Consider the following 57,671-nt stretch of genomic DNA (forward strand, 5'->3'; position numbering starts at 1 on the left):
CTGAGCAATTGTGGGTCATTTTGTTTTGCTAAGTCATAAATTTCAGCAAGGGAGTCTGCCCATGCTGCTGTGCTCATACTGCCTAGCGCTGCACTGATAAATAGTGGAAGCAGTTTTTTCATTTTCCATTCCCGCGGTCAATAGATTGGTTAATTCTCAGTAGTTTAACTCAATTTGGACGATATTTACTCTAAACTTTGCACTTTTTTACACGTAATTATCCACCTGTGCAATAAATTTTTGAGAAAGGCTTAAAATAATTTATAACTATTGTACAAAAAGTTGAGCCAAGTCCTTTGAGCAAGCGAATAACAATGAGTAAACTACAAGATTCACTCAGAGAGGTGTTGAATGCAACAGTGTGACAAGCAACAAAATGATTTTACTCCCCAAGATGTGGAAATAATCTCAAAGGAAACCGTGTTTAAAGGTTTCTTTAAAATGGTGAAATACCGTTTTAAGCATAGGTTATTTGCTGGTGGTTGGAGTGGGATTGTCGAACGAGAAATGTTCGAACGTGGTCATGCTGCGGCCATGCTCCCGTATGATCCTGTGACTGATCAAGTTGTGATCATTGAACAGATCCGAGTTGGGGCATTGGAACATTCATCTCCTTGGCAATTCGAAATTGTTGCAGGAATGATAGACCGCGATGAGTCCGCTGAAGAAGTGATTCGTCGAGAAGCAGAAGAGGAAGCAGGGATCCAAGTGGGACGCGTCACCTCGGTTACTTCTTATTACCCTTCTTCTGGTGGTTGCTCGGAAAAATTAGATGTGTTCATTGGAGAAGTGGATGCAACTAAAGCGCATGGCATTCATGGTTTAGACTATGAGAATGAAGATATTCGTGTTCATGTACTGAGTCGCGAAACTGCGTATCAATGGGTGAAGGATGGAAAATTCGAAAATGGTGCTTCTATCATTGCATTGCAATGGTTACAACTTAACCATCAAGAATTGAAATCACAATGGGGAGTTTCCCCAATCGTTGGAGAATAAGTAATGGCACAAGTAGCGGTAAAACAGCGATACCATGTCGACTTAGCGGGCCTGATGAGAACTTATGAGACCAACTACGCTAAGCTCAATGCTTTGCTGCCTGCTTCTGCCGAAGTTGGTGATATTCGTTGTTATCAAGCAGCGAACATGGTTTACCAACTGACCGTGAATGAAATCACAAAATACACCACAGTTGTTGAGATATGTCAGAGTGATGAGATGCCGGTGTTTCCTTTACCGACGATGTCTGTCAGGCTTTATCACGATGCAAGAGTTGCTGAAGTATGCTCAAGCGGAGAGTTCTCTCGCATCAAAGCTAAATATGATTATCCCAACGACCAGTTGATGCAGAAAGATGAAAAACATCAACTTAATACGTTCCTTGGTGAATGGCTGACGTTCTGTTTACGAAGTGGCATTAGTCGATCGCCACTTGCCTTCAATTGATTGTCACGTCACTAAGGGAAAATAACAAAAAATTAAATAGTGGACGAATCAGGTTTTCATTTTGCAATCATCTAGTGACAGCATAAAGCTTATACAAATCACGGATACTCATCTGTTTGCCGCAGATGAGGGCAGTTTGCTGAGCGTAAGAACCGCCGACAGCTTTGAAGCCGTGGTGAAAGAAGTTCTTCATCGTCAAGTGCAGTTTGAATACATCTTGGCGACGGGTGATATTTCACAAGATCACAGTGCCGAGTCTTACCAGCGTTTTGCCGAGGGTATTGCGCCGCTGGAGAAAGCGTGTTTTTGGTTGCCTGGCAATCACGACTTCAAACCAAACATGGGGACGGTTCTACCATCACCTCAAATTCAATCTGTTGAGCACCTTTTGCTAGGTGAACATTGGCAGTTGATCTTGCTAGATTCACAAGTTGTGGGCGTGCCTCATGGGCGTTTAAGTGATCAGCAACTTTCCCTATTAGAAGAAAAGTTGTCTGACTACCCAGACCGACACACACTTGTGTTATTGCACCATCACCCGTTGTTAGTTGGTAGTGCTTGGCTTGACCAGCATACACTGAAGGATGCTGAGGCATTTTGGCAAGTTGTAGACCGTTTTGAGAACGTAAAGGGCATTTTATGTGGTCATGTGCACCAAGACATGAATGTTCTTTATAATGGTATTCGAGTGATGGCAACGCCTTCAACCTGTGTGCAGTTTAAGCCGAACTCCGATGACTTTGCGTTAGACACAGAGTGCCCAGGGTGGCGAGAATTAGAGCTTCACCCGAGTGGTGACATTTCTACTGAGGTTAATCGCCTGACGGATGGGCAGTTTCAGCCAGACTTTACCTCAAACGGCTACTAACCAAAGATCACGCCCGAACTTTATGTTCGGGCTTACTTTTTCTTCTGTGAGGCTTTTATGAGCAAACCGGCGCTACTACTGTATATCCATGGTTTTAACAGTTCGCCACTTTCAATGAAGGCGAATTTGATGAAAGAGTACTGTGAACAGCAGCGCCCAGACATTAAAGTTGTTGTGCCTCAATTGCCATGCTTTCCACAGCTTGCCGCTCAATGTCTATTAGACATTGTTGAGCAATATAAAGGTGACTATAACATTGGTTTAGTGGGCAGCTCTCTGGGGGGGTACATGTCTACGTGGTTGAACGCGCAATTTGGTTTTCGTGCGGTCGTGGTTAACCCCGCGGTGAAGCCTTATGAGCTGTTGGTTGACTATTTGGGGGAGCAAACTAACCCATACACGCACGAAACCTATACACTTGAAGCTTGTCATATTGACGAGCTGAAAGCTCTTGATGTAAAAAGCATCGCGTCGCCTCAATCCTTCTGGCTGTTACAGCAAACAGAAGATGAGGTTCTGGATTATCGCCAAGCGGTAGAGAAATTTACCGATGCTAAGAAAACCGTAGAAGAAGGCGGTGATCACAGTTTTATTGGCTTTGAGCGTTATCCTGCTCAAATCATTAAATTCTTAAATTTGTGATTTCTAGAGCGATTGGAATAGGCTCATAGTTTTTATTGATATATCCAACCGTTTCTTGACATAGCGGGTATGCTTTCCGACTATGTTTTGCCGAAAAGATCTTAGGGGTGTAACGCCCTGACTACTTTGTTATGCATGACCGATCAATGAGAAGGGTGCTGACGGGGTAGCTTTTTCGTTTCTCGAGTATCGCTCACCCATCGGTGAGGCTCGGGTTACAAGTAAACTTTGAGAACAATTCCGTATTATGACTGAACAATATAATGCTGGTGCCATTGAAGTACTGAATGGCTTAGAGCCAGTACGTCGCCGACCAGGGATGTATACGGATACAGCGCGCCCAAACCACTTGGGCCAAGAAGTTATCGATAACAGTGTCGATGAAGCGCTAGCCGGACATGCCTCAAAAGTACAAGTCATCCTACATGCTGACCAATCACTAGAAGTGATCGATGATGGTCGAGGCATGCCTGTTGATATCCACCCAGAAGAGAAGGTTTCAGGTGTTGAACTGATCCTATGTAAGCTTCACGCAGGTGGTAAATTCTCTAACAAGAACTATCAATTCTCTGGTGGTTTGCACGGTGTAGGTATCTCTGTTGTAAACGCGCTGTCTAAGCGTGTGGAAGTGACCGTTCGTCGTGACGGTCAAGTGTATGAGATTGCTTTTGAACACGGTGATAAAGTTTCTGACCTGACGGTTGTCGGCACATGTGGTCGTCGTAACCGTGGCACCAGTGTGCACTTCTGGCCAGATGCTAAGTACTTTGATTCTGCAAACTTCTCAGTAACTCGTCTGGTGAATAACCTGCGTGCGAAAGCAGTACTTTGTCCTGGCCTAGAAATTACTTTCACAGATAAAGTAAACAACAAAGACTACAAATGGTTCTACGAAGATGGTTTGAAAGACTATCTAGCGGAAGGTGTGAAAGGTTATACCGTTCTGCCAGAAGAACCATTTACTGGTGAATTCTCAGCCGAAACAGAAGCAGCAAATTGGGCCGTGATCTGGCAGCCAGAAGGCGGCGAGATGATCACCGAGAGTTACGTGAACCTTATCCCGACGGCGCAAGGTGGTACACACGTAAACGGCCTTCGCCAAGGTTTGCTTGATGCAATGCGTGAGTTCTGTGAATTCCGTAACTTGTTGCCTCGTGGCGTAAAACTAACTGGCGATGATGTCTTCGACCGTTGTTCATACGTCCTGTCGGTTAAGATTCAAGATCCACAGTTTGCCGGTCAGACTAAAGAGCGTTTGTCTTCTCGTCAAACCGCTGCGTTTGTATCTGGTGTAGTGAAAGATTCATTCAGCCTTTGGTTGAACGAAAAACCACAACTTGCAGAGCAACTTGCTGAAGTTTGTATCGCGAACGCGCATCGTCGTATGCGTGCGAGCAAAAAGGTTGTACGTAAGAAGGTAGCATCTGGTCCTGCACTGCCTGGTAAGCTAACGGATTGTTCAGTACAAGACTTAAACCGCACAGAAATCTTCTTTGTAGAGGGTGACTCGGCGGGCGGTTCTGCCAAACAAGCTCGTGATCGTGAGTTCCAAGCGGTGATGCCACTGCGCGGTAAGATCCTAAACACGTGGGAAGTCTCTGCAGACCAAGTTTTGGCTTCTCAAGAAGTTCATGACATCTCGGTAGCTTTGGGGATCGACCCAGACAGCGACAACCTAGACAGCCTTCGCTACGGTAAGATCTGTATCCTTGCCGATGCGGACTCGGATGGGCTGCACATCGCAACCCTTCTATGTGCTCTGTTTACTCGTCACTTCCGTGCGCTGGTTGAAGCTGGTCACATCTACGTTGCGATGCCGCCTCTGTATCGTATCGACTGCGGCAAAGAAGTTTTCTATGCCCTAGATGACGACGAAAAAGATGGCGTACTTGAGCGCTTGTCGAAGAAGAAAGCCAAAATCAACGTGCAACGATTCAAAGGTCTGGGTGAGATGAACCCACTTCAGTTGCGCGAAACAACCATGGATCCAAATACGCGACGTCTGGTTCAGTTAACCATCGATGATTCTGCGGCGACCATGGAAATGATGGACATGTTGCTTGGTAAAAAACGAGCAGATGACCGTCGCACTTGGCTACAAAGCAATGGCGATATGGCAGAGGTTTAACGGATGTCTACAGAAATCACTTATGATGGCGTTGAACAGTTGCCAATGCGCAAGTTCACTGAAGACGCTTATCTGAACTACTCGATGTACGTAATCATGGATCGCGCATTGCCATACATTGGCGATGGTCTGAAGCCGGTTCAACGACGCATCATTTACGCAATGTCGGAGCTTGGTCTTTCGGCATCAGCGAAATATAAAAAATCAGCACGTACAGTTGGTGACGTACTGGGTAAATACCACCCGCACGGTGACTCTGCATGTTACGAAGCGATGGTACTCATGGCACAGCCATTCTCTTACCGTTACCCATTGGTAGATGGTCAAGGTAACTGGGGTGCGCCAGATGATCCGAAATCATTTGCGGCAATGCGTTATACCGAAGCGAAACTGTCTAAGTTTGCTGAGGTATTGCTAGGCGAACTGGGTCAAGGCACGGTTGAATGGCAACCTAACTTTGATGGCACGATGAAAGAGCCACAAATGTTGCCTGCGCGTCTGCCTCATATCCTGCTAAACGGTGTAACTGGTATCGCGGTTGGTATGGCGACGGATATTCCGCCTCACAATGTTCGTGAAGTGGCAGATGCAACCATCCACTTAATCGACAACCCGAAAGCTGAACTGCCTGATGTGATGCAGTTTGTGAAAGGTCCAGACTACCCAACGGAAGCAGAAATTACTTCACCACAAGCGGATATCGAGAAGATTTACCGTAACGGTCGCGGTAGTATCAAGATGCGTGCGGTATGGCACAAAGAAGGTTCTGATATCGTCATTACTTCTCTGCCACACCAAGTATCGGGTGCGAAGTTACTAGAACAAATCGCGAACCAAATGCGTGCGAAGAAGCTACCAATGGTAGACGACCTTCGTGACGAATCGGATCACGAGAACCCAACGCGAATCGTCGTTGTGCCTAAGTCAAACCGCGTTGACTGTGATTTGTTGATGAATCGCTTATTCGCTTCAACGGATCTTGAGCGCAGCTTCCGCGTTAACTTGAACATGATCGGTCTCGATAACCGTCCTCAAGTGAAAGGTCTGGTACAAATTCTGTCTGAGTGGATTGAGTTCCGTCGTACTACTGTTCGTCGTCGTCTACAATATCGCCTAGACAAAGTGATGGCTCGTTTACACATCTTGGAAGGTTTGTTGGTTGCTTACCTAAATCTAGATGAAGTGATTGAGATCATTCGTACTGAAGACGACCCAAAAGCGGTCTTGATGGAACGCTTTGGTATTACTGATATCCAAGCGGATGCGATTCTAGATACTAAACTTCGTCACCTAGCAAAACTAGAAGAGATGAAGATTCGTGGTGAACAAGACGAGCTAGAAAAAGAACGCGAGAAGCTAGAACAGCTGCTTGGTTCTGAGCGTCGTCTGAACACACTACTGAAGAAAGAGATTAAAGCGGACGCAGAGAAATACGGTGATGACCGTCGCTCTCCATTGGTTGAGCGTGCAGAAGCAAAAGCGTTGACTGAGCGTGACCTAGTACCAAGTGAGCCAATCACAGTGGTGCTTTCAGAGAAAGGCTGGATTCGCCATGCGAAAGGCCACGATGTTGATGCAGAAGGCTTAAGCTATAAATCTGGTGATAACTACCTTGCGCATGCTCGCGGTAAGAGCAACCAACAAGCGGTGTTCTTCGGTAGCGATGGCCGAAGCTACTCATTAGAGTCACACTCACTACCATCAGCGCGAAGCCAAGGTGAGCCGATTACTGGCCGCCTGAACATCACGGCTGGTAGCAGTATTCGCCAAGTGATCATGGGTGAAGATGAGCAGCTATGGCTGGTGGGCTCTGACGCGGGTTACGGCTTTGTATGTAAAGGCTCTGAGCTACTGTCTAAGAACCGCAGTGGTAAGGCACTCGTGACACTTCCTGCTAACTCTGAAGTGATGACACCGAAGACGATTGCGGATCTGGATTCGGATGAGATCTTAGCAATCACCAACCAAGGTCGTATGCTGTTGTTCCCGATTAAAGACCTGCCGCAATTGGCGAAAGGTAAAGGCAACAAGATCATCAATATTCCAGCGGCGAAAGCTAAAGAGCGCGAAGAGGTTCTGTCTCACTTGATGGCATTGCCACAAGGTGCTTCTCTGACGTTGTATGCCGGTAAGCGCAAGTTGGGATTGAAACCAGCGGACTTAGAAAACTTCCGTGGTGAACGTGGCCGCCGAGGTAGCTTATTGCCGAGAGGCTTGCAGCGCGTAACGCGTATTGAAGTGGATATGGGGGGAGCCTCAGACACTTCAGAAGAGCCAAGTGATAGCGAGTAACACACAAACAAAAATCCCAGCCAATGGCTGGGATTTTTTTATGCTTCTTGTTTGTCTTCGGCGATGGTGACTTTTACGTTCATCTCTTTACCCTTGCGGATAATCCCAACGTCGACTGACGTTCCTGGTCGCAAGTCAGTGACAATGTCCATCACGCTTTGTCGTCCTTGAACTTTGGTGCCATTGATACTGATGATGATGTCTTGTTTCTCAAAGCCAGCAGCACTTGCAGGGCCATTTGGATCAATGCCAAGTACGACAATGCCACCAATGTGTTCATTGCCCAATAGACGAGCGGTCACGGCGTTAATATCTTGTCCATCAATACCGATATAGCCACGGATTACTCGGCCATCTGCGATGATCTTCTGCATGATCTTGTTGGCGAGCGGTGCCGGAATGGCAAACGAGATACCGTAGGTTTCAAGGTCTGTCGCTTGTTGGAATGACGCGGTATTGATACCGACCAGTTCACCTTGAGTGTTCACCAATGCACCTCCGGAGTTACCCTCGTTGATTGCTGCATCGGTCTGAATAAAGGCTTGTCGACCATCACTGATTGATGAACGACCTGTCGCAGAGATAATGCCGAATGTTGTGGTTTGTCCCAAGTTGTAAGGGTTACCAATAGCCAGTACAACATCGCCCACCTGAGGCTTATATTCAGAGTTCAGAGGGATAACCGGTAGGTTAGAGCCTTCGACACGCAAAATCGCGATATCTGTGCGTTTGTCAGTCCCCACCAACTGTGCGGCTGCCACTCGGCCATCTTGAAGTGCGACAACAATTTGGTCTGCTTGCGCCACTACATGATAGTTCGTGATGATGTAGCCTTTCTCACTTACGATCACGCCGGAACCCAAGCCTTGTGTAGAAAGCTTGCTGCGGTCATTTTCAACGTATTTGCGGCTGTAGATATTTACTACGGCAGGTGCGGCTTTTCTCACGGCTTGATTAAAAGACACTTCAAGTGAGGCGATATTACTCGGTTGTGTATCAACGAGGGCGTCAGGAATGACATTGCTACGCAAAGAAGGGACTGCGAGCAACACTATGACGGCAGTTGCTAAGCCTAAAAAGACAGAACGTAACAAAAAGCTAAGCATAACCTCTCCATGATTGGGCGCCCGATTGGGATAGAAAAGAGAAGGATAGCACTACATTGAAAAATAACAAAAGGGCAAGACGTGATTGCCTTGCCCTTTTAAAAAACCATGACATACAAGGTAAAGTATAGGAGTGTTCTCGAATAAAACGGAGAAGCACTCATCGCTCTTGTTGATGGATTATCGAATAACTAAGTAAACCGTGCGGTCTCCACGTTGAACATTGATTGCTAACACGCCTTTGTGCTTCTCAACGATAGCGCGCAGCTCCGCTAAGTTCTTCACGCGTTTGCGGTTCACACCAATGATGATATCGTCTTGCTCAAGTTGGTACTGTGCTGCAGGTGAGTTCTCGACCACGCTGGTCACCTTGACCCCTTGAATCTTATCGTTTGGCGTCGTGTTACTTAACTCGGCACCTTTTAAGCCCTCATGCAACGTTTCAGCCTTCGCTTTGATATTGGTAGACTCGCCTAAAGTGACATCAAAACTCTTGCTCTTACCGTCACGAATCACACCAAGTTCAATTTTTTTGCCAGCACCTAGCGTTGCAACTTTGGCGCGAAGTTCAGAGAAGGTATCAATTGATTTACCATTGACGGAAACAATCACGTCTCCGGCTTTCAAGCCTGCTTTATCAGCGGCACTGTCTGGGACCACTTGACTAACAAAAGCGCCTTTGCTTGACTCGTAACCTAGTGCTTCTGCCAATTCTGAAGTGACTTCACCACCCTGAACGCCCAACATACCGCGTTTCACTTCACCAAACTCTAGAATTTGATCCGTTAGGTTTTGCATCATGTTGGATGGAATGGCAAAGCCGATACCAACATTACCGCCATTTGGGCCTAGGATTGCGGTATTAATACCAATCAGTTCGCCATTGAGGTTCACTAATGCGCCGCCAGAGTTACCGCTATTGATAGCCGCATCGGTTTGAATGAAGTTCTCAAAGTTCTCCACGTTTAAGCCGCTTCGGCCAAGTGCAGAAACAATACCAGAAGTGACCGTTTGTCCTAGACCAAATGGGTTACCAATTGCCACGGTAAAATCACCCACACGCAATGCGTCTGAATCTGCCACTTTAATTTGAGTCAGGTCTTTCGCCTTTTCTAATTTAAGCAAGGCAATGTCCGACATTTCGTCACCGCCAACCAATTCTGCGTCGTACTCTCTACCATCGTAAAGGCGAACTCTAATATCATCTGCGCCTTTTATTACGTGGTAGTTTGTTACTATCTGACCTTTCTTCGCGTCAATGATCACGCCTGAGCCCAACCCTCGGAATGGACGTTCGCGAGTTTGTTCTGTTGGAAATTCAGGGCCAAAGAAAAACTGAAACTGTTCTGGAATACGGCTGGTTTGCACCTGTTTGCCCTCTACCGCAATGCTGACGACCGCAGGGGTCACTTTTTCTAGCATAGGTGCAAGGCTTGGTAATTGCTCACCATCAACACTTAAAGGAAGTGCTGCCGTAGCTGAGATTGGGGTGATGATTGAACTTAAGCTTAAAGATAGAACGGTTAACGCAAGCAACGGTTTTTTCATCCAATAACTCCTCTTGAAACCAGTCTGCCAAAAAGAAATATCCTAACCATTATGTGTTTAAGTATTGGTCTGGATAATCGAAACGGGGTGGCAGGTCACTGCAAGTTAGAGATGAGTTGCTTAAGAAAAGTTCAAAAAGGGTCAACACAAATTGATAAGAAATGAATATGTATTGACCCAATAGGAAGAAGAGAGAAGATTAAGAGGCTTTCGCTGTGACGGCTTCAGGTGCGTCGATGATCTCTTTTTCTTTATCTTTCAAAAGGCCGGTTGCGCCGTTGGCATAGTCTTTTGGTTGTTCATTGACTTCAGATGGTTGCTCTTCAATTTGCTCTGAAGACATCGCCGTTTTCTTGTCGAATGGGTTGTCTTGCTCAGGCAAGTTTGGCAAGAGTTCTGATGAAGTCTTTGCCATATGTTGGTACAGCTTAGTGTAATCTTTACCTAGCGTATCCAACATTTCTGCGGTTTGTGCAAAGTGATCGACCAGCTCTTGACGTTGTTGCTCTAGTTCAAATTTGGCTGCTTCTAGCTCTTTTTGCACAGACTTTTGTTTTTTGTATTCGGGGGTGGTTAGTCTACTAATGACTACGCCTACGATTGTACCGACCAGCAAACCCACAATGGCATAAATCCAAGGCATAACTGCTCCTTATAGTTGTTTTAACAAGTCTTTTACTACTTAGTTACACGCGGTGCTTGTCCATGTTACTATGGCTTGAACAGCCGATAAAGAAAAATAGCGGTATGTCTTCGGGGACTGATATCCACATCTCTCTATTCCTAATGCTGACCCCGAGGTGACAAAATTTCTCTGTACCTCTGATACGACCCTGTGCCATGACACCATTAAAACGATACCAACAAGACATAGCCAAGCATGGATTCCAACGTGATGAAGCGCAATATAGCGCGGTCGTCGCTTTAGATGAACTTTACCATGCCATCGCCGACTTTCAGTCTACACCTATTCCTCAGCTTAGCACTTGGCAAAAGTTACTAGGTAAAAAAGTCGAAATGCCAGAACCTCCTAAAGGACTGTACTTTTGGGGAGGTGTAGGGCGCGGTAAAACTTACCTTATGGATGCCTTTTTTGACGCCTTGCCAACAGAAAGGAAAATGAGGGTGCATTTTCATCGCTTTATGTACCGAGTACATGATGAATTAAGGCGTTTAGGTGATGTAGAAAATCCGCTTTCTAAAGTGGCAGACTTGTTTAAGAAAGAATCAGATATTGTTTGTTTTGATGAGTTTTTCGTTTCAGACATTACCGATGCAATGATCTTAGCGACGTTGCTTCAAGAGATGTTTAAACGTCAAATGATTTTGGTCGCGACCTCGAATATTGAACCTCAAAATCTATATCGCAATGGTTTGCAACGAGCACGTTTCATGCCTGCAATTGCCATGATCTTAGAGCGTTGTGATGTGCTCAATGTCGATAGTGGTGTGGACTACCGTTTAAGAACCCTAGAGCAAGCTGAGATTTACCATTACCCGCTTGATGAGCAAGCGTCCGTTAACCTTAATCAATACTACCAACAGCTGATTGGGGAAAGAAAAGCCGCAACGAATACGATTGAAGTGAATCATCGCGAGGTTGCAGTGATTGAGGCCAGTGATGGTGTATTGCATGCTTCTTTTGCTCAGTTGTGCCAAACTCCGCGTAGCCAAAATGATTACATTGAGCTGTCTCGAATCTACCACACCGTATTGCTTGCGGACGTGATGCAGATGGACCGTAAAGTCGATGATGCAGCAAGGCGCTTTATTGCGTTAGTCGATGAGTTTTACGAGAGAAACGTGAAATTAATCATTTCCGCCGAAGTGGCGATGGAGGCGCTTTATAGCGATGGGCTACTGGAATTTGAGTTTAAGCGTTGTTTGTCTCGATTAACTGAGATGCAGAGTCGCGAATACCTAGCGAGAGAGCATCTGGCGTAAAAAACAGCAACTCATCTTAAAAAAGTGAAGAAAAAATTAGTGATTTGGCGCAAAAAAAGGTGATTTTTTCTTCGCTCTTCTCTATAATCCTGCGACCCACCGTTACTGCAGACCTGAATATCGAAGTTATTTCGGCATAGAAGGTCGAGAGAACCAACGACTCGAAGGGGTGATGACTGGGCTCTTAGACAGTGTGGGAACACAATACTGTGTTCCTTTAAAGTTTAAAATTTAATTAACGGGTTATTATTAGCATGAAAACTTTCGTTGCTAAACCAGAAACTGTAAAACGCGACTGGTATGTTGTAGACGCAGAGGGTAAAACTCTTGGCCGTCTAGCAAGTGAAATTGCATCTCGCCTACGTGGCAAACATAAAGCTGAGTACACTCCTCACGTTGACACTGGTGATTACATCATCGTTATCAACGCTGAGAAAGTTGCTGTAACTGGCAACAAAGCTAAAGGCAAAGTGTACTACCGTCACTCTGAATTCCCAGGTGGTCTAAAATCTATCACTTTTGAAAAGTTGATCGATCGTAAACCTGAGATGGTTCTTGAGCTAGCAGTTAAAGGCATGCTTCCACGTGGTCCTCTAGGCCGTGCTATGTACCGTAAGCTTAAAGTTTACGCGGGCGCTGAGCACAACCATGTTGCTCAACAACCACAAGTACTAGACATCTAATTGGGGATTTCGAAAATGGCAGAGAATCAATACTACGGCACTGGCCGTCGCAAAAGCTCAGCTGCGCGTGTTTTCATCAAACCAGGCAGCGGCAACATCGTAATCAACAAGCGTAGCCTTGATGAGTACTTCGGTCGTCCAACTTCTCGCATGGTTGTTAAACAACCTCTTGAGCTAGTTGAACTAACTGAGAAGCTAGACCTATACGTTACTGTTAAAGGTGGCGGTATTTCTGGTCAAGCTGGTGCTATCCGTCACGGTATCACTCGCGCTCTTATGGAGTACGATGAGTCTTTCCGTCCTGCTCTACGTGCAGCTGGTTACGTTACTCGTGACGCTCGTTGCGTTGAACGTAAGAAAGTTGGTCTACGTAAAGCACGTCGTCGTCCACAGTTCTCTAAGCGTTAATTTCCTCTTACTGGAAATTATGCTTTTCCAGAGTTTCTCTGGATACTGTGTACCAAAGCTCGGCTATATGCCGAGCTTTTTGTTTTTATAGCCTTCTGTTTTTATAACCTCAGTTAAACGTCTGTTTTTTGTTTCCCGTCGCTTCAGCATCTCTCCTTAATATCCTGGCAACATTTGTTTGTCTTATGTACTGCTTTGTGCAATTTATTCGTGCTACAAATCGCACATGATAAAAGTGGAGAGTACCTTCACATTCTTGAAATATCTTTCTGCTTAATCCGCTGAAAACAACCGAAATAAAAGGCGTTAGCTCTTGTTTTTAGTCGTTATTCGTTTCGCTTTCTTGTTACAAATCACATCTATTTTTTATAATTTTGCCGCTTTTGTGACGGCGTGGGCGATTTGCCTCACAAATGTTACAAAAAGGTAGCTTTATCTTGTCAAAAAGTAGGGTTTTCTTTATCATTTCCCCCCAATAAATAGAACTAAATTCATAATTTGTTAGCCATGCTCTTATAAGCGGAATAATAACGATCCAAAGGGAGCAAATGGGAGAATGTTTGGATGAGCAACGCGCCTTTAAATAACGGTCGCAGGCGTTTTCTAACCGCTACAACGGCAGTTGTTGGTGGCTTAGGGGCAGCTGCCGTCGCCGTTCCTTTTATCAAATCATGGAACCCGAGTGCCAAAGCGAAAGCTGCTGGCGCGCCGGTGGAAGTGGATATCAGTAAAATTGAACCAGGCCAAATGGTCCGTGTTGAGTGGCAGGGTAAGCCTGTATGGGTAGTACGCCGAACTCAAGAAGTGGTCGATAATCTTAAGAGTATTGATGGTCAGCTTCGTGACCCGCAATCAGAAATGGAACAACAACCAGTTTATGCTCAGAACGAGTACCGCTCGATCAAACCTGAGTATTTTGTGGCGGTTGGTTTCTGTACTCACTTGGGCTGTTCACCTACTTACCTACCAGATACGTTCTCAGAACAAGTACAAGGCGTTAAGTCGGGCTTCTTCTGTCCTTGTCATGGTTCTAAGTTTGATATGGCTGGTCGAGTGTTCCAGGGTGTTCCAGCGCCACTGAACTTGGTCGTTCCTAAGCACATGTACTTGAGCGACACCAAGCTCATGATCGGTGTTGATGAGGGAGATGCATAATGCAAGCGATATTAGACTGGGTAGAAAAACGTATTCCAGCGATGAATGCTTATAAAAAGCACTTGTCTGAATACCCAATGCCAAAGAACTTCAACTTTTGGTACCTTTTCGGTTCCTTGGCAATGTTGGTACTTGTTAACCAGATTCTTACAGGTATTTGGCTAACGATGAACTACGTTCCGTCTGGCGATGGCGCGTTTGCTTCTATTGAATACATCATGCGTGATGTTGAGTACGGTTGGCTATTGCGTTACATGCACTCAACTGGCGCTTCGGCGTTCTTTGTCGTTGTGTACCTACACATGTTCCGTGGTCTGATCTACGGTTCTTACCAAAAGCCTCGTGAGCTACTGTGGATCTTCGGTATGTTGATCTTCTTGGTTCTAATGGCAGAAGCATTCATGGGTTATCTACTACCATGGGGTCAGATGTCATATTGGGGTGCCCAGGTAATCATTTCTCTATTTGGTGCGATTCCTGTTATTGGCGACGACCTAACGCTTTGGATCCGTGGTGACTACATCATCTCAGGTGCAACACTAAACCGTTTCTTCGCACTGCACGTAATTGCACTGCCGATTGTTCTGCTTCTTCTTGTTGTGCTACACGTACTGGCCCTGCACGAAGTCGGCTCTAACAACCCTGATGGTATCGAAACGAAGCTACCAAAAGGCTCTATGGGTGACGATTACAATACGCAATTTAAGTTCCACGAATACTACACGAAGAAATACGACATCATCGACTCAATTCCTTTCCATCCATACGGTACGGTTAAGGATCTTGTTGGTGTTGCTGGCTTCTTGTTCTTCTTCTGTTATGTATTGTTCTTCAACCCAGAAATGGGTGGGTACTTCCTTGAACCGCCTAACTTTGAGGCAGCAAACCCATTGAAGACACCTGAGCACATCGCTCCGGTATGGTACTTCACGCCGTTTTACGCAATCTTGCGTGCGGTTCCAGACAAACTATTGGGTGTAATCCTAATGGGCGCGTCTATTGTGGTGCTGTTTGTTCTTCCTTGGCTGGATCGCTGTAAAGTACGTTCGTACCGTTACCGTAGTAAGATCCATCTATTTAATATTGTTCAATTCACTATCGCCTTTATTGCTCTGGGTATTTTGGGTGCATTGCCGGCAACGCCGTTGTACACGATTCTGTCTCAGATCTTTAGCTTGTGTTACTTCATGTTCTTTGTATTGCTGTTCTTCTACAGCAAAAATGAAGCAACCAAACCATTACCAGAGAGGGTGACATTCAAATGAAGAAGTGGATTGTAATTCTATTTGCTATGCTGCCGTCTCTTGTTATGGCAGCGGGTGCCAACGTTCCGTTAGATAAGGCGAACGTGGACTTAACGGATAAGGCTTCGCTGCAAAATGGCGCGAAACTATTCATGAACTACTGTTTTGCTTGTCACTCAACGCAATACCAGCGTTACGAGCGTGTTGCGACAGACTTGGATATTCCGATTGATCTAATGAAAGAAAACCTGATCTTCGATCCAGAAGCAAAGGTTGGTGATCTAATGGTAAATGCAATGCCTGCGAAGCAAGCGGCTGACTGGTTTGGTGCTCCGCCACCAGACTTAACTTTGGTTGCTCGAGTTCGTGGTGCAGATTGGCTATACACTTACCTGCGTTCTTTCTATGTTGACCCATCTCGTCCATTTGGGGTGAACAACATTGTATTCCCAAGTGTTGGTATGCCGCATGTGCTTGAAGAGCTTCAAGGTATTCCTATGCCAGTTTACGGCACTAAAATCGTAGATGGTGAAGAAGTACAAGTCGTTGTTGGCACACAAACCAGCGGTACTGGTGAGCTAAGTTCTGGCGAATACGACAAAGCAGTCGGCGACCTCGTGAACTTCTTGGTGTACTCCGGTGACCCTGTTCAACTAGAACGTCATGCAATTGGCTGGTGGGTAATGGGCTTCCTAGTTCTATTAACTATCGTTGTCGTGTTGCTCAAGAAAGAGTATTGGCGTGATGTGCATTAATTGTGCTATCATACCGTGCTAATTCCCAATTTTAATTGACGAATAATGGAGGCTAGCGCCTCCATTATTTTTATTTGTAAGTGTACTGGAGGGCTCCATGGCTGTAGCTGCCAATAAACGTTCTGTGATGACTCTTTTCTCGAGTGCATCAGATTTGTATAGCCATCAGGTTCGCATCGTACTAGCTGAAAAAGGCGTAAGCGTTGAAGTTGAGCTTGTAGATGAAGCAAACCTTCCTGCTGAGCTTGTAGAGTTAAACCCATACAAATCAGTGCCAACTCTTGTTGACCGTGAGCTAGCTCTTTACGATTCAAAAATCATCATGGAGTACCTGGACGAGCGTTTCCCTCATCCACCTCTAATGCCTGTTTACCCAGTAGCTCGTGGTAACAGCCGTTTGATGATGTACCGTATCGAACGTAACTGGTACTCACTCGCTGAAAAAGTGGTTAAGGGTAACGCGGAAGAATCAGAAAAAGCGCGTACTAAACTACGTAATGATCTTCTGACTCTAGCGCCTATTTTTGCTGAGTACGAATACTTCATGAGTGAAGAGTTCAGCCTAATCGATTGTTACCTAGCACCACTATTGTGGCGTCTACCTCAACTAGGTATTGATCTTGTTGGCCCTGGCTCAAAAGAAATCAAGGTTTACATGAACCGCGTGTTTGAACGTGATTCATTCCTAGCTTCTCTAACAGAAGCTGAACGTGAAATGCGCCTAGTTCGCTAATTAACAGTTCAGTTTACTTGTTATGGATATTGCTAAAATGACTGCTCGCCGTCCGTATATGCTTCGTGCATTTTACGATTGGTTAGTAGACAACGACTTAACTCCGCACTTGGTTGTAGATGCAACTATGCCAGGTGTGCGTGTACCAGTTGAGTTTATTCAAGATGGTCAAATCATCTTGAATATTGCTCCACGTGCTGTTGGTCATCTAGAGTTGGGTAATGATGCGATTACCTTTCAAGCCCGCTTTAGTGGTCGCCCGCATTCCGTTATCGTGCCAGTGTATGCTGTTCAAGCTATCTATGCTCGCGAGAATGGCGCTGGGACTATGTTTGAGCCTGAAGAAGCTTACACTCACATCGAAGAAGAAGGGATTGTTGAGGAAGATGTATCTCCAACGTTCTCTACCGTAAGCGATGAGCCTTCTGAGGCTGCGGAAACCGAATCGGAAGAGGAAGAAACGCCTCGCCCGAAAGGCAGACCAAGCTTAAGAGTTATCAAATAAAAAAAGCAGCGTTTACGCTGCTTTTTTCTTTTCATTTATCTACGCTGCAACACTAATTCACGTCAGTTTCTTCTATCGGCGTTGCTTTTGTTGTGGTATTCAAGTCACTGACTTCAGCTTCTTGGCTTTTCACCACTTCGGACTCTTCTACTTCGAGTGGTTTTTCATCGCCGTATTGGAACCCTTTAATGACTTGTTTTACTCCAGAAATGTTTCGTGCGATATCAGTTGCTTTCTGACTTTGCTCAGGTGTCACGTAACCAAATAAGAATACGTCGCTGTCTTCGGTAATGACTTTTACTTTCACACCGTTTAGATCGCTGTCAGTCAACAAGGCGGATTTTACTTTTGTGGTAATCCAACTGTCGTTGCTGATTTGAGTTACGCTCAGTGGCTCTTTCTGTTTAATTTGATTATGGATGTTCTCAACGCCATCAACTTCACGTGCTCGATTTTCAAACTCATTGATGAGCTCTTGAGTCGGTGCTTGTCCCATTAGAACAACCGTTCCGTTGTATGCGCTAGCGACGATACGAGCCTTGCCTTTGAAGGGGGCTTTGTTACCGATGGCCGCAACTTCGAATTCGATGTTGTTGTCTTGCCAAATCTCTTTGGTGGTTCGCGTATCAGTGACGATATTGGCAGTTGTCGCTGCCCCGGCAATAAATAAACCTGCACAACCACTCATACTGAGTGCTGCACATAAAATGACAAGACTACGTATCATAATTCTAAACTCTCAATCTGGATTATTCTTCGTGAGCTGGGAAAAGCACTTGGTCGATTAGATCGCACAGGCAGTGAAGTGTCACCATATGAACTTCATGAATGCGCGCTGTACGGTGGGATGGAATACGAATTTCAACGTCGTGCTCACCCAGTAGACCAGCCATCTCACCACCATCTTTACCCGTAAAAGCAATGATCGTCATGTCGCGAGTTACTGCGGCTTCCATTGCTTTAATGACGTTTTTGCTGTTGCCACTGGTTGAGATCGCCAACAAAATATCGCCCGGTTGACCAAATGCGCGTACTTGCTTAGAGAAGATCTCTTGGTAGTGGTAATCGTTCGCTACAGCAGTCAATGTTGTGTTGTCTGCTGTTAAAGCCATTGCTGGAAGGCTAGGGCGTTCAGTTTCGAATCGGTTCAAAAGGCAAGAGACAAACTGTTGCGAGTTCGAAGCACTGCCACCGTTGCCACAGCATAGGATTTTGTTGCCATTGAGCAGGCTCGACACCATTGCTTGAGCGGCGTGAGTGATGGCATCTGGCAGCGCTTCTGCTGCCGCAATTTGAATTTGAATACTTTCTGTAAAACTGTCTTTAATGCTGTCTAGCATCGTTTATCCTTCAGAGATTGCATTTTGTATCCAGTTAATGTCTCTACCACTGTCGTGAATGGCGACCACATCAAACCGATAATCTATATTTTGTGCCATACGTTTTTGCTGGCTTAGCCAAATTTGGGCTGTTTTGACTAGTTTACGCATTTTTGCGCGAGTGACCATCTCTGCTGCTGAGCCAAAGCGATCATTATTACGATATTTGACCTCAACAAAGACGATAGTTTCACCTTGTTGGAAGATTAAATCAATTTCGCCGACTTTGGTCAGAAAGTTTTGAGCTATAAAGCGTAAACCCTGACGCTGCAAATATTGCTTCGCCAGGGTTTCGTATTGATCACCGATTTGTCGCTTGCTAAAGAGCCCCACGCTCGGCCCAGTCTAGCTCGCGTTGCACAACACAGTTGTTGTCAATGCTAAGTACACCTGTTTGGCCGCTTACTGAGTAACCCGGCAGAAGCTTCATCTGTGGTAACTCACCAATGAGCTTATAGGCGTCCATACCAAGTGCTTCTAAACGTTTTTCCATGTTGGATTGATCTGACCATAACTCGTTCATTTCTGCCATAACGGTAGGGTCAGGGTTGATCAACATTGGAATGTCACTGTAAGCCACACCAGATAGATCTTCATACGTTGCACCACCACTGTTACTGCGTGAATTTGAGAACAGTTTTGGCGGCTTCGCATCTGGGTTAATCGCTACTTCAATAAAGGGCTTAATCAGTGTTAGCTCAGAGCTTCGTGCGACAATGTAAACCGCATCGACATCACGACGACTGCGTGGTGGGCTCTCTAAAGAAATACGCATCAGTGACTGCATTTGGGCTATACGCTGCTGGCTCTCTTGTAGACCGAATACATTGTTAATGTTCTTCTGTAACTGACGTTTATCGCCAAAGTAGCTCGAAGCCACTTTATTTGAGCTGTACTTGCGCCACTCTTCATTGAAGGCTTCAACCACACGCTGACCGTAAGCGCCATTCGGAGCCAAGATCATTGGGAATTGGTAGCCCTGATTGAAAAGGTACTTCGCCGCTTGTGCGACTTCTTGCTCTGGAGACAGTGCTAGGTAACACATGTCTGTTCCTGGTTGAACTTCCTCTGGGATGTTCAATGCCAGTGCTGGGATCTTCACACCAGTTTCAGAGCCATCTAGTGTTGCTTGCAGTTTCTCAACGTTTTCTTTCTGTAGTGGTCCCACAACAAAGTCGATATTCTCATTGATTAAGCGCTGTTTGATTTGGTCTGCACTGTACGCGTGAGTATCAATTACGGTTAACGTTGCACTTGGGTCGCGTACATCATCATTCATCATTGCGAAGATGAAACCATCACGGACCAACTGAGCTTGCGGTGCAAATTTACCGGTTAGTGGTAACAACAGCGCCGTATTGTTTGGTTTCACAATATCCAGCGACAAGATATTTTGGATTTCTGCTGGCGTATAAACCGCAGCTGGGTGCGATGGATTTTCGTCTAACCAGCGCTCTAAGGTGTTTTGTAATTGAGGTAAGTTACTTGAAAGTGTTTTGGCGTAGATAGCTAATTGCAACCACCCGTCCAGCACATCTTCATTTGGCGCTGTTTGCAATGACGTTAATTCGTTTTCAGAATAGCTGCCAAAATTCATCCAAATTCGGCTAGAGATCTCACGTTGTTCTGCGGATGAAGCATATTGACCTTGAGCTACGAGCTGACGGTTTGCTTCGAACGGTTGGTTCAGACTTTGATAAGCGTCAGCACGCAATTGGTAGTAGTCTTTCCACTGCTCACTTGGCAGCTTCCACCATGATTGGAAGTTCAACGTTTGCAGCAATTGAGAGTAATTGCCTTGCTTTTGTTGTATGGTCGCTCGAGCCAGTTGCCATTCAGCTTGTTGAACTTCGGTCAATTGCTGGCGGCCAAGTCGCTTGATAAGCAACTCTGCTTGATCCAATTCGTTGGCTTGAATCGCCGCTTTTGCAGCCATGATCAACCAGTCGTTTTGTAGGCTACCTTCCGTGCTATCAGCTTGAATCATGTAGTTCTGAGCAGACTGTGTAGGCTCTAGTGTAATGTCTACGCTATCTGGTTGGCGCGGGCCTGAAGAACAGGCGGCGAGCGTAATTGCCAGTGCAACAGGAGTGAGTAAGCGTGGTACACTGAGTCTCTTATGGTTCATCATTGCCGTGAGTTCTCTATAATTTTGTACAAAATTGTCTCTATATTAATCGTTGAAGTGATCGTAAACAAATGACAGATAAAAATAAGTTGCCGAATGAGGGGCCAACTCTCTACATCGTACCGACTCCAATCGGAAATTTAGCGGATATCACTCAACGTGCTATCGAAGTTCTGTCGAATGTGGACATCATTGCCGCTGAGGATACTCGACATACGGGCAAATTACTGTCTCACTTCAATATCCAAACCAAAACTTTCGCGCTACACGATCATAACGAGCAGCAAAAAGCCCAAGTTTTGGTTGAAAAGCTACTATCAGGTCAGTCAATCGCTTTGGTGTCTGACGCTGGTACGCCGCTAATAAGCGATCCAGGATACCACTTGGTAACAAAATGTCGTCAAGCGGGCGTTAGAGTTGTGCCTCTTCCTGGTGCGTGTGCGGTCATCACTGCGTTAAGTGCGTCTGGTCTGCCATCGGATCGCTTTAGCTTTGAAGGCTTTCTACCACCGAAAAGCAAAGGCCGTAAAGACAAGTTCTTAGAAATTGCGTCAGTGGAACGCACTTGTATCTTTTATGAATCACCGCATCGCATTTTAGACTCTCTACAAGACATGTTAGACGTTCTTGGCCCAGAACGAGAAGTCGTGTTAGCTCGTGAGTTAACGAAAACCTTTGAAACTATTCAGGGAATGCCACTTGGCGAACTGATTGAATGGGTGAAAAGTGACGGAAACCAACAACGTGGTGAGATGGTACTCCTTATTCACGGTCACCGTGATTCAAGCGAAGAATCGCTACCAGACGAAGCGACCCGCACTTTGGCTATTCTGACGAAAGAACTGCCGTTAAAGAAAGCTGCAGCATTAGCCGCAGAAATCTACAGCCTGAAAAAGAACGCACTTTATAAGTGGGGCTTAGAGAATCTGAACTAGAAGTCCGTAGAGCGTTGGCGCTTCGGTAGTTTCCTTTAAGCGCTGTTAGTTTTCAGAGTTATCTAGATAAGATTAAGAAGGGGAGTCGTTAACGCGACTCTCCTTTTGTTGTTTATGAGTGCAGGAGTTTTTAATCTTACATAGACAGGGTTAAGAAGTGCGTTGTTAATGTAACTGTGCATTTATTTTCCCACTTTAACTTTCAAGGCCACCCTTCGGAGCATCATGATCTCGAGTTCCAAACCTTAGTGCTCCATTTTTCTTTCTCTCGGAGCGAAGCGTTTCCATTCGCTGCTGTCTTTTTGAGCACTTAACCCGCCGTTTTCAGCAATTCTGTGATCTCACTAGACTCTGAGTAGATAACTCTATACAATCCGCCCTCGGAGCTGACTGGGTAGTCGCTGCTTTGTTGATGTCCTTCGGGAGACTGACGTTGAGGTCCCTTTGGGAGACTGACGTTGACGTCCTTCGGGAGACTGACAAAGGGGAGGAAAGTCCGGGCTTCATAGAGCAAGGTGCCAGGTAACGCCTGGGGGGCGCAAGCCTACGACAAGTGCAGCAGAGAGAAGACCGCCGATGGCCTTAGGGCACAGGTAAGGGTGAAAGGGTGCGGTAAGAGCGCACCGGACGACTAGTAATAGTTCGTAGCAGGGTAAACTCCACCTGAAGCAAGACCAAATAGGCCTCCACATTGCGTTGCTCGCGTAAGGAGGCGGGTAGGTTGCTCGAGCCAGTGAGTGATTGCTGGCCTAGACGAATGGCTACCGCCGCGCAAGCGGAACAGAACCCGGCTTATGTGTCGGCTCCACCTATTCGAGACCCATCACTACTTCGGTAGTGATGGGTTTTTTGCATTTTATTGACGCAAACTATGTCATTACCAATAAACTTGGCGCTGAATCACGTCTAACTTTAGACTTGAGGTGGCGATGATGTGGGAAATCAGTACACTAAAGAATCGCTTCAAGATCATTCAACGAGAAAGCTATGACCGAAACATTTCAACATATCTCAGTGTTATTAAATGAATCCATTGATGGCTTGGCTATCAAACCCGATGGTATCTATATCGATGGAACATTTGGCCGTGGCGGTCACAGCCGAACTATCTTGTCGAAATTAGGCGAAAACGGCCGCTTGTACAGCATCGATCGCGACCCTCAAGCGATTGCTGAAGCGGGTAAAATTGACGATCCTCGTTTTACTATCATCCATGGCCCATTTTCAGGTATGGCGCAGTATGCAGAAGAGTACGATCTTGTGGGTAAAGTCGATGGTGTATTACTAGACCTTGGCGTTTCTTCTCCACAGCTTGATGATGCTGAACGTGGCTTTAGCTTTATGAAAGATGGCCCGTTAGATATGCGTATGGACCCGACTTCTGGCGTTCCAGTTTCACAATGGTTGATGGAAGCTGATCTTGATGATATCACTTGGGTGATTCGTGAGTTTGGTGAAGACAAACATGCACGTCGCATTGCCAAAGCTATCGTGGTATACCGCGAAGACGAAGAAAACGAGCCGATGGTTCGCACTGGTCAGCTAGCGAAGCTGATTTCGGACGCCGCACCAAAGAGCTTCAAAGAGAAAAAACACCCAGCAACCCGTGCTTTTCAGGCTTTTCGCATTTACATCAACAGTGAATTAGAAGAAATTGATACTGCACTAAAAGGCGCGGCAAGCATTTTGGCTCCAGAAGGTCGCCTATCGGTCATCAGCTTCCATTCGTTGGAAGACCGCATGGTGAAACGCTTTATCCGTAAAGAGAGCAAAGGCCCAGAAGTGCCACATGGCATCCCAATGACGGAAGAACAAATCCGAGCATTGGGCAGTGCAAACATGAAAGCGGTGAGCAAGGCGATTAAGCCAACGAAGCAAGAAATCGAACTCAACCCTCGCTCTCGTAGTTCAGTACTAAGAATTGCAGAAAAGCTTTAATTATTATGACGAAAACCACTCCTAATCTTGCTAAGTTGATTGCGACGGATTTAATTTCCGTTGGTCGCTGGTCGTTATTGTTGATGATTTTAATATTCTCATCGGCAATGGGAGTGGTCTTTGCCACCCATCATGCGCGTCAAGCGATCACTGAAAAAGATCATACATTGGTTGAGCGAGAGCGATTGGATAGCGAATGGCGCAACCTAATGTTGGAAGAAACAGCCCTCGCGGAACACAGTCGCGTTCAAGACTTGGCAAAGAAGGATCTTGAAATGAAACGACCAGATGGCGATAAAGAAGTGGTTATCACGCTAAAATGATTGGAAAGAAAGCCAAATCGAAACAAGGAAATTCGCGCAAGCCAGCAGCCAAAGAAAAGAAAGTGGTTGCTGCAAAGTCGCAACCCACCAAAGAAGCAAAAGAACCCCAAGAAACAGACGTTGTTGAACCCGAATCCTTTTTGATTCGCTGGCGCTTTCAGTTACTGCTGTTTTTCGTCTTTTGTGCATTTGCCCTACTCGTTGGGCGCGTTGCCTACATTCAAATCATCGAGCCTGATAACCTTATCAAGCAAGGTGACCTTCGTTCAGTCCGTGTTAAAGCCATTCCTTCTGCGCGCGGTATCATCTCTGATCGTAATGGCGAACCTCTTGCCGTTAGTGTTCCTGTTGAGGCTGTATGGGCCGATCCAAAAACCATCTTCAAAGAGGGCGCGCTACAGCAAACCAAAAGTTGGTATGCATTAGCTGACGTTCTTGGTTTGGACCGACAAGGTCTGATCAATAAGATCAAGAAAAATGAAAAGCGTCGCTTTATCTACCTTCAGCGTCAGGTAAGCCCTGCGATGGCTAACTACATTCGTGAACTCAAACTACCTGGTGTAGGCTTGAAATCTGAATCTCGTCGTTACTATCCTGCAGGTGAGGTTAGTGCTCACTTAGTCGGTGTTACGGGGATTGATGGTCATGGTCTAGAAGGTGTAGAGCGAAGCTATGATGAATGGTTAACTGGTGCTGCAGGCAAGAAAACCATTCGTAAAGACCGCTATGGCCGTGTTGTTGAGAATATTGCTCTTGAAGAGAAACAAGAAGGTAAACCGCTACAACTGACTATTGATCAGCGAATTCAAGCTGTTGCTTATCGCGCAATTAAACAAGCGGTTGCTGACCATCGCGCAACATCTGGTTCTGTAGTGGTGCTTGATGTAAAAACGGGCGCTGTGTTGGCGATGGTGAACGCGCCATCTTATAACCCAAATAATCGTAGCGATTGGCAAAGTTACAAAATGCGTAACCGAGTAATCACCGACTCTTTAGAGCCGGGCTCTACAATTAAGCCATTCGTTGTTTTAGCCGCCTTAGAAAATGAGGTCGCAGATAAAGACACCATCGTCGATACTGGAAACGGTATTCTTCAATTGGGTGGCAGCCGTGTTCGTGATGCACCAAAGGTAGGAAAAGCGAGCTTAACGACCATCTTGAAGAAATCGAGTAATATCGGTGTGACCAAGTTAGCTATGCGTATGCCAGTAGAAGCATTGCTTGGTTTATACAGTTCTGTTGGTTTGGGAGAACTTTCTGGCTTGAACTTAGTCGGTGAAGTTGTGGGTATTTTTCCGAGTCGCTCGCGTTGGTCGCCAATTGAACGCGCCACCATCGCCTTTGGTTACGGTTTATCGGTGACCCCAATTCAGTTAGCGCATGCTTACGCAACCTTGGGTAACTTAGGTAAATATGAGCCGATTCATATTATCGAAAGTAACGACAACGATATGGCTCGCCAAGTTGTTAGCCAAAAAAATGCACGCCTTGTACTCGATATGCTGGAAACGGTAACGCAAAAAGGCGGTTCAGCCCGTCGTGCTGCGGTTCCGGGCTATCGAGTTGGTGCCAAAACGGGTACGGCTCGAAAAGCAACCGCTGGTGGCTATAGTGATGAGTACATCAACTACACGGCCGGTGTTGCTCCTGTGAGCGATCCAAGACTTGCATTGGTTGTTGTAGTTAATGAGCCGCAAGGTGATGACTACTATGGCGGTTCAGTTGCTTCGCCAGTCTTTTCTGAAATCATGAAAGGCGCGCTGCAAATTCTGAATGTTGCCCCTGACGAAAACAAATTCCAACAGTAGGCTTCGATGTTTACTGAGAAACAAAATCTAGAAAGCTGAGCTAAAGCTCGGAGAACAAATATGACCAAAGCCATCAGTATGGACGCGCTGCTTTCCAATTGGGTTGATTGCCCAAGTTTGTCGTCCGTTCTTGTCTCTGAACTGGAACTCGATAGTAGACGAGTTCAGTCCGGCACTACTTTTGTTGCCATCATTGGCCATGCTGTCGATGGACGTGATTTTATCGCGAAGGCCATCCAGCAAGGTGCTAACGCGGCGATCGCTCAAGCCTGTGAGCGAAAAGCACACGGTACGATTGAGATTGTTGATAATGTTCCAGTGATTTACCTCGATGCACTGGATAAGTGCCTTTCTCAAATCGCAGGTCAGTTCTACCATTATCCCAATATGGAGCTGATTGGTGTCACTGGCACCAACGGCAAAACCACCATCACTCAGCTTATTGCCCAATGGATTGATTTGGTCGGTTCCAAAGCGGCGGTAATGGGGACAACAGGGAATGGTTTTCTAGATGATCTGCAAGAAGCCGCAAACACCACAGGCAACGCAGTTGAAATCCAAAAGACCCTATCCTCGCTCGCCGAGCAAAAAGCACAATACACTGCGCTTGAAATTTCCTCTCATGGTCTGATTCAAGGTCGTGTTAAAGCATTGTCTTTTGCCGCTGGTGTGTTCACCAATCTGAGCCGTGATCACTTGGATTATCATGGCACGATGGAAGAGTATGCAAAGGCGAAGCTGATGCTGTTTACCACTCACCAATGCGAGCATGCGATCATCAATGTCGATGATACAGTGGGAGCTGCGTGGGCGAAGCAATTATCGAATTCCATAGCTGTTTCACTCAAGCCGAATTCAGAATTCCTACAATCCGTATTTGCTACTGACATTGTTTACGCAGAGTCAGGCATTACGATTGAGTTTGATGGCAAGTTTGGTGAGGGAATACTTCATGCGCCGCTGATTGGCGAGTTCAATGCAGCAAACCTGATGTTGGCATTCACAACGTTACTTAGTCTCGGTTTTAGCAAGCAAGATTTGCTGGCAACGGCAGGCCAATTACAGCCTGTTCTTGGTCGTATGGAACTCTTCCAAGCTGACGACAAGGCAAAAGTCGTGGTGGATTACGCCCACACGCCTGACGCGCTAGAAAAAGCGCTGCAAGCATTGCGTGTGCATTGCCAGGGTGAGCTTTGGGCTATTTTCGGCTGTGGTGGTGACCGTGATGCTGGTAAGCGCCCAATGATGGCGGAAATCGCTGAGCGTTTGGGTGACAAGATAGTGCTTACCGATGATAACCCTCGCAGTGAAGCCCCTGTGCTGATCATGAAAGACATGCTGGCCGGCCTAACAAAACCTGCTGAGGCGATTGTGCAGCATGACCGTTTTAAAGCGCTGTCTTACGCACTGGAACATGCATCTCCGCAAGACATTATCCTTCTGGCAGGTAAAGGTCATGAGGACTACCAAATTCTAAACTCTGGAACCATCCATTACTCTGACCGCGAGTCAGCCATGACGCTATTGGGGCTTTCATCATGATCACAGTAACGCTTTCTCAAGTCGCGGATATGACTGGCGGTGAACTGGTTGGCAATGACCTATCTATTGAATCTGTTTCTACCGACACTCGAGCGATCGAACAGGGTGCTCTTTTTGTTGCTTTGGTTGGAGAGCGTTTTGATGCTCACGATTTCTGCCAACAAGCGGTGGAGTCAGGGGCGGGTGCACTGTTAGTGCAAAAGCAACTTAATGTGAATGTCCCTCAAGTTGTTGTTACCGATACTAAGATAGCGTTAGGTGAAGTCGCATCTTGGGTACACAATTCGTGTCAAACACCGACAGTGGCGATTACAGGCAGTTGTGGCAAAACTACAGTAAAAGAGATGGTTGCAAGTATCCTGCAGTTGAAAGGCAAAGTGCTGTTTACCGCGGGCAACTTCAACAATGACATTGGTGTTCCGCTTACGTTATTGAGATCGCAACAAGACGATGATTACGCTGTGATTGAGCTTGGGGCCAACCATATTGGTGAGATCGAATACACGACTCAACTGGTTCATCCTAACATTGCGTTAGTCAACAACGTAGCCGCCGCTCACTTAGAGGGATTTGGTTCGATTGATGGCGTAAAACAGGCTAAAGGCGAGATTTATCAGGGATTGCCTGCGGGCGGTGTTGCGATTGTGAACCTCGATAGCAATGGTGGTGAGAAGTGGAACCATGTTCTTGCCGATAAGCAAGTCATCACATTTTCTCAAACGAACACAGATGCTGACTTTTATGCAACAAATGTTGTAATGAACGCCGCCGGCGAAGCAAGCTTTAACCTACATCTCGCAATAGACTCACAAGAAATTGAACTGTCTCTGGGTATTATAGGTCAACACAACGTTGCGAACGCGATTGCGGCTTCTATCATTGCGTTACAAATGGGCGCGACGTTAGAAGAAGTTCGTGATGGCCTTAAACATTTAAACAAAGTGAAAGGTCGAGTCGAAGTTGAGGAACTCAGCGATAAAATCAAGCTAATTGATGACAGCTATAACGCGAGTGTTCCAGCGATGAAGGCCGCGGTGGACTTGCTTAGTGCATTCCAAGGTGAGCGTTGGTTGATTTTAGGCAATATGGCGGAGTTGGGTGAGGAAAGTCTTGCACTTCATCGTCAAGTCGGGGAACATGCTGCCCCACAAAAATTTGAACACGTTCTCACGTATGGTGCAGACACGAAGGTCATTAGTGAACTTTGTGATGGCATCCATTTCGAGACACATCCAGAGATGATTGACTACATCAAGCAGCATCTAGACCAAACCGCACCTCAACACCATACAATGTTGGTGAAAGGAGCGAACGGTGCTCGTATGTTTGAAGTCGCTGCTGCTTTGAAGGAGTATTATTAATGATTATTTGGCTTGCCGAGCTGCTACAGCCATACTTGTCTTTTTTCCGATTGTTTGAATACCTGTCGTTTCGAGCAATCCTTAGTGTACTTACTGCTTTAGGTCTGTCTTTATGGATGGGGCCTATCATGATCAAGCGTCTACAGATGCTACAAATTGGTCAGGTTGTCCGTAACGAAGGTCCAGAGTCTCACTTTAGCAAGCGTGGTACCCCTACAATGGGGGGGATCATGATTTTGGCTGCTATTTCAATCACTATTCTTTTATGGACTGATTTATCGAACCCATACGTGTGGGCAGTGCTGACGGTACTGCTTGGTTATGGGGCGATTGGTTTTGTTGATGACTATCGTAAAGTCGTTCGTAAGAATACCGACGGCCTGATTGCTCGTTGGAAGTACTTTTGGCAGTCGCTGATTGCATTTGTCGTGGCGTTTGCGTTGTACGCTTACGGCAAAGATACCGCAGCTACTCAACTTGTTGTGCCATTCTTTAAAGACATCATGCCGCAACTTGGCTTGATGTACATTATCCTCACTTACTTCGTTATTGTGGGTACTAGTAATGCGGTAAACCTAACCGATGGCCTAGACGGCTTGGCTATCATGCCAACGGTTCTGGTTGCGGCTGGCTTTGCTGTGATTGCTTGGGCAACAGGTAACATTAACTTCTCTGAATACCTTCATATTCCATACCTCCCACACGCTTCTGAGCTGGTTGTCGTTTGTACTGCAATCGTTGGTGCGGGCCTTGGTTTCTTGTGGTTCAACACTTACCCAGCACAAGTATTCATGGGCGATGTTGGTTCACTTGCTCTAGGTGGCGCGCTTGGTACTATCGCTGTACTGGTTCGTCAAGAGTTGGTACTGGTGATCATGGGTGGTGTGTTTGTAATGGAAACGCTATCGGTAATTCTACAGGTAGGTTCTTATAAACTACGTGGTCAGCGTATTTTCCGTATGGCACCGATTCACCATCACTACGAATTAAAAGGTTGGCCAGAGCCTCGCGTAATCGTGCGCTTCTGGATTATTTCTATGGTTCTTGTTCTGATTGGTCTAGCGACTCTGAAAGTGCGTTAATCGCACTTTCCAAGAACAAGACAAATTGCGTGATCAAATATGGAACGTTGGCAAAACATACATAAGGTCGTCGTCGTAGGGCTCGGTATTACCGGGCTCTCTGTCGTTAAACACCTCACAAAAACTCAACCGCAACTGACGATCAAAGTCATTGATACGCGCACTAACCCTCCGGGGGCTGAGCGTTTGTCAGAGCAGGTAGAACTCCACAGCGGTGGCTGGAATACCGAATGGCTTGCAGAAGCTGACTTAGTCGTGACTAACCCAGGCATCGCCTTAGCGACACCAGAAATACAATCGGTTCTTGCGAAAGGAAAGCCAGTTGTTGGTGATATCGAGCTCTTCGCGTGGGCAGTCGATAAACCTGTTATTGCGATTACCGGTTCTAATGGTAAAAGCACGGTAACAGACCTAACAGGCGTGTTAGCAAAAGCTGCCGGGTTAACGGTCGGTGTTGGTGGCAATATCGGGGTTCCTGCTCTCGATTTGCTAGAGCAAGACGCAGATTTGTATGTACTTGAACTATCTAGCTTCCAACTAGAAACCACATCAAGCTTGAAGCTTAAAGCGGCTGCGTTTCTAAACCTTTCGGAAGACCACATGGATCGTTATGACGGCATGGCGGACTACCGACAAGCTAAGCTGCGCATTTTTAATAACGCAGAACTGGCAGTGGTTAACCGTAATGATCGAGAAACCTTCCCTGAGACTGAAATACCGTTGGTGACGTTTGGTAGTGATGAACAAGCATACGGCCTTGACGTTGACGGTAACCGTACTTGGCTGCTTGATCATGGTCAGCGCGTGATTGCCAGTGATGAATTGAAGTTGGTTGGTAAGCACAATCTGGCTAACGCTCTCGTCGTACTTGCTCTGCTTAAAGCGGCGGATGTGGATTATCACAAATCCTTGAATGCACTGAAAACTTACACTGGTTTGACACATCGATGCCAAGTGGTTGCGGATAATCATGGTGTAAAATGGGTGAATGACTCCAAAGCAACTAATATTGCGAGCACTATGGCTGCGCTTTCTGGCTTAGAATCAATGGGTAAATTGTATTTGTTGGTTGGTGGTGTTGGTAAAGGCGCAGATTTCACACCATTAAAGCCGATCTTAGCGACGCTTAACTTGCAGCTTTGCTGCTTTGGCAAAGATGGCGATGATTTTATGCCACTGCATGAATCCGCAACTCGTTTCGACACCATGGAAGATGTGATTCAACAGATATCTTCGCAGTTAAATACGGGCGATATGGTGATGCTATCTCCGGCATGTGCTAGCTTTGATCAATTCGACAACTTTATGGCAAGGGGTGACGCATTTGCGGCTCTTGCTGAGAAATATGCATAATTAAAGGTCACACACTTCGTGGGTTTAGGTAACGTTAAACGCAGCATTGGCACTTGGCTTAAGCATCCTGCTCCAGAGGCGCTCTTTGACCGTCAACTCGTATGGATTGCACTGGGTTTGATGTTAACCGGTTTGGTGATGGTGACATCAGCATCATTTCCAATAAGCTCACGTCTGACGGATCAGCCATTTCACTTTATGTTCCGTCATGCCACTTTCTTGGTGCTGGCGATTGGTGTGTCTGCCGTCATTCTTCAAATCCCACTAGAACAATGGTTTAAGCGAAGCCATTACTTATTGTGGATCTCGTTTGGTTTACTCATCATCGTATTATTGGCTGGTAAGTCGGTAAACGGTGCATCGCGTTGGATCCCGCTGGGACTGTTTAACTTGCAACCGGCCGAAGTCGCGAAGCTCTCGCTATTTGTCTTCATGTCCGGTTATCTGGTGCGTAAGCAAGACGAAGTTCGCCAAACCTTCTTTGGCGGTTTCATGAAGCCCATCATGGTGTTTGCCTTCTTCGCCGTGTTGCTTCTAGGGCAGCCCGATCTAGGTACCGTGGTTGTAATGCTGGTGACACTGTTTGGCATGCTGTTCATTGCTGGAGCCAAGCTGACTCAGTTTTTAGCGCTCATGATTGCTGGTATTGCTGCCGTGGTTGGCTTGATTTTGGTCGAGCCATACCGTATTCGTCGTGTTACCTCGTTTCTCGACCCTTGGGAAGACCCATTTGGTAGCGGCTATCAGTTGACTCAATCTCTCATGGCGTTTGGTCGTGGTGAATGGTTTGGGCAAGGCTTAGGCAACTCGATTCAAAAACTGGAATATCTTCCAGAAGCGCACACCGACTTCGTGTTTGCGGTACTGGCTGAAGAGCTGGGTTTTGTTGGCGTCGTGTTAGTGCTAATGCTGATTTTCAGTTTGGTGCTAAAAGCAGTTTATATCGGCAAACGTGCTTTTGAAGAAGGCGAAATGTTTGGCGGTTACCTCGCATTTGGTATTGGTATTTGGTTTGCTTTCCAAACGCTGGTTAATGTTGGCGCAGCGGCCGGTATCGTTCCAACCAAAGGTCTTACTCTGCCGCTGATCAGTTATGGTGGTTCGAGTTTAATCATTATGTCTGTAGCGGTGTCTATATTGCTGCGTATCGATCATGAATGCCGTTTGAAGCACGGCCAGAAAGAACTAGAAAAACAAATTGATGAAGAAAAATAAACGTTTGATGGTGATGGCTGGTGGTACTGGCGGTCACGTGTTCCCAGGTTTAGCGGTTGCAAAACAACTGCAGGAGCAAGGCTGGGAGATCCGCTGGTTAGGTACTGCGGATAGAATGGAGGCGGATTTAGTGCCGAAACATGGCATTGAAATCGACTTTATCAAAGTAAAAGGTCTACGAGGTCAAGGCGTTAAGCGTCTTCTTGTGGCACCATTTCAGATTATTAATGCCATCAAGCAGGCTCGTGCTCACATGAAACGCTGGCAGCCAGATGCCGTGCTTGGTATGGGTGGTTACGTGAGTGGTCCTGGTGGTATTGCTGCTTGGATGAGTGGTATTCCTGTTGTCCTGCATGAACAAAATGCTGTCGCGGGTTTAACTAACCAATGGCTGTCGAAAATTGCCAAAAAGGTATTTCAAGCCTTTCCTGGTGCTTTTCCAAAAGCAGAAGTCGTTGGCAACCCAGTTCGTGAAGACGTGACTCAATTGGAAGCGCCAACTGAGCGGATGCAAGAGCGACAAGGTCCGATTCGGATTTTGGTGATGGGAGGAAGCCAAGGCGCACGAATTCTTAACCAAACTCTGCCAGAAGTGATGGCTAAATTGGGCGAAGATTACTGTATTCGTCATCAAGCGGGTAAAGGTGCTGCTGAAGAAGTGAATACAGCGTACCAAGCCAATGGTGTTGTGAATGCAGAAGTAACCGAATTCATCGACGATGTAGCAAATGCTTATGCATGGGCTGACCTTTTGGTTTGTCGTTCAGGTGCACTCACTGTTTCTGAAGTTTCAGCGGCCGGTGTTGGTGCCATTTTTGTGCCGTTTATGCATAAAGACCGCCAGCAAGCATTGAATGCAGACCACTTGGTGGATTGCGGTGCGGCTAAGATGATTGAACAACCAGATTTAACCGTTGAGTCATTGACTCAACAGATCCAACAATTGGATCGACAAGCTTTACTTACAATGGCTGAGCAAGCACGCAGTGCAGCAAAGTTAGATGCGGATAAAACAGTCGCACAAGCCATTGTCGCTTTGACCGAAAAGCGTTAACGAATTATTGAGAATAGAATTGATGACAATCCAACATACACAAGACTTAGCTCAGATTCGCGCAATGGTGCCAGAGATGCGCCGCGTGAAATCCATCCACTTCATCGGTATTGGTGGTGCGGGCATGAGCGGCATTGCAGAAGTGCTGTTGAACGAAGGCTACCAAATCACGGGTTCTGATTTATCAGAGAACCCAGTGACGGAGCGTTTAGTATCAAAAGGTGCAACCGTGTTTATCGGTCACCAAGCCAGCAATGTGGAAAAAGCCAGTGTGGTTGTGGTTTCAACAGCGATCAACGAAGAAAACCCAGAAGTCATCGCGGCTCGCGAATTACGTATTCCAATTGTACGCCGTGCAGAGATGCTTGCCGAGCTAATGCGATTCCGTCATGGTATTGCCGTTGCAGGCACGCACGGTAAAACGACGACGACTGCGTTAGTGACACAAATCTATTCTGAAGCAGGTTTAGATCCAACGTTTGTTAACGGTGGTCTAGTTAAGAGTGCTGGCACTAACGCGCGTCTAGGTTCTAGCCGAATTTTGATTGCAGAAGCGGACGAGAGTGATGCGTCATTTCTGCATCTACAACCTATGGTGAGCATCGTCACGAACATCGAAGCAGACCATATGGATACGTACGGCGGCGATTTTGAAACTTTGAAGCAAACCTTCATCGACTTCCTTCATAATTTACCGTTTTACGGTCAAGCGATCGTGTGTATAGATGATCCTGTGATTCGCGAGCTGATTCCACGTATTAGCCGCCAAGTGATCACTTACGGTTTTTCTGAAGATGCCGATGTACGTATCGAGAACTACCACCAAGAAGGCCAGCAAGGCAAGTTCACCGTGGTTCGTGAAGGGCGTGCGAATCTGGATATCACACTAAATATCCCAGGTCGCCACAATGCACTCAATGCGTCAGCCGCGATTGCCGTAGCAACAGAAGACGACATCAGTGATGAAGCAATCTTAAAAGCAATGGCTGGTACTCAAGGTACAGGTCGTCGTTTTGATCATTTAGGCGAGTTTGATACTGGCAACGGCCATGCAATGCTTGTTGATGACTACGGTCACCACCCAACAGAAGTGGATGTAACGATCAATGCAGCGCGCGCCGGTTGGCAAGACAAGCGTCTTGTTATGATCTTCCAGCCACATCGTTACAGTCGAACTCGTGACCTTTACGATGATTTTGCTAACGTGCTGGAGCAAGTTGATGTACTGATCATGCTCGATGTCTATGCGGCGGGTGAAAAACCGATCGCTGGCGCTGATGGTCGTGCTTTATGCCGAACGATTCGTAGTCGTGGGAAGGTAGATCCAATTTTTGTGCCTGAAATAGAGCAATTACCGTCAGTTTTAGCTAACGTTATACAAGACGGCGACCTGATCTTAACTCAAGGTGCCGGTGATGTTGGTAAAGTCGCTAAGCAATTGGCAACGCTTGAGTTGAACATAAATAATATGCTCGGGTAATCACGAAAATTGACGCAAAGCACAGAGAAAGACATAGATCTCGATTTTGCGTCAAGATCGTTGTGATTTATCGCTATCAGTGTTTGATAGTTTACAAGAGCTCAGTATAATCCCAAGGTTAAAGTCAATACTTTTGCCGATGTGTACTCACACGGTGAAAAGTACAAGACAAAAGTCAGGAAACAAAGACGTTGTTGAATATTGCACTGAATGAAGAGCGACTTAACACGGAGACTAACCGTGGTCGCCAAGAGAAAATCTTGGGTGTGCTATTTTTCGTTGTCGTCGTGACCTTAATCAGTTCTGTTTTGTACTCAGCGATCAGTTGGATGTGGGATGACCAAAGGTTACCTCTCTCCAAAATCGTGCTTCAAGGAAAACTGGAGTACGTCACCGCAGACGATGTTCAAGCAGCGTTTAGCAAGATTGATCATATCGGCACGTTTATGTCGCAAGACATCGATGTGTTGCAGCAAAGTGTTGAAGCCTTACCTTGGGTCGCGCATGCCGCGATCCGCAAGCAATGGCCAGACACGGTAAAAGTATTTTTGACAGAACATCGCCCTGTCGCCATCTGGAATGGCATCGAGCTGTTAGATAACAACGGTTTGGTATTTGAAGGCGATGTCGGCCTGCTAAAGGAAGAGAAAGTTAAGTTATATGGACCCAATGCAACTGGGCCGGAAGTCTTGCAAACCTACCGCGAACTCCGACCTAAGTTCCAACAATTGGGTTTGGCTATATCGTCTCTGGTTTTAAATGAGCGACGAGCTTGGCAAATCATCCTTGATAACGGTATTCGACTAGAGCTTGGTAAAGAGTCTCTGGATGAGCGAATAGAGCGCTTTTTCTCGCTTTATAACAAGCTTGGCAGTGACACTCAAAGAATCAGTTATATCGATCTTCGATACGATACGGGAGCCGCGGTTGGTTGGTTTCCTGAACATGAGTTAGAACAAGAGAGTACAGATGACTAAGGCCGCTGATGACAACATTATTGTTGGTCTGGATATAGGCACTGCAACCGTATCAGCTCTAGTGGGCGAGATTCTACCTGATGGCCAAATAAATATTATTGGTGCTGGTAGCAGCCCCTCACGTGGCATGGATAAAGGCGGCGTGAATGATTTGGAGTCGGTTGTAAAATCAGTACAACGCGCAATTGATCAAGCTGAGCTAATGGCGGAATGCCAAATCAGCCGAGTATTCATTTCGTTGTCTGGTAAACATATCGCAAGCCGAATTGAAAAAGGCATGGGCACGATTTCTGATGAAGAAGTGTCTCAAGAAGATATGGATCGTGCTATCCATACAGCCAAATCGATTAAAATCGGTGATGAACAACGAATCCTTCATGTGATTCCACAAGAGTTCACCATCGACTACCAAGAGGGCATCAAAAACCCACTTGGTTTATCTGGAGTGAGAATGGAAGTAAGCGTCCATTTGATCTCATGCCATAATGATATGGCACGCAATATTATTAAGGCTGTAGAACGTTGTGGTCTTAAAGTAGAGCAACTTGTGTTTTCTGGGCTTGCTGCGAGTAATGCAGTAATTACCGAGGACGAAAGAGAGCTTGGGGTTTGTGTGGTGGATATCGGTGCCGGCACGATGGATGTTTCTATCTGGACCGGTGGTGCGTTGCGTCACACAGAAGTATTTTCTTACGCAGGAAATGCGGTAACTAGCGATATTGCTTTTGCTTTTGGTACGCCAGTGAGCGATGCTGAAGAAATCAAAGTCAAATATGGCTGCGCCTTGAGTGAACTGGTCAGTAAGGATGACACGGTTAACGTCCCAAGCGTAGGTGGTCGACCTTCACGTAGTCTGCAACGTCAGACTTTGTCAGAAGTCATTGAACCACGCTACTCTGAGCTGATGGGATTAGTTAACCAAACTATCGACTCTGTACAAGCGAAATTGCGCGAAGAAGGCATTAAACACCATCTTGCTGCGGGTGTAGTTCTCACCGGCGGTGCTGCGCAAATCGAAGGAGTGGTAGAATGTGCGGAACGCGTATTCCGCAACCAAGTAAGGGTCGGCAAACCGCTCGAAGTCAGCGGATTAACTGACTATGTAAAAGAGCCGTACCATTCTACGGCAGTTGGATTACTTCATTACGCGAGAGACATGCAGTCTAGCGACGATAGCGATTATAATGAACCTAAGCGCTCATCTGTTACTGGCTTCTTCGGTAAATTGCGTAATTGGATACAAAAAGAGTTTTAACCTGAGTTGCAGGATAAACGGAGACAACACATGTTTGAACCGATGATGGAAATGTCTGACGATGCAGTAATCAAGGTCGTTGGAGTTGGTGGCGGCGGTGGTAACGCTGTTGAACACATGGTGCGTGAATCCATCGAAGGTGTGGAATTCATCAGCGTCAACACTGATGCGCAAGCACTTCGTAAGACAAGCGTTGGCAATGTTATTCAGATCGGTGGTGATATCACTAAAGGTCTGGGGGCAGGTGCGAATCCACAGGTTGGCCGTGAGGCAGCTCTCGAAGACAGAGATAGACTTAAAGATTCCCTAACTGGTGCCGATATGGTGTTTATCGCAGCAGGTATGGGTGGTGGTACAGGTACTGGTGCAGCTCCTGTTATCGCAGAAGTCGCTAAAGAGCTTGGCATTCTGACTGTTGCGGTAGTAACAAAACCGTTCAGCTTTGAAGGCAAAAAGCGTTTGGCATTTGCAGAGCAAGGTATCGATGAGCTTTCTAAGCATGTTGATTCTTTGATTACGATTCCAAACGAAAAGCTACTTAAAGTACTTGGTCGTGGTGTTACGCTACTTGAAGCATTTGCGAGTGCGAACGACGTTCTTAAAAACGCTGTTCAAGGTATCGCAGAGCTAATCACTCGTCCTGGCATGATCAACGTCGACTTTGCAGACGTACGTACTGTGATGTCGGAAATGGGTCACGCAATGATGGGTAGCGGCATCGCGAAAGGCGAAGACCGTGCTGAAGAAGCGGCAGAGATGGCAATTTCTAGCCCACTTCTAGAAGATATCGATCTAGCGGGTGCTCGTGGTGTTCTTGTTAACATTACGGCTGGTTTGGACATGCGTCTTGACGAGTTTGAGACCGTAGGTAACACAGTGAAAGCATTTGCTTCTGACAATGCAACAGTGGTTATCGGTACATCTCTAGACCCTGATATGACGGACGAAATCCGCGTAACTGTTGTTGCAACAGGTATTGGTAATGAGAAGAAACCAGATATCACGCTAGTTGCGGGTGGCAAAGCTAAAGTGGCTCCGACTCAGGCAGCTCCTCAAGCTCAACTACAGCAGCAAACTGCGGCACCGCAAGCTGAAGAGAAACCGGCACAAACTTTGCAGACTTCACCAGTGCAAGAGAAGCCACAGGTAACTCCTCAGCCGACAAATACCGTTTCTTCTCCAGCTTCTTCTGCAAGCCAAAGTTCGGCGGCACCGAAGCAAGAGAAAGAAAGTGGTTACTTAGATATTCCGGCATTTTTGCGTCGTCAGGCTGATTAATCTTTAACCCGTAAATTTGACATAGCTCAAAATTATGGTAGCATTCACGGTCGACGTTACAGACGGCCGTGTTTTGTAGCATATTTTAGAGAGGCAAGCAGATGATCAGACAACGTACTCTGAAAGAAATAGTGAAAACAACTGGTGTGGGTCTCCATTCTGGTCGTAAAGTCACACTTACTCTGCGCCCAGCTGCTGCAAACACAGGTATCATTTACCGTCGTACCGATGTAAATCCACCTGTAGATTTTCCAGCTGACCCGGCATCTGTACGTGACACTATGCTTTGTACTGCATTAGTGAACGACGAAGGTATTCGTATTTCAACTGTTGAACACTTGAATGCGGCACTTGCTGGTATGGGTATTGACAACATCGTAGTTGAAGTTGACGCACCTGAAATCCCTATTATGGATGGCAGTGCAAGCCCATTCGTATACTTGCTACAACAAGCAGGTATCGAGATGCAAAATGTACCTAAGCGCTTTATTCGTATTAAAAAACCAGTTCGTTTTGAAGATGGCGATAAGTGGGCAGAATTTGTGCCATTTAACGGCTTCCGTATGGACTTCGAGATTGACTTCAACCACCCTGCGATTGAATCAGACGAGCAGCGCCTTATGTTTGATTTCTCTTCTCAAGGTTTCGTTCGCGAAATTTCTCGTGCACGTACGTTTGGTTTTATGCGTGACATCGAATACCTGCAATCTCAGAACCTTGTTCTAGGTGGTAGCTTTGATAATGCGATTGTTTTGGATGACTACCGTATTCTTAATGAAGAAGGTCTTCGTTTTGAAAACGAGTTTGTGACTCACAAAGTGTTGGATGCCATTGGTGACCTTTACATGTGTGGTCATGCAATTATTGGTGAATTCCGCGCTTATAAATCAGGTCACGGCCTGAATAACCAACTTCTGCGTGCTGTTCTTGCTGATCAAGAAGCATGGGAATGGACAACATTCGAAGAAGAAGTCGGTTCACCAGTTGCATTTGCAGAACCAAACATGGTGCTTGCGTAATCAACGCTGACGCAAAATAGATTAAAAAAACCAGGCCCGCCGCCTGGTTTTTTACTATCTGAGTTTTGAACAGTGAGGTCACTGTTCTTTCTTCGCTCTACCTATCACTTGTCTTTCTTCTTTTCTGCCATTTCCGCAAGACGTTTCAAACGCTCTTGAATCTTTGGTGGCGCCATATCTGCGATGATCATTAATGAATTTGCTGCAGCTTCAGTAAGAGGTGGACGCTTTGGTCTGTCATCGTGCCCGAAACGATTCCGGTATAGTGATGGGTTGATTCGAACTTCCACACTCATCAGCTTTGCATAGCCTTGAGTTCGAAGCTTATTTAGGATCATTAAACGATCGTAATCGATCTTCATCTTTAGTGAAGCGCAGGCCACATCAATGAGCAAATGACCGTTACGTACGTTAGCCACTCGGCAATGATCTGCCGTACCCTTAGGTAGGATCTCTTGCAGCGCCTGATTAAGTTGCAGGATGTCTCCCGCATGTTCTTGTATCTTTTTGAACTGGGATTCGGCAATAAGATCGTCTGTTGAGGTAGGGCGATGATCACGCATAGGTAAAATCTAATTTTGTTGAGATATGGGTATTCTAGAGCAGCTTTCTGCTTAGGTATAGTTTACATTATGGCCTTTATCTTCAGCTCGCCCATAAATTTTTGATATAGCATGGCGAGACGGATTGTTTTGATAATGCCGATTGAGCAGCGATATGTATGTGTAATACTGGCGAATCCGTCATCAGTTTGGTTAAAAACTTACGAGTGCTTCAAACAAATACGTCTATTTATGGTTGTATCGATGAAAAATCCTTACACTAAGCCACATTGATTCAAAATTAAGCCTTGAAATATGGACGTTTGAACTCAATATCTTTGATAAATGATTTATCTCAGTATTCTTAGTTCTAAACTTGCAGAGACTGAAGGCATTACGAGTAGATCGGGAACGGTCTGATAAAAGAGAGATTCACGAAAAATGATAGCTAAGCTACTGACAAAAGTTATTGGCAGTCGCAACGACCGAACACTGCGCCGCCTTAGAAAAATTGTAAAAGAGATCAATAACTACGAACCAACGTTCGAAGCACTGTCTGATGAAGAGCTAAAAGCAAAGACTGTTGAGTTCCGTGAGCGCCTAGAGCAAGGCGAAACTCTTGATAAGCTACTTCCAGAAGCATTTGCTACGGTTCGTGAAGCATCTAAGCGTGTTTACGGTATGCGCCACTTCGACGTGCAGCTTATTGGTGGTATGGTCCTTAACGGTGGCCAAATTGCTGAAATGCGTACTGGTGAAGGTAAAACTTTAACGGCGACTCTTCCTGCTTACCTAAACGCACTTCCTGGTAAAGGTGTCCATGTTGTAACGGTGAACGATTACCTAGCAACACGTGACGCGGAAACAAACCGTCCACTATTCGAGTTCCTTGGTATGACTGTTGGCATCAACGTGCCAAACATGCCTCCTCAAGCTAAGAAAGAAGCTTACGAAGCCGATATCCTTTACGGCACAAACAACGAGTTTGGGTTTGACTACCTTCGTGACAACATGGCTTTCCGCAATGAAGACCGTGTTCAACGTGAACGCTTCTTCGCTGTTGTCGATGAGGTGGATTCAATCCTAATCGATGAAGCTCGTACTCCTTTGATCATTTCTGGTCCAGCAGAAGACAGCTCGGATCTATACACTCGCATCAACTTGCTTATCCCACAGCTTCAGAAACAAGATAAAGAAGATTCTGAAGAGTACCGCGGTGACGGCCACTACACTGTGGATGAGAAGTCTAAACAAGTTCACTTAACCGAAACGGGCCAAGAGTTCGTTGAAGAGCTGATGGTTAAGAACGGTTTGATGGAAGAGGGTGACACGCTTTACTCTCCAACCAACATTAGTTTATTGCACCACGTAAATGCGGCACTTCGTGCGCACGTATTGTTTGAACTGAACGTAGACTACATTGTAAACGATGACGGTGAAGTGGTTATCGTTGATGAACACACTGGCCGTACAATGCCAGGTCGTCGTTGGTCTGAAGGTCTTCACCAAGCGGTTGAAGCGAAAGAAGGCGTTAAGATTCAAAACGAAAACCAAACGCTGGCTTCTATTACTTTCCAGAACTACTTCCGTCTATACGAAAAACTGTCGGGTATGACAGGTACAGCAGATACAGAAGCGTTCGAATTCCAATCTATTTACGGTCTTGAAACGGTGGTTATTCCAACCAACAAACCAATGATCCGTAATGATATGCCAGATGTGGTCTACCGTACTGAAGCAGAAAAATTTGCTGCAATCATCGAAGACATCAAAGAGCGTGTAGAAAAAGGTCAACCATCTCTAGTAGGTACGGTTTCTATCGAGAAATCAGAACTTCTTTCTAATGCACTTAAGAAAGCGAAGATCAAACACAACGTATTGAACGCAAAATTCCACGAACGCGAAGCTGAGATTGTTGCGGAAGCGGGTACGCCAGGTGCGGTAACAATCGCAACCAACATGGCAGGTCGTGGTACCGATATCGTATTGGGTGGTAGCTGGCAGGCAAAAGTTGAAACGCTACAAGATCCAACCAAAGAACAAATTGATGCGATTAAAGCAGAGTGGAAACAGGTTCACGATCAAGTATTAGATGCGGGTGGTCTGCACATCATTGGTACGGAACGTCACGAATCTCGTCGTATCGATAACCAGCTACGTGGTCGTTCTGGTCGTCAAGGTGATGCGGGTTCTTCTCGTTTCTACCTATCAATGGAAGACTCACTACTTCGTATCTTTACTTCAGACCGTATGGCGAGCCTTATCCAAAGTGGTATGGAAGAAGGCGAAGCGATCGAATCGAAGATGCTGTCTCGTTCAATCGAAAAAGCACAGCGTAAAGTAGAAGGTCGTAACTTCGATATCCGTAAACAGCTTCTTGAATACGATGACGTTGCGAACGATCAACGTAAAGTGGTTTACGAATTGCGTGACGAGCTAATGAGTGTTGACGACATTAGCGATATGATCGAACAAAACCGTGAAGACGTAATCACAGCGATCATCGACGAGTACATTCCGCCACAATCTCTAGAAGACATGTGGGATGTTGAAGGCCTGCAAGAGCGTTTGAAAGCGGACTTCGATCTAGATACTCCTATCAAAGAGTGGCTTGAGCAAGATGACAAGCTTTACGAAGAAGCATTACGTGAGAAGATCGTTAACCTAGCAGTAGAAGTTTACAAGCAAAAAGAAGAAGTGGTTGGTGCACAAGTGCTACGCAACTTCGAAAAGTCGGTCATGCTTCAAACGCTAGATACGCTATGGAAAGAACACCTAGCGGCGATGGATCACTTACGCCAAGGTATTCACCTTCGCGGTTACGCACAGAAGAACCCGAAACAAGAATACAAGCGTGAGTCGTTTGAATTGTTTGAAGGTCTACTAGAAGCGCTGAAAACAGACGTAATTACAGTATTGTCACGCGTGCGTGTTCAACAGCAAGAAGAAGTAGAACGCATGGAAGAGCAACGTCGTGCTCAAGCTGAGGAAGCGGCTCGTCGTGCTCAAGCTCAACACGCGGCAGCTCAAAACCCACTGACAGAAGGTGAAGAAGCAGAGGAAGGCTCTAGCCAACCAATGGTTCGTGACGAACGTAAAGTGGGCCGTAATGAGCCTTGTCCATGTGGCAGCGGTAAAAAATACAAACAGTGCCACGGTAAAATTGACTAATACAGTCAGAAGATATTAAGAAAGAGTCGCTTAGGCGGCTCTTTTTGTATCGACAGATCTAGGAATGAATCTAATGAAAAGAATTCACATTGTTGCGGCGATTATCTTCAATCAAGACAGGTCGCAAATCTTCATCACTAAACGTCCGGACGATAAACACAAAGGTGGATTTTGGGAGTTTCCTGGTGGCAAAGTTGAGCAAAATGAAACAGTCGAGCAAGCGATGATTCGTGAACTTGAAGAAGAGGTTGGTATCACAGTCACAGAACAAGCCTTATTTGAGCATTTGGAATACGACTACCCAGATAAATCTTTAAAGTTTGATTTCATGACCGTTTCTCAATTCAACAATCAGCCTTATGGACGTGAAGGGCAAGAAGGGCGTTGGGTCGATATTATTGCGTTACCTAACTACGCTTTCCCAGAAGCTAATGTACCGATTCTAGAGCGTGTAGTGAAAGAGTTTTCCTAACCTGCATCTAACTGTCTTGTGGTTAACACGGGATATTGTTAGTTTAAAAAGATACCGCGAAACGAAAGAGAACGAGTGCAAACCTCGTTATCCAGAGAAGGAGAGAAAGCGCAATGGTTCGTATTGCAATCGCAGGAGCTGCTGGCCGTATGGGTCGCAACTTAGTAAAAGCTTCACACTTCAACTCAGAAGCCGCTGTAACGGCTGGTTCAGAGCGTCCAGAGTCTTCACTTGTTGGCGTTGATGTGGGTGAACTGTGTGGTGAAGGTAAGTTTGATGTCTTTTTGACGGATGATTTAGCAAAAGAAGTCGACAACTTTGATGTTGTTATCGATTTTACTGCTCCAGTGAGCACACTGGCGAATCTAGAGCTATGTAAGCAACATGGTAAGTGCATTGTTATTGGAACGACGGGCTTTAGCGAAGAAGAACGTGAGCTGATTGACGAGGCAGCTAAGCAGGTGCCAGTTGTCATGGCTCCAAACTACTCTGTTGGCGTGAATCTTGTCTTCAAGCTTCTTGAGAAAGCAGCGAAAGTTATGGGTGACTACTGTGATGTTGAAATCGTAGAAGCGCATCACCGCCATAAAGTGGATGCGCCATCTGGCACCGCGATTGGCATGGGGGAAGCGATAGCTGGAGCGATGGGTAACAAACTGAGTGATGTCGCTGTGTACGCACGCGAAGGCATTACCGGTGAACGTACTAAAGATGAAATTGGCTTTGCCACTATCCGTGCCGGTGACATTGTCGGCGAGCATACTGCTATGTTTGCTGATATCGGCGAGCGTGTTGAGATTACTCATAAGGCAACAGATCGTATGACCTTTGCTAATGGCGCGGTAAAAGCCGCCGTTTGGCTGCATTCGAAGCCATCAGGCTTCTATACCATGACCGATGTGCTCGGCTTGAACGAGCTTTAAATACATAATTATTCGCCGGCGTAAGCCGGCTTTTTTGTATTTAGAGGAAAGTATGTAAAGAAATTGAGTCGTATCATCTGCGATTTCATCTTGAGTTATGGTGTGTTTTTGGGCGTCTTGTTGTGAAAAGTGCTTGAGTTGCTCAAAAGCATGGGTTGTTTTTGTGTAATGAACGTTTGCGCAAAAAACTCACAAAATTTTGTGATCTGCAATAAGTTCAAATTTGTAAAATTTACAAAAAAGGCCAACTGTCGGGAATGAATAACGATAAAACTTACAATTTTAGGGCTTTTTCTGTTTAAATGCCCTTACTCGCTAGAAAGTGATAATTTATTTTTCAATGTGTGTTGACAGTTTTGAAGTCCGTCATTAGAATACCGCCAATTTGTCAAAAATACCTGTTTATGTAAGTTTTCAAGGTAAAGGAAGGCAAATTTGCAGCTTAATTTATTTTTTATGCATTTTTATTCTGGAGGTTGTCTTGGGTAAATTAGCACTGTTAGTCCTAGAAGATGGGACAGTGTTCCGCGGTGTTTCCATTGGAGCAGATGGTATTTCCGTTGGTGAAGTTGTTTTTAATACCTCGATGACGGGGTACCAAGAAATTCTCACTGATCCTTCCTATTCTCAACAAATCGTTACTCTCACTTATCCTCACATTGGCAATACCGGAACCAATTCCGAAGACGAAGAATCTTCTTCAATCCACGCACAAGGCCTTGTGATTCGCGATCTTCCTCTTATCGCTTCTAACTTCCGTAATGAACAATCCCTTTCTGATTACCTCAAGTCGCAAAATATCGTCGGCATTGCAGACATCGATACTCGTAAGCTAACTCGTATCCTACGTGAGAAAGGTGCGCAAAACGGTTGTATCGTTGCAGGTAACAACCTAGATGAAGCTTTGGCATTAGCAAAAGCAAAAGAATTCCCTGGCTTGAAAGGTATGGATCTTGCGAAAGAGGTTACAACAAAAGAAGCGTATCAATGGAAACAAGGTTCGTGGACGCTTGAAGGTGGACTTCCTGAAGCGAAAGACGACAGCGAATTGCCATATCACGTTGTTGCCTACGACTTCGGCGCAAAACGCAACATCTTGCGCATGTTGGTTGACCGAGGCTGCCGCCTAACGGTTGTTCCTGCTGAAACGTCAGCAGAAGAAGTTCTGGCTCTAAACCCAGATGGTGTCTTCCTATCAAACGGCCCTGGTGACCCAGAACCATGTACTTACGCGATTGAAGCAACAAAAACTTTCCTAGAGAAAGGTCTGCCAATCTTTGGTATCTGTCTAGGCCACCAAATCCTTGCGTTAGCATCGGGTGCACAAACAGTGAAAATGAAGTTTGGTCACCACGGTGCAAACCACCCAGTAAAAGATTTGGAACGTAATGTTGTGATGATCACTTCTCAAAACCACGGTTTTGCAGCAGATGAAGCAACGTTGCCAGAAAATCTACGTGCTACTCACGTATCGCTATTTGATGGTTCTCTACAAGGTATTCACCGTACAGACAAGCCAGCATTTAGCTTCCAAGGTCACCCAGAAGCGAGCCCAGGTCCACACGACGCGGCACCGCTATTTGACCACTTTATCGAACTAATCAAAAAACACAGCGCTTAATTCGGAGTAGTAGATAATGCCAAAACGTACTGACATTCAAAGTATTCTTATTCTTGGTGCTGGTCCGATTGTTATCGGTCAGGCATGTGAGTTTGACTACTCTGGCGCACAAGCGTGTAAAGCACTGCGTGAAGAGGGTTACCGAGTTATCCTTGTGAACTCTAACCCTGCAACCATCATGACTGATCCAGACATGGCGGATGCAACTTATATCGAGCCAATCCAGTGGGAAGTGGTTCGCAACATCATCGCGAAAGAAAAGCCAGATGCAGTTCTACCTACAATGGGCGGTCAAACAGCATTGAACTGTGCTCTAGACCTAGAGAAGCATGGCGTTCTTGAAGAATTCGGCGTTGAGATGATTGGTGCAACGGCTGACGCTATTGATAAAGCAGAAGACCGTTCTCGTTTCGATAAAGCGATGAAGTCTATCGGCCTTGAGTGTCCACGTGCGGATACGGCTAAAACCATGGAAGAAGCTTACGGCGTTCTAGATATGGTTGGCTTCCCATGTATCATCCGTCCATCATTCACTATGGGTGGTACAGGCGGTGGTATCGCTTACAACAAAGAAGAATTTGAAGAAATCTGTCGTCGTGGTCTGGACCTTTCTCCAACTAACGAGCTTCTAATCGATGAGTCACTTATCGGTTGGAAAGAGTACGAGATGGAAGTGGTTCGTGACAAAGCGGACAACTGTATCATCGTATGTGCGATTGAAAACTTCGACCCAATGGGTATCCACACGGGTGACTCAATCACGGTTGCACCAGCGCAAACACTAACAGACAAAGAATACCAGCTAATGCGTAACGCATCTCTAGCAGTACTGCGTGAGATTGGTGTTGAAACGGGTGGTTCTAATGTACAGTTTGGTATCAACCCGAAAGATGGCCGTATGGTTATCATCGAGATGAACCCACGTGTATCTCGCTCTTCTGCACTAGCGTCTAAAGCGACAGGTTTCCCAATCGCTAAGATTGCAGCGAAACTGGCTGTGGGTTACACATTAGATGAACTGCAAAATGACATCACGGGTGGCGCAACACCAGCATCATTCGAACCAACAATCGACTACGTAGTAACTAAGATTCCTCGTTTTAACTTCGAGAAATTTGCAGGTGCTAACGACCGTCTAACGACGCAAATGAAGTCTGTTGGTGAAGTTATGGCTATCGGCCGTAACCAGCAAGAATCTCTACAAAAAGCGCTTCGCGGCCTAGAAGTTGGCGCGACTGGCTTTGACGAAATGGTTGACCTAGATGCGCCAGACGCACTAACAACAATTCGTCACGAACTAAAAGAAGCTGGCGCAGAGCGTATTTGGTACATCGCAGATGCATTCCGTGCGGGTATGTCAGTAGATGGCGTATTCAACCTAACGCAAATCGACCGTTGGTTCCTAGTTCAAATCGAAGACATCGTTAAACTTGAGCAAGAGCTAAAAGCAAAAGGCTTCGCGGGTCTGAACAAAGACGAGCTAAACAAGCTGAAGCGTAAAGGTTTTGCTGATGCGCGCCTATCTAAGATTCTAGGTGTAGCGGAAAGCGAAATCCGTCGTCTGCGTGACCAATACGATATACACCCAGTGTACAAGCGTGTAGATACGTGTGCGGCTGAGTTCTCTTCTGATACGGCTTACATGTACTCATCTTACGATGACGAGTGTGAAGCGAACCCAACAGACAAAGATAAGATCATGATTCTAGGCGGCGGTCCAAACCGTATCGGCCAAGGTATTGAATTTGACTACTGTTGTGTACACGCATCACTAGCACTACGTGAAGATGGCTACGAAACTATCATGGTTAACTGTAACCCTGAGACTGTTTCAACGGATTACGACACATCTGACCGTCTGTACTTCGAACCAGTAACTCTAGAAGACGTACTAGCAATCGCTCGTGTTGAGAAGCCAAAAGGTGTTATCGTTCAGTACGGTGGTCAAACACCACTGAAACTGGCTCGCGCACTTGAAGCGGCTGGCGTGCCAATCATCGGTACTAGCCCTGACGCAATCGACCGTGCAGAAGACCGTGAGCGTTTCCAAGTTGCTGTTGACCGTCTAGGTCTTCTACAGCCAGAGAACGCGACAGTAACAACAATGGAACAAGCGGTAGAGAAATCTCGCGAAATCGGCTTCCCATTGGTTGTACGCCCTTCATACGTATTGGGTGGTCGTGCGATGGAAATCGTATACGATGAGCAAGACTTACGTCGCTACTTCAACGAAGCAGTAAGCGTATCGAACGAATCTCCAGTTCTTCTTGATAGCTTCTTAGATGACGCGGTTGAAGTGGATATCGATGCTATCTGTGACGGTGAGCGCGTAGTTATCGGCGGTATCATGGAGCATATCGAACAAGCGGGTGTTCACTCAGGTGACTCAGCATGTTCTCTTCCTGCATACACGCTAAGCCAAGAAATCCAAGACGTAATGCGTGAGCAAGTTGAAAAACTGGCGTTCGAGTTGGGTGTTCGTGGTCTGATGAACACGCAGTTTGCTGTTAAGAACAACCAAGTGTACCTAATCGAGGTTAACCCTCGTGCAGCACGTACGGTACCGTTCGTATCTAAAGCAACTGGTGCACCAATCGCTAAGATTGCTGCACGTGTAATGGCGGGTCAATCGCTAGAGTCTCAAGGCTTTACCAAAGAAATCATCCCACCGTACTACTCAGTGAAGGAAGTGGTACTTCCATTCAACAAGTTCCCAGGTGTTGACCCACTATTAGGCCCAGAAATGCGCTCTACTGGTGAAGTTATGGGTGTTGGTGCAACGTTCGCAGAAGCTTACTCTAAAGCGGAATTAGGTTGTGGCAACATCTACCCAGAAGGCGGCCGTGCACTTCTTTCTGTTCGCGAAGGCGACAAAGAACGCGTTGTAGACCTAGCATCTAAGCTATCTAAGCTTGGTTACCAGCTAGATGCAACACACGGTACAGCAGTGATTCTTGGCGAAGCGGGCATCAACCCACGTCTAGTAAACAAGGTACACGAAGGCCGTCCTCACATTCTTGACCGTATCAAGAACAACGAGTACACCTACATCGTGAACACTGCAGCTGGCCGTCAAGCGATTGAAGACTCTAAAGTTCTTCGTCGCGGTGCACTGGCTGAGAAAGTGAACTACACGACTACGCTAAATGCGGCATTCGCAACTTGTATGGCACACACGGCAGATGCGAAGAGCACAGTAACTTCGGTTCAAGAGCTACACGCAAAAGTGAAAGCTAGCCTAGAAGCGTAATAGATAAAAATCAGTAAGCCCGTTTATTAGGGCTTATATGACAACCTCATTGCCCGCTCATTTGAGCGGGCTTTTTTGTCTTTAAGGTTTCTTAAAATGGAGATAATTGAAGTGCGCTAAGAAAGCTTGGTAGAGAGGACTTTTGTATAGCATCAAACTGATAACTGAAAGTAACGTCCCTAAAGATGAAGAAATAGTACTGCCATTTGTAATAACAAAATTAGCGCTGCAAGTAACAAGAATAAATGCAATGGTGAGCAAGTTTACTTTCGCTGCAATACTCAAGCCCTTGCTTATAGTCAGAATGTTTGGCACACATATTACTGTTGCAGTTATGGTACCGGAGAGAATGAAATAAGTATCGAGTTCTATTTGTTGAGTGATAGAAAACCACTCATTCCAGATGCTTAGGCTTATTGCTAGACCAATGGTCAAGCATAAATATAAAGCTATAGGGAGAACCATTTTAGTCATGCGACCCTCTTTAATTTTTAAAATGAAATTTAGTATGTGTCCGACATTACGAAGTAATTCATAATTAGAACAGTGCTCCACATGCTGAGCTCTATAACTGTGGTAGTTATAAAATAAACTCTACTTGTTTATTTATTTTGTATGCTCTCTTTTCCAGTAAAATATTGTAAGTCGACTCGTCTTTGCTAAATGTATAGTTATTAGACTTAGCAAATACATCAGCTAAGATAGTTGCAGGGTATAATGATAAAAAAGTAGTTATGGAGAGTGCTAAAAAAATCTTACTTGATTTTTTGAATTGGCTCTTAGTTACAAAGTTATTTGATATAATTGAGATGACAAGTATTCTTAAGCATTCAAAAAGAATGAAGCTCGCTCCAAGCATATATACATAGACTTGATCAAAAGTTGTTATTTCACTTTTAGTGGTTATATTGTCATAGAAGCCAGTTATGCCTTTTAGTGAGTATATAAATAGAGAGGTTGATGATATGATTAAGAATATCAAGTAGAATAATGCTTGTTTTCTATCGTAGTTACCATGCGTCATCACAGTAGTCCTTTGCTCATGTTCTGAGAAAATACCATTGAATGAGCTCTTCTGATAGTTTCGTTGTGTTCTTCTTCTATGTCGCTCTTTATGCTCTCTATATAGCTGTCAATAGAACGAATTAGCTTTTGAGTTAAGCCTTTATCCTGATCTTCCTTATTTAGATAAAGGCCAACAGCGCTACTTATTACAATGGCTGCAAGAATAGGTCCAGCACTTAAAGTCACAGTTACACCAGCAACAGAAGCTGCAAAATTAACAAATATGGCAGCAGCAGCTGATGAAAGTCCAACCTTAATAATATCGCTCGCTATAGTTCCTAATAGCTTAGAAAGGGTTTGCTTATCACCTAAGAAGTAATCAACAACTCTGTATGAGCTCAAAAGGATTATCGTGATAACACCACCGCTTTTTATCGATTTAAGAGCCGCTTCAGGCCCAACTGCAAATTTTGCAACTGTTGGTGTAGGTAATAATTTAGCAACTCCTTTTATCTTGACTTTGATAGCTGGCGAGCCTGTAACTATAATATGCGGTGCTCCAGAGTAGTTCTTGACAACTATCGTACTATTATTCCCGTACAAGTAATTTGCTAGGGTAGATATGAATACTAGGTCTTGTCCTGTAGCAAAATATCCAGCTGAGTTTTCAAACGTTGATTTAATGTTTTCCCAACGAGTTAGCCTTATTTTGTCTTTGATGTAATGTTTAACTATGACATCGAAACTATCTAAAGAAAAAATAACGACTTCTTTGTCACTTCTTTTTCTCTCACTTAGAGGATAAGCGCTATTGAATGAATCTGTACTTCGACTGTTACTGTGTTTTAGTGGGTAACTACTCATTAGTTGGTTTGCATCCTGCATTCGTTGTTTCTAAAGAATGATGATATAGAACAATGTTAAGCATCTAGTTTTATACCTTTGCTTCGGTTCGTCTTCTCAAGTTTGGGATTGTTTTTGCGACGGTACTCTAAACTTCATTTTTTTCATTCGTGTTTTTGAGTTGCTTTTGCTAACTGTGCTCTTATTGATGAAAATCTGGAATAGGTTGGTGTCTTGAGTTTCCTTTTGTGCGTTTGTAAGGCAATGCTATCGTTGCCTCATCTGGTTACAAATATTTACAAGGACGCACGAGTGGAAATCACTTTCGAGATGTTAATTGCATTGTTTTTTGTCGCATCAGCAGCAGGATTTATTGATGCCATGGCTGGTGGTGGTGGTCTATTAACATTGCCAGCTCTACTAGCAGCGGGGCTTAGCCCAACTCAGGCATTGGCGACGAACAAACTCCAAAGCTCATTCGGAAGCTTCTCTGCTAGTTGGTACTTTGTGCGTAATGGTATTGTTAGCCTTAAAGAGATGCGCCTAGCGATTCTATGTACCTTTATTGGCTCTGCTATTGGGGCAGAGGCTGTGCAGTTTATCGATGCAGGTATACTCACTAGCCTTATCCCTGTATTGCTGATTGCGATTTCTCTCTACTTTTTGCTCTCCTCGACCTCTAAAACAGCGGAAGGGGAGCCGAAGCTTTCTGAAGCGATGTTCGCTTTGTGCGTTGGTGGCGGCGTGGGCTTTTACGATGGCTTTTTTGGCCCAGGTACTGGCTCTATCTTTGCGCTTTGCTTTGTCGCACTTGGTCACTTCTCTTTGGTTGATGCGACCGCTCGTACTAAGATTCTCAACTTCACCTCAAATATCGCGGCTCTGCTGTTCTTTATTCTTGCTGGTTTGCCTGTGTGGGAAATCGGTCTGACCATGGCGGTAGGTGGCTTTATTGGTGCTCAACTTGGTGCCAAAGTTGTCGTCACCAAAGGTCAAAAATGGATTCGACCTTTAGTCATTACCATGTCTATGTTGATGGCGACAAAACTTCTTTGGCAACAACATCACCAATGGTTTCTATCACTGTTTTAACTCTTGGTGACTGGTACACGTTTTGCCTAACGCAGATATGAATCGGTCGAATTAAAGATGTCAGTTGTTCGAACATAAAGCAGTTATGGTCAGGAATCTTTAACGCCCTAACGATTGATAGTGGGATTAATGCAGGTGCTGCTCCTCCCAGTGCGAGTTGGGCTGCAGCAGTATAGGCGTCCATTTCCATCAACGGCATAATGCCGATTTTCTCTAATGCTGGCAGTTGGTAGCTATTGGACGGGTTAGTTAAATCATTTGTGATGACTTTTTTCGGAAGTTCATTCAGTTGTTGATCACTAACGAGGAAAAAAGGTTCATCACATAAGTGGAAAGCCATCAAGCCATGATGTGGTGGAAGCAAACCAGCGCAAAGCCCAATGGTCGCTTTACCAGATTGAACTCGCTCAACGATTCTAGGGCTGTGGTTGGTGGTTATGGTTAAGTACTGATCTTGCTTGAGGTAATCACCAATAGTTTTTCCAAGATAACCCGCAATAAGTGACTTTGAGCTATCGAGGGTGATTAATGATGTGTCCTCTAGCTCTTGTTGTTCATAGATAAGGCCACGTAACTCGTTAAAAGATGGACCAATATTCTCGATCAAAGCCATGCCATCAGGTGTGAGTTTAATGGTTCTCCCCGAGGGTTCTACTAGCTTCTTTCCCAGCTTTTTCTCTAGGTTAGCGATACGTTTACTCACCGCAGATTGGCTGATATACAACAAACTCCCAGTGCGACTCATTGTTTTCGCTTTGCTTAACACTAACAGTGTTTCGATACCTTCCAGTAACATGTCTATCCATGAATGTTGGGAATAATAGACTTAATATAGCCAAGCTTGAGATGAGAAGCGACAGGTGATTTTACAAACAAAAAGAGCCGACGTTTCAGTCAGCTCTTTTGTGTAAATTGATTCGCATCGATCAACGATTGATAGCAAAGGTTGGCAGTGACAAGTGCCAGCGAATCGCACCAAGGCGAATAATCAACGTTGAGATGACACCTGCGAGTAGGGCGACTGAATGGTCGTGTCCCATGCTCAATGCAGTTGTATGGAAAATTCCGCCAATGATACATGCGGTCGCATAGACTTCACTTCGCAGTACCATGGGTACCTCGCGAGCCAGCACATCACGGATAATGCCGCCACCGCAACCAGTGATAACGCCCATGATCACCGCTACCATGCCAGAAGCGTTGTAGGCTAGCGCTTTTTCGACACCGATGCCGACGAATACCGCCAAACCAATTGCATCACAGACAGGTAAGACCCACCAAGGCAAGCGCTTAGGGCGACGAATGAGAATCATCGTGAGCAAACAAGTGATGAAAATTACCCAAAGATAAGTGGTGTCAGTGATCCAGAAGACCGGGGTTGCGCCAAGCGCCATATCACGAATAGTGCCGCCACCAATAGCTGTCACACTACCGAGTACGATCACACCGAAAGGATCCATCTTTAATCGGCCTGCGAGTAAAACGCCAGAAACCGCAAAGACAGCAGTACCGAATAAATCGATCATATAAAGCAGCATGGAGTCCATGTTACTTGGTACCTTTTAAACAAATTGTGGGGGAACAGAAATGGGACGGAAATTGTACGGGATTTCCAACGAAAACGTTAGCGTTTTTGCCGAACGGTTTCAAAGTGTTCACACACCTCTGTGATCGCGTTTAAGGTTCTTGGGGTTGGGCGGTTGATCCAATCTGAATTGAGTGACCAAACGTGGTTGTTCTTTAACGCAGGGATGTCGTTTTTCCATTCAGCCCACATGCCATCATTACTCATGGCATGGCGAGAGGTAAACAGGACTTCGGGTTGGCGAGTAATCACTTGCTCGATGCTGACTTGTGGGTAAGGGGCACTGCCTTTAGCAAAGATATTCTCGCCACCGCAGAAGGTGAAAACTTCACTTGGCCAGTTCTTGCCCGCAACGGTGATGATCGGCTTCTCACTTAATTGATAGAAGTAACTGACTTTATCCTCGGTATTGTATTTTTCTTTTAATGCTTCTAGCTGCGCGCGGAATTCTGCGGCGGCTTTTTGCCCAACTTCCGGCTTCTCGCTGTACTGGCTAAGTTGCTCAATGTTCGTAGCGATGTCTTCTAACGTTCCAGTAGTTGAGTAGTAGATAGGGATGTCAAACTGCTTGAGCTTTTCAAGTTCTTTGGCTGGATTACCTGCTGGCCAAGCGATAACTAAATCGGGTTGAAGGGCAATGATGCGCTCTAACTTGATGCCTTGATAGTTTGATACTTTCTCTAAATCTTTAGCTTGCTCTGGGTAGTCACTCATTTCACTGGCGGCAATCAGCTTGTCACCAAGACCTGCAGCATAGGCGATTTCTGTTGAGTGTGGTGCCAGGCTGATGACGCGTTGCGCTGGTTCATTGGCAAAAGAAGCGGCAGAAAAGATAAGAGGAAGAGCAAAGCAAAGTTTGTTCATCATAGTCCTTGATAAATGAGTCCGAGAATCAGGCTTTGGATAACGATCCAAGCAAAAATACGCCATACAATAAGGGTTTGGATTTGTGCTAAATGAATAGCAGATGGTGCTATACGACCACCAATTTTCGCTCGTTCAGCTCGTAGACCTTGGTACAGCGCTGGGCCGCCAAGTGACAATTGAAGTTTGTTACCAATTGAGCACAACAACCAAGCTGGCCCCGGAAGTGGCCAAGACTTCGCTTGCTGAAGCATCGCAGTCGAAACACTTGATAGGTTTTTACCCATGCTAATGAACACGGCAAACAAGCGTAAAGGAATAATCTCCAATGCAGCAGTTAGCTGAATAGCAGGCTTACCAAAAGGTGAATACTGACGGCGACTTGGGGACCAAGCACGAGCGAGCTCTGCCGTTAGGCGATACATGAACGCGCCAATTCCACCAGTCAATCCATACCAAAACAACACACACACAACGTTACGTCCGTAACCCATGATAATGGTCTCTGCACCTGCTTTACCAATACCAAGCAGTGATAAGCTCTCGGTATCTCGATTAAGGTAAGGCTTGAGTAACGCTCGGCACTGCACTTTGTTCTCATTCGACATTGCGGTGACGAGTTGTTTAGCAAGTGACTCGTTGTTTCGCCAGTCGAGAGCAATAAGCAGTAATGCCAGCTCAAATAAGGGCGCTTGCCAAACTAAGGGCTTCATCGCGAGCAGTAATATCAAGCAGGGTACAAGCATAAGAAACAATGCGAGTCCGCCTGAGAGAATGCTTTGTGAGTAGTTGTGGTTGTTATTAACTTTGTTCGCTAGTTGTTCTGCGAATTTATGCCACAAAGTCACAGGATGAGCTGCGTGAGGAATGGGGATTAATAAGTGGAATAGTAATGCGCCCCACATGACGAGGAGCGCACCATTGGCATTGAGCTGTTGAAATATTTCTTCCATGAAATTCTGGGGACTTACTTAGTCAGTTCCAACATTTTGCATACCATTTCTGAAGAGCTTGTCGCTGCTAGCGGTAGGAACTCTTCGAAGCTCATTGGTGATTCTTTGTCTGCTACGTCAGAGATAGCACGAACAACAACAAACGGTGTGTTGAATTGGTGACAAGTTTGAGCGATAGCAGATGCTTCCATTTCTACAGCGATAACTGAAGGGAAGTGTTTACGGATAAACTCTTGGCGTTCTGCCGTGCAAACAAACGCATCACCAGTACAGATCAGGCCGCGAACTGCGTGAGTGTTTTCCATTTGAGCCAGTGCTTTTTCAGCAAGGTCCATTAGCTTCTCATCCGCTTTGAATGCTGCTGGTTGGCCTGCCATTTGACCCATTTCGTAGCCAAACGCGGTTACGTCTGCATCGTGGTGACGAACTTCTGTTGAGATAACAACGTCGCCTAGGTTTAGGCTTGAATCGAAGCCACCTGCAGAGCCAGTGTTGATAACCACATCTGGTTGGTACTCGTCTAGCAGAATAGTTGTACCTACTGCTGCCGCTACTTTACCGATGCCAGATTGAAGCAGTACCACATCAACGTCGTTAATCTGACCAGAGAAAAACGTACAACCTGCTTTGCTCACTGTTTGGCAGTTTGTCATAGCTTCTTTCAGGATGGTGACTTCTTGTTCCATCGCACCGATGATACCAACTTTCATAACACTCTCTTTCGATAAAAATTTAAGTTGGCGAGAGTATATCACTCTGCACCAATATGTGGTCGTTATTTGATTAACTCAGCATTCGCCAACAGTGAACGTAATTGTTCGGCACGCTTACGGTTCACGCCAAAGTCTGAATAGCCAACGCGAGATTCAGAACGAACAATAAGCTGGTCGCCTTCGATCTTAAGCTCTAAATCGTCCACAAAGCGCATGATTTTAGATGTGCATTCGATACGTAGGTAATTGCCTTCTTTAACGGCTGTCTTCGCGCCTGGCAGTTTAAGCGCCACTTGCTCAATTGCATCGATGTTCGTGGATTCGGTTAGGGTGAATGGTGTTAGGTTGTATTCTTCACGCGTGTCTTGGGTGGAGACGCAGTTGGGTTTGTCACCACAAGGTGATTGAGAACGATCCGTCATGGTTGTGACTCCTTGGCTACAAGCGGTTAAGCCGAGCAAAGTAATGGAAAGGAGAGCGGCTTTTTTCATTGGTTCTATCCCTTATCTTAGGAATTTAATTATATGTAATAAAAGAAAAAAGGATCCAATAGTAGGATCCTTTTTGAGACGTTAACAGTGATTAAACTTCAAGGTAATCGAGAATACCTTCTGCGGCTTTTCGACCTTCATCAATCGCGGTCACGACCAGATCTGAGCCTCGTACCGCATCGCCACCAGCGAAGATCTTTTTGTTGCTGGTCTGGAATTGGAACTCTTGTTTCGCAGGAGCTTTGATACGGCCCCATTGGTCCAACTCGACATCAAACGGAGCTAGCCAGTCCATTTTGTGTGGCTGGAAACCAAACGCCATGATAACGACGTCTGCTGGTAGAACGTGCTCGCTGCCTTCTACTGGTTCTGGGCGTCGGCGACCTGCGTCATCAGGCTCACCAAGGGCGGTTTTCACCACTTTGACCCCTGAGACCTTACCTGACGCATCGACTTCAATTCCTAAAGGCTGAAGGTTGAACATGAACTTCACACCTTCTTCCTTGGCGTTTTTCACCTCGCGGCGAGAACCAGGCATATTGGCTTCATCACGACGGTAAGC

54 protein-coding genes and 1 other RNA gene (2 of these 55 cut by a window edge) are annotated in these 57,671 nt (G+C 45.7%); 36 read left to right on the forward strand and 19 right to left on the reverse strand.

The window, feature by feature from the left end; all coding sequences use genetic code 11:
• Nucleotides 1–122, reverse strand: the start of a protein-coding gene (gene tolC / locus OQJ86_RS01795; protein WP_039974723.1) for an outer membrane channel protein TolC. 1,201 nt of this gene lie to the left of the window's left edge; only the first 122 of its 1,323 coding nucleotides appear in the window; it begins with the start codon at nucleotides 120–122; its stop codon lies off the left edge, out of view.
• Nucleotides 123–351: 229 nt separating this feature from the next.
• Here tolC and nudF point away from each other — a divergent pair, with 229 nt between their 5' ends.
• From nudF to parC, 6 genes are all read left to right on the forward strand, one after another.
• Nucleotides 352–999, forward strand: coding sequence for an ADP-ribose diphosphatase (gene nudF / locus OQJ86_RS01800; protein ID WP_104028055.1), 648 nt, complete (start codon nucleotides 352–354; stop codon nucleotides 997–999).
• Nucleotides 1,000–1,002: 3 nt separating this feature from the next.
• Nucleotides 1,003–1,446 carry a DUF1249 family protein gene (locus OQJ86_RS01805; RefSeq protein WP_038878249.1) on the forward strand — a complete coding sequence of 148 codons (444 nt, stop codon included), beginning with the start codon at nucleotides 1,003–1,005 and terminating at the stop codon, nucleotides 1,444–1,446.
• Between the two features lie 61 nt (nucleotides 1,447–1,507).
• Nucleotides 1,508–2,314, forward strand: a complete 807-nt coding sequence (gene cpdA / locus OQJ86_RS01810) for a 3',5'-cyclic-AMP phosphodiesterase (protein ID WP_038866216.1) — start codon at nucleotides 1,508–1,510, stop codon at nucleotides 2,312–2,314.
• Nucleotides 2,315–2,371: 57 nt separating this feature from the next.
• Nucleotides 2,372–2,956, forward strand: a complete 585-nt coding sequence (yqiA, locus tag OQJ86_RS01815; RefSeq protein WP_038866218.1) for an esterase YqiA — start codon at nucleotides 2,372–2,374, stop codon at nucleotides 2,954–2,956.
• 247 nt (nucleotides 2,957–3,203) lie between these two features.
• On the forward strand, nucleotides 3,204–5,084 hold the full coding sequence (gene parE, locus OQJ86_RS01820) for a DNA topoisomerase IV subunit B (RefSeq protein WP_038866219.1): 1,881 nt from the start codon (nucleotides 3,204–3,206) through the stop codon (nucleotides 5,082–5,084).
• 3 nt (nucleotides 5,085–5,087) lie between these two features.
• Nucleotides 5,088–7,376 (forward strand): DNA topoisomerase IV subunit A, encoded by a 2,289-nt coding sequence (parC, locus tag OQJ86_RS01825; RefSeq protein ID WP_265985678.1) that lies wholly within the window; start codon nucleotides 5,088–5,090, stop codon nucleotides 7,374–7,376.
• Nucleotides 7,377–7,414: 38 nt separating this feature from the next.
• Here parC and degS read toward each other — a convergent pair whose 3' ends face one another.
• The 3 genes from degS to zapG form a co-directional block, all read right to left on the reverse strand.
• Nucleotides 7,415–8,482 (reverse strand): outer membrane-stress sensor serine endopeptidase DegS, encoded by a 1,068-nt coding sequence (degS, locus tag OQJ86_RS01830; protein WP_038866223.1) that lies wholly within the window; start codon nucleotides 8,480–8,482, stop codon nucleotides 7,415–7,417.
• A 180-nt stretch (nucleotides 8,483–8,662) separates the two neighbouring features.
• The gene (locus OQJ86_RS01835; protein WP_038866225.1) at nucleotides 8,663–10,030 is read right to left on the reverse strand and encodes a Do family serine endopeptidase; all 1,368 of its coding nucleotides are present in this window, start codon (nucleotides 10,028–10,030) and stop codon (nucleotides 8,663–8,665) included.
• Nucleotides 10,031–10,229: 199 nt separating this feature from the next.
• Entirely contained in the window at nucleotides 10,230–10,673 is a 444-nt protein-coding gene (zapG, locus tag OQJ86_RS01840) for a Z-ring associated protein ZapG (protein ID WP_038866227.1), read from the reverse strand.
• Nucleotides 10,674–10,870: 197 nt separating this feature from the next.
• Here zapG and zapE point away from each other — a divergent pair, with 197 nt between their 5' ends.
• The 8 genes from zapE (at nucleotide 10,871) to sspB (ending at nucleotide 17,457) form a co-directional block, all read left to right on the forward strand.
• Nucleotides 10,871–11,974, forward strand: a complete 1,104-nt coding sequence (gene zapE / locus OQJ86_RS01845; RefSeq protein ID WP_038878244.1) for a cell division protein ZapE — start codon at nucleotides 10,871–10,873, stop codon at nucleotides 11,972–11,974.
• A gap of 254 nt (nucleotides 11,975–12,228) precedes the next feature.
• On the forward strand, nucleotides 12,229–12,657 hold the full coding sequence (gene rplM / locus OQJ86_RS01850; RefSeq protein ID WP_005436093.1) for a 50S ribosomal protein L13: 429 nt from the start codon (nucleotides 12,229–12,231) through the stop codon (nucleotides 12,655–12,657).
• A gap of 15 nt (nucleotides 12,658–12,672) precedes the next feature.
• On the forward strand, nucleotides 12,673–13,065 hold the full coding sequence (gene rpsI, locus OQJ86_RS01855; RefSeq protein WP_038866232.1) for a 30S ribosomal protein S9: 393 nt from the start codon (nucleotides 12,673–12,675) through the stop codon (nucleotides 13,063–13,065).
• Nucleotides 13,066–13,629: 564 nt separating this feature from the next.
• Entirely contained in the window at nucleotides 13,630–14,220 is a 591-nt protein-coding gene (gene petA / locus OQJ86_RS01860) for a ubiquinol-cytochrome c reductase iron-sulfur subunit (protein ID WP_038866234.1), read from the forward strand.
• Nucleotides 14,220–15,485: a cytochrome b gene (locus OQJ86_RS01865; protein ID WP_038878242.1), complete on the forward strand. Its 1,266-nt coding sequence runs from the start codon at nucleotides 14,220–14,222 to the stop codon at nucleotides 15,483–15,485. Before petA ends, OQJ86_RS01865 begins: the two co-directional genes overlap by 1 nt.
• Entirely contained in the window at nucleotides 15,482–16,219 is a 738-nt protein-coding gene (locus OQJ86_RS01870; RefSeq protein ID WP_038878240.1) for a cytochrome c1, read from the forward strand. The genes OQJ86_RS01865 and OQJ86_RS01870 overlap by 4 nt, the downstream gene beginning before the upstream one ends.
• A gap of 97 nt (nucleotides 16,220–16,316) precedes the next feature.
• Nucleotides 16,317–16,952 carry a stringent starvation protein SspA gene (gene sspA / locus OQJ86_RS01875; RefSeq protein ID WP_005436105.1) on the forward strand — a complete coding sequence of 212 codons (636 nt, stop codon included), beginning with the start codon at nucleotides 16,317–16,319 and terminating at the stop codon, nucleotides 16,950–16,952.
• Nucleotides 16,953–16,974: 22 nt separating this feature from the next.
• Nucleotides 16,975–17,457 carry a ClpXP protease specificity-enhancing factor gene (gene sspB / locus OQJ86_RS01880; RefSeq protein ID WP_038866241.1) on the forward strand — a complete coding sequence of 161 codons (483 nt, stop codon included), beginning with the start codon at nucleotides 16,975–16,977 and terminating at the stop codon, nucleotides 17,455–17,457.
• 52 nt (nucleotides 17,458–17,509) lie between these two features.
• On the opposite strand, the gene OQJ86_RS01885 is transcribed toward sspB, so the two are convergent.
• Genes OQJ86_RS01885 through OQJ86_RS01900 form a run of 4 tightly spaced genes read right to left on the reverse strand, consistent with a single transcriptional unit; the run spans nucleotide 17,510 to nucleotide 20,967 of the window.
• Complete coding sequence (locus OQJ86_RS01885; protein ID WP_038866243.1) at nucleotides 17,510–18,184, reverse strand: BON domain-containing protein; 675 nt, start codon at nucleotides 18,182–18,184, stop codon at nucleotides 17,510–17,512.
• Nucleotides 18,185–18,206: 22 nt separating this feature from the next.
• Complete coding sequence (locus OQJ86_RS01890) at nucleotides 18,207–18,797, reverse strand: phosphoheptose isomerase (RefSeq protein WP_038866245.1); 591 nt, start codon at nucleotides 18,795–18,797, stop codon at nucleotides 18,207–18,209.
• 3 nt (nucleotides 18,798–18,800) lie between these two features.
• Nucleotides 18,801–19,169: a YraN family protein gene (locus OQJ86_RS01895; RefSeq protein ID WP_038878239.1), complete on the reverse strand. Its 369-nt coding sequence runs from the start codon at nucleotides 19,167–19,169 to the stop codon at nucleotides 18,801–18,803.
• Nucleotides 19,156–20,967, reverse strand: a complete 1,812-nt coding sequence (locus OQJ86_RS01900; RefSeq protein WP_265985683.1) for a penicillin-binding protein activator — start codon at nucleotides 20,965–20,967, stop codon at nucleotides 19,156–19,158. Before OQJ86_RS01900 ends, OQJ86_RS01895 begins: the two co-directional genes overlap by 14 nt.
• A 68-nt stretch (nucleotides 20,968–21,035) precedes the next feature.
• Between OQJ86_RS01900 and rsmI the strand changes: the two genes are divergently transcribed.
• The 16 genes from rsmI to lpxC all read left to right on the forward strand — a co-directional run bounded on the left by rsmI (nucleotide 21,036) and on the right by lpxC (nucleotide 39,584).
• The gene (gene rsmI / locus OQJ86_RS01905) at nucleotides 21,036–21,899 is read left to right on the forward strand and encodes a 16S rRNA (cytidine(1402)-2'-O)-methyltransferase (protein WP_038866251.1); all 864 of its coding nucleotides are present in this window, start codon (nucleotides 21,036–21,038) and stop codon (nucleotides 21,897–21,899) included.
• A gap of 382 nt (nucleotides 21,900–22,281) precedes the next feature.
• Nucleotides 22,282–22,710, forward strand: an RNA gene (gene rnpB, locus OQJ86_RS01910) — RNase P RNA component class A.
• Nucleotides 22,711–22,886: 176 nt separating this feature from the next.
• A complete protein-coding gene (gene rsmH / locus OQJ86_RS01915; protein ID WP_265985684.1) occupies nucleotides 22,887–23,837 on the forward strand; it encodes a 16S rRNA (cytosine(1402)-N(4))-methyltransferase RsmH in 951 nt (316 codons plus the stop codon).
• 5 nt (nucleotides 23,838–23,842) lie between these two features.
• Nucleotides 23,843–24,160, forward strand: coding sequence for a cell division protein FtsL (ftsL, locus tag OQJ86_RS01920; protein ID WP_038866253.1), 318 nt, complete (start codon nucleotides 23,843–23,845; stop codon nucleotides 24,158–24,160).
• Entirely contained in the window at nucleotides 24,157–25,968 is a 1,812-nt protein-coding gene (locus OQJ86_RS01925) for a penicillin-binding transpeptidase domain-containing protein (RefSeq protein WP_096030829.1), read from the forward strand. Before ftsL ends, OQJ86_RS01925 begins: the two co-directional genes overlap by 4 nt.
• A gap of 60 nt (nucleotides 25,969–26,028) precedes the next feature.
• On the forward strand, nucleotides 26,029–27,510 hold the full coding sequence (murE, locus tag OQJ86_RS01930; protein WP_265985686.1) for a UDP-N-acetylmuramoyl-L-alanyl-D-glutamate--2,6-diaminopimelate ligase: 1,482 nt from the start codon (nucleotides 26,029–26,031) through the stop codon (nucleotides 27,508–27,510).
• A complete protein-coding gene (locus OQJ86_RS01935; protein ID WP_042605359.1) occupies nucleotides 27,507–28,871 on the forward strand; it encodes a UDP-N-acetylmuramoyl-tripeptide--D-alanyl-D-alanine ligase in 1,365 nt (454 codons plus the stop codon). Before murE ends, OQJ86_RS01935 begins: the two co-directional genes overlap by 4 nt.
• Complete coding sequence (gene mraY / locus OQJ86_RS01940; protein ID WP_038866256.1) at nucleotides 28,871–29,953, forward strand: phospho-N-acetylmuramoyl-pentapeptide-transferase; 1,083 nt, start codon at nucleotides 28,871–28,873, stop codon at nucleotides 29,951–29,953. Before OQJ86_RS01935 ends, mraY begins: the two co-directional genes overlap by 1 nt.
• Nucleotides 29,954–29,992: 39 nt before the next feature.
• Entirely contained in the window at nucleotides 29,993–31,306 is a 1,314-nt protein-coding gene (murD, locus tag OQJ86_RS01945; RefSeq protein ID WP_265985687.1) for a UDP-N-acetylmuramoyl-L-alanine--D-glutamate ligase, read from the forward strand.
• A gap of 18 nt (nucleotides 31,307–31,324) precedes the next feature.
• Nucleotides 31,325–32,521 carry a cell division protein FtsW gene (gene ftsW, locus OQJ86_RS01950; RefSeq protein WP_038866261.1) on the forward strand — a complete coding sequence of 399 codons (1,197 nt, stop codon included), beginning with the start codon at nucleotides 31,325–31,327 and terminating at the stop codon, nucleotides 32,519–32,521.
• Nucleotides 32,508–33,575, forward strand: a complete 1,068-nt coding sequence (gene murG / locus OQJ86_RS01955) for an undecaprenyldiphospho-muramoylpentapeptide beta-N-acetylglucosaminyltransferase (protein ID WP_039974732.1) — start codon at nucleotides 32,508–32,510, stop codon at nucleotides 33,573–33,575. The genes ftsW and murG overlap by 14 nt, the downstream gene beginning before the upstream one ends.
• Nucleotides 33,576–33,597: 22 nt before the next feature.
• The gene (murC, locus tag OQJ86_RS01960) at nucleotides 33,598–35,055 is read left to right on the forward strand and encodes a UDP-N-acetylmuramate--L-alanine ligase (RefSeq protein ID WP_039974734.1); all 1,458 of its coding nucleotides are present in this window, start codon (nucleotides 33,598–33,600) and stop codon (nucleotides 35,053–35,055) included.
• Nucleotides 35,056–35,246: 191 nt separating this feature from the next.
• Nucleotides 35,247–36,032, forward strand: coding sequence for a cell division protein FtsQ/DivIB (locus OQJ86_RS01965; RefSeq protein ID WP_038866267.1), 786 nt, complete (start codon nucleotides 35,247–35,249; stop codon nucleotides 36,030–36,032).
• The gene (gene ftsA, locus OQJ86_RS01970) at nucleotides 36,025–37,287 is read left to right on the forward strand and encodes a cell division protein FtsA (protein ID WP_038866269.1); all 1,263 of its coding nucleotides are present in this window, start codon (nucleotides 36,025–36,027) and stop codon (nucleotides 37,285–37,287) included. The genes OQJ86_RS01965 and ftsA overlap by 8 nt, the downstream gene beginning before the upstream one ends.
• A 30-nt stretch (nucleotides 37,288–37,317) precedes the next feature.
• Entirely contained in the window at nucleotides 37,318–38,565 is a 1,248-nt protein-coding gene (gene ftsZ / locus OQJ86_RS01975) for a cell division protein FtsZ (RefSeq protein ID WP_265985689.1), read from the forward strand.
• A 101-nt stretch (nucleotides 38,566–38,666) separates the two neighbouring features.
• Nucleotides 38,667–39,584, forward strand: a complete 918-nt coding sequence (gene lpxC / locus OQJ86_RS01980; RefSeq protein WP_038878223.1) for a UDP-3-O-acyl-N-acetylglucosamine deacetylase — start codon at nucleotides 38,667–38,669, stop codon at nucleotides 39,582–39,584.
• 104 nt (nucleotides 39,585–39,688) lie between these two features.
• Here lpxC and OQJ86_RS01985 read toward each other — a convergent pair whose 3' ends face one another.
• Entirely contained in the window at nucleotides 39,689–40,147 is a 459-nt protein-coding gene (locus OQJ86_RS01985) for a DUF721 domain-containing protein (RefSeq protein ID WP_265985690.1), read from the reverse strand.
• A 420-nt stretch (nucleotides 40,148–40,567) separates the two neighbouring features.
• On the opposite strand from OQJ86_RS01985, the gene secA reads away from it, so the two are divergent.
• From secA to carB, 5 genes are all read left to right on the forward strand, one after another.
• Entirely contained in the window at nucleotides 40,568–43,297 is a 2,730-nt protein-coding gene (gene secA / locus OQJ86_RS01990) for a preprotein translocase subunit SecA (protein ID WP_042605364.1), read from the forward strand.
• 73 nt (nucleotides 43,298–43,370) lie between these two features.
• Nucleotides 43,371–43,769, forward strand: a complete 399-nt coding sequence (mutT, locus tag OQJ86_RS01995) for an 8-oxo-dGTP diphosphatase MutT (RefSeq protein WP_265985692.1) — start codon at nucleotides 43,371–43,373, stop codon at nucleotides 43,767–43,769.
• Nucleotides 43,770–43,882: 113 nt separating this feature from the next.
• Nucleotides 43,883–44,692, forward strand: coding sequence for a 4-hydroxy-tetrahydrodipicolinate reductase (gene dapB, locus OQJ86_RS02000; RefSeq protein ID WP_038866282.1), 810 nt, complete (start codon nucleotides 43,883–43,885; stop codon nucleotides 44,690–44,692).
• Nucleotides 44,693–45,173: 481 nt separating this feature from the next.
• Entirely contained in the window at nucleotides 45,174–46,313 is a 1,140-nt protein-coding gene (gene carA, locus OQJ86_RS02005; protein WP_038866284.1) for a glutamine-hydrolyzing carbamoyl-phosphate synthase small subunit, read from the forward strand.
• Between the two features lie 16 nt (nucleotides 46,314–46,329).
• Complete coding sequence (gene carB / locus OQJ86_RS02010; RefSeq protein ID WP_265985693.1) at nucleotides 46,330–49,563, forward strand: carbamoyl-phosphate synthase large subunit; 3,234 nt, start codon at nucleotides 46,330–46,332, stop codon at nucleotides 49,561–49,563.
• Between the two features lie 81 nt (nucleotides 49,564–49,644).
• Here carB and OQJ86_RS02015 read toward each other — a convergent pair whose 3' ends face one another.
• The 3 genes from OQJ86_RS02015 to OQJ86_RS02025 all read right to left on the reverse strand — a co-directional run bounded on the left by OQJ86_RS02015 (nucleotide 49,645) and on the right by OQJ86_RS02025 (nucleotide 51,453).
• Entirely contained in the window at nucleotides 49,645–50,037 is a 393-nt protein-coding gene (locus OQJ86_RS02015; RefSeq protein WP_265985694.1) for a hypothetical protein, read from the reverse strand.
• A gap of 106 nt (nucleotides 50,038–50,143) precedes the next feature.
• On the reverse strand, nucleotides 50,144–50,587 hold the full coding sequence (locus tag OQJ86_RS02020; RefSeq protein ID WP_171373263.1) for a hypothetical protein: 444 nt from the start codon (nucleotides 50,585–50,587) through the stop codon (nucleotides 50,144–50,146).
• Nucleotides 50,587–51,453: a hypothetical protein gene (locus OQJ86_RS02025; RefSeq protein ID WP_265985698.1), complete on the reverse strand. Its 867-nt coding sequence runs from the start codon at nucleotides 51,451–51,453 to the stop codon at nucleotides 50,587–50,589. The genes OQJ86_RS02020 and OQJ86_RS02025 overlap by 1 nt, the downstream gene beginning before the upstream one ends.
• A 270-nt stretch (nucleotides 51,454–51,723) precedes the next feature.
• On the opposite strand from OQJ86_RS02025, the gene OQJ86_RS02030 reads away from it, so the two are divergent.
• Nucleotides 51,724–52,503, forward strand: a complete 780-nt coding sequence (locus OQJ86_RS02030; RefSeq protein WP_038878208.1) for a TSUP family transporter — start codon at nucleotides 51,724–51,726, stop codon at nucleotides 52,501–52,503.
• Here OQJ86_RS02030 and OQJ86_RS02035 read toward each other — a convergent pair.
• From OQJ86_RS02035 to OQJ86_RS02065, 7 genes are all read right to left on the reverse strand, one after another.
• Nucleotides 52,439–53,299, reverse strand: coding sequence for a LysR family transcriptional regulator (locus tag OQJ86_RS02035; RefSeq protein ID WP_265985701.1), 861 nt, complete (start codon nucleotides 53,297–53,299; stop codon nucleotides 52,439–52,441). The genes OQJ86_RS02030 and OQJ86_RS02035 overlap by 65 nt on opposite strands.
• 130 nt (nucleotides 53,300–53,429) lie before the next feature.
• A complete protein-coding gene (locus tag OQJ86_RS02040) occupies nucleotides 53,430–54,050 on the reverse strand; it encodes a TRIC cation channel family protein (RefSeq protein ID WP_005425397.1) in 621 nt (206 codons plus the stop codon).
• A 77-nt stretch (nucleotides 54,051–54,127) separates the two neighbouring features.
• Entirely contained in the window at nucleotides 54,128–54,952 is an 825-nt protein-coding gene (gene btuF, locus OQJ86_RS02045) for a vitamin B12 ABC transporter substrate-binding protein BtuF (RefSeq protein WP_265985707.1), read from the reverse strand.
• Nucleotides 54,952–55,905, reverse strand: coding sequence for a cobalamin biosynthesis family protein (locus OQJ86_RS02050; protein WP_265985709.1), 954 nt, complete (start codon nucleotides 55,903–55,905; stop codon nucleotides 54,952–54,954). Before OQJ86_RS02050 ends, btuF begins: the two co-directional genes overlap by 1 nt.
• A gap of 14 nt (nucleotides 55,906–55,919) precedes the next feature.
• On the reverse strand, nucleotides 55,920–56,615 hold the full coding sequence (gene mtnN, locus OQJ86_RS02055) for a 5'-methylthioadenosine/S-adenosylhomocysteine nucleosidase (RefSeq protein ID WP_265985711.1): 696 nt from the start codon (nucleotides 56,613–56,615) through the stop codon (nucleotides 55,920–55,922).
• Nucleotides 56,616–56,680: 65 nt separating this feature from the next.
• Complete coding sequence (locus OQJ86_RS02060; RefSeq protein WP_042599738.1) at nucleotides 56,681–57,109, reverse strand: DUF1499 domain-containing protein; 429 nt, start codon at nucleotides 57,107–57,109, stop codon at nucleotides 56,681–56,683.
• Between the two features lie 91 nt (nucleotides 57,110–57,200).
• Nucleotides 57,201–57,671: the 3' end of an FAD-dependent oxidoreductase gene (locus OQJ86_RS02065; protein ID WP_039974748.1), read on the reverse strand. It continues 942 nt past the right edge of the window; 471 of the gene's 1,413 nt are visible here — the last part of the coding sequence; the start codon falls outside the window, past its right edge; it ends in the stop codon at nucleotides 57,201–57,203.

The organism is Vibrio sp. Sgm 5 (assembly GCF_026241575.1).
In the GTDB taxonomy this organism is placed as follows: Bacteria; Pseudomonadota; Gammaproteobacteria; order Enterobacterales; family Vibrionaceae; genus Vibrio; species Vibrio jasicida.

Bases quoted from the DNA above. Each gene is read 5' to 3' on its own strand.
- nudF (WP_104028055.1), top strand. From the start codon at position 352: ATGCAACAGTGTGACAAGCAACAAAATGATTTTACTCCCCAAGATGTG.
- OQJ86_RS01805 (WP_038878249.1), top strand. From the start codon at position 1,003: ATGGCACAAGTAGCGGTAAAACAGCGATACCATGTCGACTTAGCGGGC.
- yqiA (WP_038866218.1), top strand. From the start codon at position 2,372: ATGAGCAAACCGGCGCTACTACTGTATATCCATGGTTTTAACAGTTCG.
- parE (WP_038866219.1), top strand. From the start codon at position 3,204: ATGACTGAACAATATAATGCTGGTGCCATTGAAGTACTGAATGGCTTA.
- parC (WP_265985678.1), top strand. From the start codon at position 5,088: ATGTCTACAGAAATCACTTATGATGGCGTTGAACAGTTGCCAATGCGC.
- degS (WP_038866223.1), bottom strand. From the start codon at position 8,482: ATGCTTAGCTTTTTGTTACGTTCTGTCTTTTTAGGCTTAGCAACTGCC.
- OQJ86_RS01835 (WP_038866225.1), bottom strand. From the start codon at position 10,030: ATGAAAAAACCGTTGCTTGCGTTAACCGTTCTATCTTTAAGCTTAAGT.
- zapG (WP_038866227.1), bottom strand. From the start codon at position 10,673: ATGCCTTGGATTTATGCCATTGTGGGTTTGCTGGTCGGTACAATCGTA.
- zapE (WP_038878244.1), top strand. From the start codon at position 10,871: ATGACACCATTAAAACGATACCAACAAGACATAGCCAAGCATGGATTC.
- rplM (WP_005436093.1), top strand. From the start codon at position 12,229: ATGAAAACTTTCGTTGCTAAACCAGAAACTGTAAAACGCGACTGGTAT.
- rpsI (WP_038866232.1), top strand. From the start codon at position 12,673: ATGGCAGAGAATCAATACTACGGCACTGGCCGTCGCAAAAGCTCAGCT.
- petA (WP_038866234.1), top strand. From the start codon at position 13,630: ATGAGCAACGCGCCTTTAAATAACGGTCGCAGGCGTTTTCTAACCGCT.
- OQJ86_RS01865 (WP_038878242.1), top strand. From the start codon at position 14,220: ATGCAAGCGATATTAGACTGGGTAGAAAAACGTATTCCAGCGATGAAT.
- OQJ86_RS01870 (WP_038878240.1), top strand. From the start codon at position 15,482: ATGAAGAAGTGGATTGTAATTCTATTTGCTATGCTGCCGTCTCTTGTT.
- sspA (WP_005436105.1), top strand. From the start codon at position 16,317: ATGGCTGTAGCTGCCAATAAACGTTCTGTGATGACTCTTTTCTCGAGT.
- sspB (WP_038866241.1), top strand. From the start codon at position 16,975: ATGGATATTGCTAAAATGACTGCTCGCCGTCCGTATATGCTTCGTGCA.
- OQJ86_RS01885 (WP_038866243.1), bottom strand. From the start codon at position 18,184: ATGATACGTAGTCTTGTCATTTTATGTGCAGCACTCAGTATGAGTGGT.
- OQJ86_RS01890 (WP_038866245.1), bottom strand. From the start codon at position 18,797: ATGCTAGACAGCATTAAAGACAGTTTTACAGAAAGTATTCAAATTCAA.
- OQJ86_RS01900 (WP_265985683.1), bottom strand. From the start codon at position 20,967: ATGATGAACCATAAGAGACTCAGTGTACCACGCTTACTCACTCCTGTT.
- rsmI (WP_038866251.1), top strand. From the start codon at position 21,036: ATGACAGATAAAAATAAGTTGCCGAATGAGGGGCCAACTCTCTACATC.
- rsmH (WP_265985684.1), top strand. From the start codon at position 22,887: ATGACCGAAACATTTCAACATATCTCAGTGTTATTAAATGAATCCATT.
- ftsL (WP_038866253.1), top strand. From the start codon at position 23,843: ATGACGAAAACCACTCCTAATCTTGCTAAGTTGATTGCGACGGATTTA.
- OQJ86_RS01925 (WP_096030829.1), top strand. From the start codon at position 24,157: ATGATTGGAAAGAAAGCCAAATCGAAACAAGGAAATTCGCGCAAGCCA.
- murE (WP_265985686.1), top strand. From the start codon at position 26,029: ATGACCAAAGCCATCAGTATGGACGCGCTGCTTTCCAATTGGGTTGAT.
- OQJ86_RS01935 (WP_042605359.1), top strand. From the start codon at position 27,507: ATGATCACAGTAACGCTTTCTCAAGTCGCGGATATGACTGGCGGTGAA.
- mraY (WP_038866256.1), top strand. From the start codon at position 28,871: ATGATTATTTGGCTTGCCGAGCTGCTACAGCCATACTTGTCTTTTTTC.
- murD (WP_265985687.1), top strand. From the start codon at position 29,993: ATGGAACGTTGGCAAAACATACATAAGGTCGTCGTCGTAGGGCTCGGT.
- murG (WP_039974732.1), top strand. From the start codon at position 32,508: ATGAAGAAAAATAAACGTTTGATGGTGATGGCTGGTGGTACTGGCGGT.
- murC (WP_039974734.1), top strand. From the start codon at position 33,598: ATGACAATCCAACATACACAAGACTTAGCTCAGATTCGCGCAATGGTG.
- ftsA (WP_038866269.1), top strand. From the start codon at position 36,025: ATGACTAAGGCCGCTGATGACAACATTATTGTTGGTCTGGATATAGGC.
- ftsZ (WP_265985689.1), top strand. From the start codon at position 37,318: ATGTTTGAACCGATGATGGAAATGTCTGACGATGCAGTAATCAAGGTC.
- lpxC (WP_038878223.1), top strand. From the start codon at position 38,667: ATGATCAGACAACGTACTCTGAAAGAAATAGTGAAAACAACTGGTGTG.
- OQJ86_RS01985 (WP_265985690.1), bottom strand. From the start codon at position 40,147: ATGCGTGATCATCGCCCTACCTCAACAGACGATCTTATTGCCGAATCC.
- secA (WP_042605364.1), top strand. From the start codon at position 40,568: ATGATAGCTAAGCTACTGACAAAAGTTATTGGCAGTCGCAACGACCGA.
- mutT (WP_265985692.1), top strand. From the start codon at position 43,371: ATGAAAAGAATTCACATTGTTGCGGCGATTATCTTCAATCAAGACAGG.
- dapB (WP_038866282.1), top strand. From the start codon at position 43,883: ATGGTTCGTATTGCAATCGCAGGAGCTGCTGGCCGTATGGGTCGCAAC.
- carB (WP_265985693.1), top strand. From the start codon at position 46,330: ATGCCAAAACGTACTGACATTCAAAGTATTCTTATTCTTGGTGCTGGT.
- OQJ86_RS02015 (WP_265985694.1), bottom strand. From the start codon at position 50,037: ATGACTAAAATGGTTCTCCCTATAGCTTTATATTTATGCTTGACCATT.
- OQJ86_RS02020 (WP_171373263.1), bottom strand. From the start codon at position 50,587: ATGACGCATGGTAACTACGATAGAAAACAAGCATTATTCTACTTGATA.
- OQJ86_RS02025 (WP_265985698.1), bottom strand. From the start codon at position 51,453: ATGCAGGATGCAAACCAACTAATGAGTAGTTACCCACTAAAACACAGT.
- OQJ86_RS02035 (WP_265985701.1), bottom strand. From the start codon at position 53,299: ATGTTACTGGAAGGTATCGAAACACTGTTAGTGTTAAGCAAAGCGAAA.
- OQJ86_RS02040 (WP_005425397.1), bottom strand. From the start codon at position 54,050: ATGGACTCCATGCTGCTTTATATGATCGATTTATTCGGTACTGCTGTC.
- btuF (WP_265985707.1), bottom strand. From the start codon at position 54,952: ATGAACAAACTTTGCTTTGCTCTTCCTCTTATCTTTTCTGCCGCTTCT.
- OQJ86_RS02050 (WP_265985709.1), bottom strand. From the start codon at position 55,905: ATGGAAGAAATATTTCAACAGCTCAATGCCAATGGTGCGCTCCTCGTC.
- mtnN (WP_265985711.1), bottom strand. From the start codon at position 56,615: ATGAAAGTTGGTATCATCGGTGCGATGGAACAAGAAGTCACCATCCTG.
- OQJ86_RS02060 (WP_042599738.1), bottom strand. From the start codon at position 57,109: ATGAAAAAAGCCGCTCTCCTTTCCATTACTTTGCTCGGCTTAACCGCT.